Origin of the sequence: Comamonas brasiliensis (assembly GCF_018292285.1) — a bacterium.
Lineage (GTDB): Bacteria > Pseudomonadota > Gammaproteobacteria > Burkholderiales > Burkholderiaceae_C > Comamonas > Comamonas brasiliensis.
On sequence record NZ_JAANES010000008.1, the window covers coordinates 1 to 57,671 of the forward strand.

Below are 57,671 nucleotides of genomic sequence, written 5' to 3' on the forward strand. Positions count from 1 at the left end.
CTGCTGCGCGGCACCAAGCGTGAAGACGTGGAACGCGGCCAAGTGCTGTGCAAGCCCGGCTCCATCAAGCCCCACACCAACTTCACTGCTGAAGTTTACGTGCTGTCGAAGGACGAAGGCGGTCGCCACACTCCCTTCTTCAACAACTACCGTCCCCAGTTCTACTTCCGTACAACTGACGTGACCGGCTCCATCGAACTGCCCGAAGGCAAGGAAATGGTGATGCCTGGCGACAACGTGTCGATCACCGTGAAGCTGATCGCCCCCATCGCCATGGAAGAAGGTCTGCGTTTCGCTATCCGCGAAGGTGGTCGTACTGTGGGTGCCGGTGTGGTTGCCACGATCATTGCATAATTGATTTTGTAGGGGTATAGCTCAATTGGCAGAGCGTCGGTCTCCAAAACCGAAGGTTGTAGGTTCGATTCCTACTGCCCCTGCCACCTCTTAATGGTGGAATCAACAAGAGCCCGCCTTTGGCGGGCTTTTGTGTCTTGAAATTGCACATTTTTGTGCATTTGAAACAAAATATGGCCACTACTCAGGTTGAAACAGTCAGCTCTGCAGCTGACAAAGCAAAAATAGCCGCTGTTGCGGCTTTAGTTGTTGCTTCTATTGCTGGCTTTTATCTGTTGAGCAAGCAAGGCGCACTGGTGCAGTGGGCGACGTTGATTGTCGGCCTAGCTCTGGCTGCTGGCGTGTTTCTGATCTCTGAGCCGGGTAAGCGCTTCATTGGCTTTGCCCGTGATGCTTGGCGTGAGGTGAAGAAGGTGGTCTGGCCCACACGCAAGGAAACCATGCAGATGACTCTGTATGTCTTTGCCTTCGTGGTGGTGATGGCCTTGTTCTTGTGGTTCACCGATAAGACGCTTGAATGGGTCTTGTACGACTTGATTTTGGGCTGGAGGAAGTAATGGCTGATGCAGTCGAAACAGATGTGAATGGTGGAACGGCGGGACCCGCCAACCCCGATCTGCGCTGGTATATCGTCCATGCCTATTCGGGTATGGAGAAGGCTGTCGAGCGCAATATTGCCGAGCGTATTGCGCGCTCGGACATGCAGTCCAAGTTTGGCCGCATCCTGGTGCCTTCTGAAGAAGTTGTGGAAATGCGCAACGGCACCCGTCGCACGACAGAGCGCCGTCTGTTCCCCGGTTATGTGTTCGTCGAAATGGTGATGGATGACGATACATGGCACCTGGTGAAGCACACCAGCAAGGTGACCGGTTTCGTTGGTGGCGCCAAGAATCGTCCTGCTCCCATCTCCGAGGAAGAAGTTCGCAAGATCGTCGACCAGATGCAGGAAGGCACCGAGAAGCCTCGCCACAAGGTCGAGTTCATGGTTGGCGAAATGGTCCGTGTCAAGGAAGGTCCTTTCGCAGACTTCAACGGCTCCGTCGAGGAAGTCAACTACGAAAAGAACCGTCTGCGTGTGTCGGTCACCATCTTTGGCCGCGCAACTCCTGTGGAATTGGAATTCTCTCAAGTTGAGAAAACTTGAGATTCGCAATAGAATCTAGGGCTTCGCATTTTTTGACTCGATGCGAAGCTTTTTTTGTAGAGTCAGCAACCTCGGGGAGCTGCTTGCACGCATTGCAAGTGGCGCTATACCCGTAAGGAGCTCAACATGGCGAAAAAAATCGTCGGCTTCATCAAGCTGCAAGTGCCAGCTGGTAAGGCCAATCCTTCTCCTCCCATCGGTCCTGCGCTGGGTCAGCGCGGCCTCAACATCATGGAATTCTGCAAGGCGTTCAACGCCCAGACCCAAGGTGTCGAGCCCGGCCTGCCTCTGCCCGTGGTGATCACGGCTTTTGCTGACAAGAGCTTCACGTTCGTCATCAAGACTCCTCCCGCAACCGTTCTGATCAAGAAGGCTGTGAAGCTGGACAAGGGTTCTTCCAATCCTCTGAAGAACAAGGTCGGCAAGATCACACGTGCTCAGCTGGAAGAAATCGCCAAGACCAAGCTGAAGGACATGAACGCCGCTGACGTTGACGCTGCTGTGCGTACGCTGGCTGGTTCTGCCCGTTCGATGGGCGTGATCGTGGAGGGTGTGTAAATGGCCAAGTTGACCAAGAAGCAAAAAGCTCTCCAGGGCAAGGTTGATTCCAACAAGCTGTACTCTTTCGCTGACGCCGTGGCGCTGGTGAAGGAAGCTGCAACTGCCAAGTTCGATGAATCCATCGACGTGGCCGTGCAACTGGGCGTGGATGCCAAGAAGTCGGACCAAGTGGTGCGTGGCGCCGTGGTTCTGCCTCACGGTACCGGCAAGACTGCTCGCGTGGCTGTGTTCGCACAAGGCGCCAAGGCTGAAGAAGCCAAGGCCGCCGGCGCTGACGTGGTCGGTATGGACGACCTGGCTGCTCAAGTCAAGGCCGGTGACATGCCCTTCGACGTGGTGATCGCTGCTCCCGACGCTATGCGCGTTGTGGGTCAGCTGGGTCAGATCCTGGGCCCCCGCGGCCTGATGCCTAACCCCAAGGTTGGCACCGTGACTCCTGACGTCGCTACGGCCGTGAAGAACGCCAAGGCTGGTCAAGTGCAGTTCCGCGTGGACAAGGCCGGTATCGTGCACGGCACGATCGGTCGCCGCTCGTTCGACGCCGACAAGCTGCAGGGTAACCTGGCTGCTCTGATCGATGCGCTGAACAAGGCCAAGCCTGCTTCCAGCAAGGGTCAGTACCTGCGCAAGGTGGCGGTGTCGTCGACCATGGGTGTGGGCGTTCGCGTCGATACACAATCCATCTCGGCGTAATTGCTAGAAATCGTCAGATGAGCCTGGCTCATCTGGTGTGGTGGGCTGCGGGAGTTGTTGCTCCTGCAGGTCATCCAAGACCGTTGGTGTGATTTGATCACTTAATCACGAAGGCCAACGCAGATGGCGATCCCGCTGCAGATGGAAATTTTTCCTAAACAGTTGGTCGCTGCAACAAGAGCGTGTATGCAGGGCTTGCCTTGTATATGCATTTGAAGGAGTAGACCTTGAGTCTGAATCGCAGTGAGAAAGAAGCGGTCATTTCCGAAGTGACCAGCCTCGCCGCTAAAGCTCAAACGCTTGTGATCGCGGAATACCGTGGCATCACGGTCGCCGACATGACCAAACTGCGTGCCGATGCTCGCAGCAAGGGTGTGAGCCTGAGCGTGTTGAAGAACACCCTGGCCCGCCGTGCTGTTGCCGGTAGCGCGTTTGACGTGGTGGTTGACCAGATGACTGGTCCCCTGATCTATGGCTTCTCTGAAGACGCAGTGGCTGCCGCCAAGGTGGTGGCCGACTTCGCGAAGACCAACGACAAGTTGGTGATTCGCGGTGGTGCGTTTGCAGGTAAGGCCCTGGACGTCGACGGCGTTAAGCAACTGGCAAACATCCCCTCTAAGGAAGTACTGCTCGCACAACTGTGCGGCTTGCTCATGTCGCCTATTTCGCGTACAGCCGTTGTGCTGGGCGCTCTGGCGGCCAAGAAGGGCGAAGGCTCTGCCGAAGCGGCAGCCGAACCAGCCGCAGCCTGAGTGCTCGGCAAAACCAACCAATTTTAGGAAATCAAAATGGCATTCGATAAAGACGCATTCCTGACCGCCCTGGACAGCATGACTGTTCTGGAACTGAACGACCTGGTCAAGGCTATTGAAGAGAAGTTTGGCGTGTCCGCCGCTGCTATGGCTGCTCCCGCTGCTGGCGGCGCTGCTGGTGGCGCTGCTGCTGCTGAAGAAAAGACCGAATTCAACGTTGTGCTGACCGAAGCTGGCGCCAACAAGGTGTCCGTGATTAAGGCTGTGCGTGAAATCACCGGCCTGGGTCTGAAGGAAGCCAAGGACCTGGTCGACGGCGCTCCCAAGACCGTGAAGGAAGCCGCTCCCAAGGCTGACGCTGAAGCCGCTGTGAAGAAGCTGGTGGAAGCCGGTGCTAAGGCTGAACTGAAGTAATTCAGTGAAATCAAGGGCTGGAGACTCGTAAAAGGGTCTCCAGCCTTTGGCGCTTGTGGAACGCGCTGAAAGAACACACCAGAAAGCAGGTTTCCTAGGGAGTCTGCTTTTTAGTGTCTTCTGACAATCCGACAGCAGAAGATGCCTTGGTTCGGGCGATGTGCAACGCATCGCCGTCAGCCATGGTTGGTAGTGGCCAACCGCCAAGCCCGCAGGAGAACCCTGTGGGGCAGTCGTCGCAGACCCAGGACTCATGTCTTTGCCCGGAGATCTCATGGCCTATTCTTATACCGAACGCAAGCGAATCCGCAAAAGCTTCGGGAGCCGCGATAGCGTGCTCGAAGTGCCTTATCTGCTGCAGATGCAAAAAGATGCCTATACAGCATTCCTGCAGGCAGATGTAGCCCCCAAAAAACGTACCATTGATGGCCTGCAAGCGGCCTTCAATTCCGCCTTCCCCATCGTCTCCCACAATGGTTTTGTGGAGATGAAGTTTGTCGAGTACAACCTCGCCAAGCCCGCTTTCGACGTGCGTGAATGCCAGACCCGTGGTCTGACCTTCGCCTCCGCTGTCCGCGCCAAGGTTCAACTGATCATCTATGACCGCGAGTCCTCCACGGCTCAGTCCAAGGTGGTCAAGGAAGTGAAGGAACAAGAGGTCTACATGGGCGAAGTGCCCCTGATGACCGACAAGGGTTCGTTCATCATCAACGGTACCGAGCGCGTGATCGTGTCTCAGCTGCACCGTTCGCCTGGCGTGTTCTTCGAACACGACAAGGGCAAGACCCATAGCTCGGGCAAGCTGCTGTTCTCGGCTCGCATCATTCCTTACCGCGGCTCCTGGCTGGACTTCGAGTTCGACCCCAAGGATCTGCTGTACTTCCGCGTCGACCGTCGCCGCAAGATGCCTGTGTCGATCCTGCTGAAGGCCATCGGCATGACGCCCGAGACCATCCTGGCAACGTTCTTCGTGAACGACAACTTCCGCCTGATGGACAGCGGTGCCCAGATGGAATTCGTGGCCGATCGCCTGAAGGGCGAAGTCGCGCGTTTCGACATCACCGACAAGTCCGGCAAGGTCGTGGTCGCCAAGGACAAGCGCATCACCGCTCGCCACACCCGCGAGCTGGAGCAGTCCGGCACCAAGTTCGTCAGCGTGCCTGAAGACTTCCTGCTGGGTCGTGTGCTGGCCAAGAACATCGTTGATCCCGACACCGGTGAAATCATCGCCAAGGCCAACGAAGAACTGACCGAAGCCCTGCTCAAGAAGCTGCGCAGCGCCGGTGTGCAGGACGTTCAGTGCATCTACACCAACGAACTGGACCAAGGCGCCTACATCTCGCAGACCCTGCGCACCGATGAAACCGTGGACGAGTTCGCTGCCCGCGTTGCCATCTACCGCATGATGCGCCCTGGCGAGCCTCCTACCGAGGACGCCGTGCAGGCCCTGTTCCAGCGCCTGTTCTACAACGCCGACACCTATGATCTGTCGCGCGTGGGCCGTATGAAGTTCAACGCCAAGATCGGCCGCGAAGGCGCGACCGGTCCCATGGTGCTGTCCAACGAAGACATCCTGGCTGTGGTCAAGATTCTGGTGGACCTGCGCAATGGCCGTGGCGAAGTCGACGATATCGACCACCTGGGCAACCGCCGTGTGCGTTGCGTGGGCGAACTGGCCGAAAACCAGTACCGCACCGGTCTGGCTCGTATCGAAAAGGCTGTGAAGGAACGTCTGGGTCAGGCCGAGCAAGAGCCTCTGATGCCTCACGACCTGATCAACTCCAAGCCCATCTCTGCGGCCCTGAAGGAGTTCTTCGGTGCCTCGCAGCTGTCGCAGTTCATGGACCAGACCAACCCTCTGGCAGAAATCACGCACAAGCGTCGTGTTTCCGCCCTGGGCCCAGGCGGTCTGACCCGCGAACGTGCCGGCTTTGAAGTGCGTGACGTGCACGTGACCCACTACGGTCGCGTCTGCCCTATCGAAACGCCTGAAGGTCCCAACATCGGTCTGATCAACTCGCTGGCTCTGTACGCCCGCCTGAACGAGTACGGTTTCATCGAAACCCCGTACCGTCGCGTGGTGGACGGCAAGGTGACGATGGACATCGACTACCTGTCGGCTATCGAAGAAGGCAAGTACGTGATCGCCCAGGCCAACGCCGATCTGGATGCCGCAGGCAATCTGGTGGGCGAGCTGGTGTCGGCCCGTGAAGCTGGTGAATCGACCCTGGTGTCGGCCGAGCGCGTGCAATACATGGACGTGTCGCCTGCGCAGATCGTGTCCGTGGCTGCTTCGCTGATTCCCTTCCTGGAACACGACGATGCGAACCGTGCCTTGATGGGCGCCAACATGTCGCGTCAGGCCGTGCCTGTGCTGCGTCCTGAAAAGCCCATGGTCGGTACCGGCATCGAGCGCGTTGCCGCCGTGGACTCCGGCACCGTGGTCACTGCCAAGCGCGGCGGTATCGTGGACTATGTCGACGCGACCCGCATCGTGATCCGTGTGAACGACGACGAAGCCGTGGCCGGTGAAGTCGGTGTGGACATCTACAACCTGATCAAGTATCAGCGCTCCAACCAGAACACCAACATCCACCAGCGCCCCATCGTCAGCCGTGGCGACAAGCTGGCCAAGGGTGATGTGCTGGCGGACGGCGCTTCGACCGACCTCGGCGAAATCGCCATCGGCCAGAACATGCTGATCGCGTTCATGCCCTGGAACGGCTACAACTACGAAGACTCGGTGATGATCAACGAGCGCATCGTGGCTGACGATCGCTACACCTCGATCCACATCGAAGAGCTGGTGGTGATGGCTCGCGACACCAAGCTGGGTGCCGAAGAAATCACACGCGACATCCCCAACCTGTCCGAGCAGCAACTGAACCGCCTGGACGAGTCCGGCATCATCTACGTGGGCGCCGAAGTGCAACCCGGCGACGTGCTGGTGGGCAAGGTCACCCCCAAGGGCGAGACCACGCTGACGCCTGAAGAGAAGCTGCTGCGCGCCATCTTCGGCGAGAAGGCTTCCGACGTGAAGGACACTTCTCTGCGTGTGGATCAGGGCTCGCAAGGCACCGTGATCGACGTGCAGGTGTTCACGCGTGAAGGCATCCAGCGCGACAAGCGCGCCCAGCAGATCATCGACGATGAACTCAAGCGCTTCCGCCTGGACCTGAACGATCAGCTGCGCATTGTGGAAGCCGACGCTTTCGACCGTATCGAGAAGCTGCTGACCGGCCGCGTGGCCAACGGTGGTCCTCAGAAACTGTCCAAGGGCGCCAAGATCGACAAGGCCTATCTGGACGGCGTGGAGAAGTTCCACTGGTTCGACATTCGTCCTGCCGAAGACGATGTGGCCGCTCAGCTGGAGTCCATCAAGAACTCCATCGAGCAGCAGCGTCACACCTTCGACCTGGCGTTCGAAGAAAAGCGCAAGAAGCTCACCCAGGGCGACGAACTGCCTGCCGGCGTGCTGAAGATGGTCAAGGTCTACCTGGCCGTCAAGCGTCGTCTGCAGCCTGGTGACAAGATGGCCGGCCGTCACGGTAACAAGGGTGTGGTCTCGAAGATCACTCCTGTGGAAGACATGCCTTTCCTGGCTGATGGCTCCACCGCCGACATCGTGCTGAACCCGCTGGGCGTGCCTTCGCGTATGAACATCGGTCAGGTGCTGGAAGTGCACTTGGGCTGGGCCGGCAAGGGTCTGGGCCAGCGCATTGGCGACATGCTGCAAAAGGAAGCCCGTGCTGCTGAAGTGCGCGCCTTCCTGGAAGAGATCTACAACCGCAGCGGTCGCAAGGAAGAGCTGTCTCAGCTGGACGACGGCGAAGTCATGTCCATGGCCAAGGAACTGACCACGGGCGTGCCATTCGCAACGCCGGTGTTCGACGGTGCTTCCGAAGCCGAAATCAAGGACATGCTGAAGCTGGCCTACCCTGACGACATCGCTGCCGCCAAGGGTCTGACTGAGACACGCACTCAGGCTTATCTGTATGACGGCCGTACTGGCGAGCGCTTCGAGCGTCCGACCACCGTGGGCTATATGCACTACCTGAAGCTGCACCACTTGGTCGACGACAAGATGCATGCCCGCTCCACCGGTCCTTACTCGCTGGTGACGCAACAGCCTCTGGGCGGTAAGGCCCAGTTCGGTGGTCAGCGTTTCGGTGAAATGGAAGTGTGGGCGCTGGAAGCTTACGGCGCCGCCTACGTGCTGCAGGAAATGCTGACCGTGAAGTCCGACGACGTGGTCGGTCGTACCAAGGTGTACGAGTCCATCGTCAAGGGCGAGCACTCGATCGAAGCGGGCATGCCCGAATCGTTCAACGTGCTGGTCAAGGAAATCCGCTCTCTGGGCTTGGACATCGAGCTCGAACGTTCTTAAGCCCTATTAAACAGAGAGCTGCAACCGCTTTAAAACAAAGGATTTGCGCTTGGTTCGTTGCTGAAACCAAGGCAAATCCAGCGGTGGCTGCAATGATTTTTGACGAAAAGGAAAGAGTTACATGAAATCGCTACTCGACCTGTTCAAGCAATTTACGCCTGATGAGCATTTCGATGCCATCAAGATCGGCCTGGCCTCGCCCGAGAAGATCCGTTCCTGGTCTTTCGGTGAAGTGAAGAAGCCTGAAACGATCAACTACCGTACTTTCAAGCCCGAGCGTGATGGTCTGTTCTGCGCCAAGATCTTTGGCCCGATCAAGGACTACGAATGCCTGTGCGGCAAGTACAAGCGCCTCAAGCACCGCGGTGTGATCTGCGAGAAGTGCGGCGTTGAAGTCACACAGACCAAGGTGCGTCGCGAACGCATGGGTCACATCGACCTGGCCGCGCCCTGCGCCCACATCTGGTTCCTGAAGTCCCTGCCTTCGCGCCTGGGCCTGGTGCTGGACATGACGCTGCGCGACATCGAGCGCGTGCTGTACTTCGAAGCCTATGTGGTGACCGACCCCGGCATGACTCCGCTGAAGAAGTTCAGCATCATGACCGAGGACGACTACGACGCCAAGCAACTCGAGTACGGCTACGATGAGTTCACCGCCAAGATGGGCGCTGAAGGCATCAAGGACCTGCTCGAAGGCATCGACATCGACGTCGAGATCGAGCGCCTGCGCAACGATCTGACCGGCTCCGAAGTCAAGGTCAAGAAGAACGCCAAGCGCCTGAAGCTGCTGGAAGCGTTCAAGAAGTCCGGCATCAAGCCCGAGTGGATGGTGATGGAAGTGCTGCCCGTGCTGCCTCCCGATCTGCGTCCTCTGGTGCCTCTGGACGGTGGCCGTTTCGCCACTTCCGACCTGAACGACCTGTACCGCCGCGTCATCAACCGCAACTCGCGTCTGCGTCGTCTGCTCGAGCTCAAGGCTCCTGAAATCATCGCGCGCAACGAAAAGCGCATGTTGCAGGAAGCAGTGGACTCGCTGCTGGACAACGGCCGTCGCGGCAAGGCCATGACGGGCGCCAACAAGCGTGCCCTGAAGTCTCTGGCCGACATGATCAAGGGCAAGAGCGGTCGTTTCCGTCAGAACTTGCTGGGCAAGCGCGTGGACTACTCCGGTCGTTCCGTGATTACCGTGGGTCCTTACCTCAAGCTGCACCAGTGCGGTCTGCCCAAGCTGATGGCGCTGGAACTGTTCAAGCCCTTCATCTTCGCGCAGCTCGAGCAGCGCGGCATCGCCACGACCATCAAGGCTGCCAAGAAGGAAGTGGAAGCCGGTACGCCCGTGGTGTGGGACATCCTTGAAGAAGTCATCAAGGAACACCCCATCATGCTCAACCGTGCGCCTACGCTGCACCGTCTGGGTATCCAGGCTTTCGAGCCCATCCTGATCGAAGGCAAGGCTCTGCAACTGCACCCGCTGGTCTGCGCGGCCTTCAACGCCGACTTCGACGGTGACCAGATGGCTGTTCACGTGCCCCTGTCTGTGGAAGCGCAGATGGAAGCCCGCGTGCTGATGCTGGCCTCGAACAACGTGCTTTTCCCCGCTTCGGGCGAACCCTCCATCGTTCCTTCCCAGGACGTGGTGCTGGGTCTGTATCACGCCACGCGTGAGAAGATCAACGGCAAGGGCGAAGGCATGGTGTTTGCCGACCTGATGGAGCTGCAACGCGCTCTGGATGCCGGTGAGACTGAACTGCACGCCAAGATCAGCGTGCGCCTGACCGAGTGGAACAAGAACAAGGAAACCGGCGAATTCGAGCCCGTGACCTCGCTCGTGGAAACCACCGTGGGCCGTGCCCTGCTGTCTGAAATCCTGCCCAAGGGCCTGGCTTTCAGCAACATGAACAAGGCGCTGAAGAAGAAGGAAATCTCCAAGCTGATCAACGCCTCCTTCCGCAAGTGCGGTCTGAAGGCCACGGTCGTGTTTGCCGACAAGCTGCTGCAAAACGGTTTCCGTCTGTCCACGCACGCTGGTATCTCGATCTCCATCGACGACATGCTGGTGCCTCCGCAAAAGGCCGACATCCTGGCCCGCGCAGAGTCCGAAGTGAAGGAAATCGAACAGCAGTACGTCTCGGGTCTGGTGACCTCCGGCGAGCGCTACAACAAGGTGGTGGACATCTGGGGCAAGGCCGGTGACGACGTGTCCAAGGTGATGATGGACCAGCTCAAGGTCCAGAAGACCACCGACCGTCACGGCAACGAAGTCGATCAGGAATCGTTCAACGCGATTTACATGATGGCCGACTCCGGCGCCCGCGGCTCCGCAGCGCAGATTCGTCAGCTGGCCGGTATGCGTGGTCTGATGGCCAAGCCTGACGGCTCCATTATTGAGACGCCTATCACCGCGAACTTCCGCGAAGGCCTCAACGTGCTGCAGTACTTCATCTCGACCCACGGTGCTCGTAAGGGTCTGGCCGACACGGCGCTGAAGACGGCTAACTCCGGTTACCTGACTCGTCGTCTGGTGGACGTGACGCAGGATCTGGTCGTGAACGAACAGGATTGCGGTACCTCCAACGGCTATCTGATGCGCGCCATCGTCGAAGGCGGTGAAGTGATCGAATCCCTGCGCGATCGCGTGCTGGGCCGTTCGACCGCCGAAGAAGTGCTGCACCCCGAAACCCGTGCCGTGCTGGTGCCTGCCGGTACCCTGCTCAACGAAGACACCATCGAAGAGCTGGAAGCCCAGGGCGTGGACGAAATCAAGGTGCGTACGGCTCTGACCTGCGAAACCCGTTTCGGCCTGTGCGCCACCTGCTACGGTCGCGACCTGGGTCGTGGCGGCCTGATCAACCTCGGCGAAGCCGTGGGTGTGATCGCTGCCCAGTCCATCGGTGAACCCGGCACGCAGCTGACCATGCGTACCTTCCACATCGGTGGTGCCGCTTCGCGTGCTGCCATCGCCTCGAGCGTGGAAGCCAAGTCCAATGGTGTCATCGGCTTCAACAGCACGATGCGCTATGTGTCCAACACCAAGGGCGAGCTGGTGGTGATTTCGCGTTCCGGCGAGATCGTGATCAGCGAAAACGGCCGCGAGCGCGAGCGTCACAAGGTGCCTTATGGCGCCGTGCTGACCATCAAGCCCGATGAAGCCATCAAGGCCGGCAAGATCCTGGCGAACTGGGATCCGCTGACCCGACCCATCATTACCGAATACGCCGGTCAAGTGCGTTTTGAGAATGTGGAAGAAGGTCTGACGGTGGCCAAGCAGGTCGACGAAGTGACTGGTCTGTCCACTCTGGTGGTGATCGATCCCAAGCGTCGTGGCTCCGCCAAGGTGGTGCGTCCCCAGGTCAAGCTGATCGACGCCAACAACCAGGAAGTCAAGATCCCTGGTACCGACCACGCCGTGACGATCGGCTTCCAGGTCGGCGCCCTGATTCAGGTGCGCGACGGCCAGGACGTGGGCCCCGGCGAAGTGCTGGCCCGTATCCCTGTGGAAGGTCAGAAGACCCGCGACATTACCGGCGGTCTGCCCCGTGTGGCCGAACTGTTCGAAGCCCGTACGCCCAAGGACAAGGGCACTCTGGCCGAGATGACCGGTACTGTGTCCTTCGGCAAGGAGACCAAGGGCAAGATCCGCCTGCAGATCACCGATCTGGAAGGCAAGGTCTGGGAAGAACTGGTGCCCAAGGAGCGCAACATTCTGGTCCACGAAGGCCAGGTGGTGAACAAGGGCGAGTCCATCGTTGACGGTCCTGCCGATCCTCAAGACATCCTGCGTCTGCTGGGTATCGAAGAGCTGTCGCGCTACATCGTGGACGAGGTGCAGGACGTTTACCGCCTGCAGGGTGTGAAGATCAACGACAAGCACATCGAAGTGATCGTGCGTCAGATGCTGCGTCGCGTGATCATCGAGAACTCTGGCGATACCACCTACATCCAGGGTGAACAGGTCGAGCGTTCCGAGGTGCTCAACACCAACGAACAGATGCAGAAGGAAGGCAAGCTGCCTGCCACGTACTCCAACGTGCTGCTGGGTATCACCAAGGCTTCGCTGTCGACCGACTCGTTCATCTCTGCGGCTTCCTTCCAGGAAACCACCCGTGTTCTGACCGAAGCTGCCATCATGGGCAAGCGCGACGAACTGCGTGGCCTGAAGGAAAACGTGATCGTGGGTCGCCTGATCCCCGCCGGTACCGGTCTGGCCTATCACCAGGCTCGCAAGGCCAAGGACGAAATGGACGATGCCGAGCGTCGTGCCATCGCCGAAGCCGAAGAAGCCGAGCTGGCCGGTGTGCTGGCTGATGACGTCGAAGCACCTGCTGGCGACGCCTCTGCCGACTAAGCACGGCATTGGGCCGCGGCCGGCAACGGCTGCGGTTCGCTGCTGATGCACCGCGCTCCCGCTCTGCCTTGTGCAGACGGGAGCGTTTTTCATTGATCAAGACACGATTTGCGCAAGTTCGGATCAGGCATGGCGTCCGCCGTGCCTTCCTGTCTGCGTCAGTTTTCCAAGTTTTTCAGGTCTGCTCTTCATGACTTCCAAGCCTTCCCAACCCAAGAACGCCGCGGCTGGTGCTGCTGTGCCCAACGCTCCTGCCCTGTGGCAACAGCTGGATGCAGTGGCCAAGGCCTTGCACGGTATCCTGGGTGGCCAGTCCAGCAAGGCTGTGCTGGCACAGGTGCCGCAGCGCTTGCGTCCGGGAGTGCAGGCCTTGCTGTTCCAGGTGCTGCGCAATCTGGGGCGTGCCCAGGCGCTGCAAAGGCAGCTGGTGTCGCGGGCTCCCGCGCCCAAGGTCAGCGCCCTGCTGAGCACGGCGCTGGCGCTGGCCTGGGATGAGGCGCAAGCGCCTTACCCGCCCTTCACCCTGGTCAATCAGGCCGTGGAAGCTGCCAAGAATGGCGCGGCACGCGCGCAGTCCGGCTTCATCAATGCCTGCCTGCGCCGCTTTCTGCGCGAACGCGATGCGCTGGTGAGCGCCACCGACAACGATCCCGTGGCCGTCTGGAATCACCCCGCCTGGTGGATTGCACGGCTCAAGAAAGACCATCCCCAGGATTGGCAGGCCATTTTGGCGGCCAACAATGCCCAGCCGCCCATGACGCTGCGCGTGAATGCACAGAAAAGCACTGCAGCCCGGTATCAGGATGCGCTGCAGGCGATGAACCTGAAGGCGACGGCCGTCGCCGAGTGCGGCCTGCAACTGGAGCGCGCTGTACCCGTGCAGGAGCTGCCGCATTTTGAAGAGGGCTGGGCCTCGGTGCAGGACGCTGCGGCGCAGGCCGCTGCCCCGCTGCTGCTGGCCGGCTTGTCCCAGCCCCAGGGGCGCCCGCTGCGCGTGCTGGATGCCTGTGCCGCGCCCGGTGGCAAGACTGCCCATCTGCTCGAACATGCCGCGCCCGGCAGCATCGAAGTCACGGCCCTGGAGATCGACCCCGAGCGGGCTCGCCGCATCGATGAAACCCTGTCGCGCCTGGGTTTGAAGGCCAAGGTGCTGGTGGCCGATGCGTCCGCTCCAAAGGACTGGTTCGAATCGCAATGTGCTGCCCAGCCCTTCGACGCCATCTTGCTCGATGCGCCCTGCACGGCATCGGGCATTGTGCGTCGCCAGCCCGATGTGCGCTGGCTGCGCCGTGAAAGCGATGTGGCCCAGCTGGCAGGCATACAGTCCAGGCTGCTGGACACCTTGTGGCCGCTGCTGCAGCCCGGCGGGCGCATGGTCTATTGCACCTGCTCGGTCTTCAAGGCCGAGGGCGATGCCCAGATCCAAGCGTTTCTTGCACGCAACACTACGGCGGCCAGCTTGCCTGCTGCAGGCCATTTAATTCCCGGCAAAGCAGCCAAACACGATTCCGTGTCCGACAATCCCCTGGGTGACCACGACGGCTTTTTTTACGCTCTGCTGGAAAAATTGCGCTAACGCTGTAGCGGGGGCCTTGCGGGGTGCGGCCCGTGCAGCTTCGCTGGTGCTGGCGCTATCCCTGGTATTCGTGCTGGCCCGAGCCGATACCGTGCCGCCGGACATCAGCTCCATGCAGCTCACGCGCACCGAGGAAGGCGTGTTTCTCTCGGCCAATCTGCAGTTCGAGCTTCCCGGTCAGGTGGAAGACGCCCTGCGCCAGGGCATTCCCATGTATTTCATTGCCGAAGCCCAGGTACAGCGCGAGCGCTGGTATTGGTCCGATCAGCAATTGGGTATTGCCACCCGTTACTACCGCATCACGCACCAGCCGCTCACCAAGCGCTGGCGTCTGCATATCTCCAACTCCGCCTTCACCGGCGGCAGCGGCACCGGGCTGGCGCTGGGCCAGACCTACGAGCAGCTTGAGGATGCCATCGCCGCCATTCAGCGCATCTACCGCTGGAAGATTCTGGAGCCCGCCCAGCTCGGCTCCACCTCGGGCGTTTCGGTGCAGCTGCGCTTTCGCGTAGATCTGTCGTCCCTGCCCAGGCCTTTGCAGATCGGTGCGCTGGGGCGCTCGGGCTGGAATCTGCAGATGTCGCGCACGCAGACCCTGGAGGCGGCTCCCTGATGGCAGACATCAAGCTCCCGGACGGAGAAGCTGGCGGCACCTCTGCCGCACGCTGGTCGCGCGCCACGCGCTGGGCCGTCGGCACGGGCGTGGTGCTGATGGTGGTGGTGGGGGTGCTGCTGCTGTTCCTGCTGACCTTGGCCACCAACAATCGGCTGGCCTACGAGCGCAACTACAACTGGCTGTTTGCCGCCAATGTGGTGGTGGCCGGATTGCTGCTGATGGTACTGTTCTGGGGCGGGGTGCGCCTGGCGCTGAGGCTCAGGCGCGGGCGTTTCGGCAGCAAGCTGCTGCTCAAGCTGGCCGGCATCTTCACCCTGGTGGGCCTGCTGCCGGGCTTGCTGATCTATGTGGTGTCCTACCAGTTCGTTTCACGCTCCATCGAGAGCTGGTTCGACGTCAAGGTCGAAGGAGCGCTGTCCGCCGGCGTGAGCCTGGCCAGCGCCACGCTGGATACGGTGGCCAACGACATGGCCAACAACACGCGCACCGCAGGCCTGCAGCTGTCCCAGACCTCGGATGCCGGGGCCGCGCTGATGCTGGAGCGCATCCGCGATCAGATCGGCGCCACCGATGTGGTGCTCTGGAATGCCTCGGGCAAGGCCATCGCCAGCGCCGGACAGTCTCTGTTCAGCCTCGCACCAGAGCGGCCCAACACCCAGTTGCTGCGCAGCCTGAAGGAGCAGGGCGGCCAGCGCGCCGTGTCCAGCATCGAAGGTCTGGATGACGCCGGCGATGTGCCTTCCGAGCAGGCCGCCGCCAATGCCAAGGTGCGCACGCTGGCGCTGGTACCCAGCTCGGCCGTGAATCTGCTCGAAGAAGCGCGTTATCTGCAGGCCACGATTCCCTTGCCTCAGGCCCTGGTCATCAATGCCCTGGCCGTGCAGGAGGCCAATCGCGAGTACCAGGAGCGAGCGCTTGCTCGTGGCGGGCTGCAGCGCATGTATATCGGCACATTGACGCTGGCGCTGTTTCTGGCCGTGTTTGGCGCCGTGGTGCTGGCCGTGGTGCTGGGCAACCAACTGGCCAAGCCGCTGCTGCTGCTGGCCCAGGGCATGCGTGATGTGGCGCGTGGCGATCTGCGCCCCAAGCCCGCGCTGCAGAGCAAGGACGAGATCGGCGGGCTGACGCGCTCCTTTGCCGTCATGACCCAGCAACTGGCCGATGCGCGCTCCGATGCCAACCGCAATCTGCTGCAGCTCGATGCAGCACGCAGCAATCTGCAGACCATTCTGGACAACCTCACATCGGGCGTCATCGTGCTCGATCGCGCCGGCCGCATCGTGCTCAGCAACCCCGGCGCGACACGCATTCTGCGTGCGCCCATGGCGGTATTCCAGGGCAAGCGACTGCGCGATGTCTCGGGCCTGCAGGACTTTGCCCGTGTGGTGCAGGAGCAGTTCGAGATCTTCCTGGGTGATGCTTCGGCCCAGCAGGGGCGGGACCGCTGGCAGCAGGTCTATGAGCTGGACGCTGGCAATGGCAACGGCGATGTGGTGCACAACACCACCAGCCTGGTCATGCGTGGTGCGGAGCTGCCCGACGACCAGCGCCTGCTGGTGTTCGATGATATTTCGGAGATCGTCTCGGCGCAGCGTGCACAGGCCTGGGGCGAGGTGGCGCGCCGCGTTGCGCATGAAATCAAGAATCCGCTGACGCCGATTCAGCTGTCTGCCGAGCGCTTGGCCATGAAGCTGACCGACAAGCTGCAGCCTACCGAACAGGCGCTGCTGGCCAAGTCGGTGAAGACCATTGTCGATCAGGTGGCTGCGATGAAACGCCTGGTCGATGAGTTCCGCGAGTACGCACGCTTGCCGGCGGCCAATCTGCAGCCGCTGGATCTGAATGCTCTGGTCGCCGAGGTGCTGCAGCTCTATGGCGAGGAGAATGCGACGGTGCGCGTGGAGGCCTCCCTGGATGAAGCCTGCCCGCCCATTCAGGGCGATAGCCAGCAATTGCGCCAGGTCATCCACAATCTTTTGCAAAATGCGCAAGATTCCACGGCGCAAAGAGCGCAGGAAACAGGGCAGACTCCGGGCTCCGTCACCATCGAAACCCGCTGGATGGACACGGCCCAGCGTGTGCGCCTGAGCATCAGCGACAGTGGCACAGGTTTTGCTCCCAATATTCTGCAAAGAGCTTTCGAGCCCTATGTGACCACCAAGTCCCGCGGCACCGGTCTGGGCCTTGCGGTGGTCAAAAAAATAGCCGACGAGCATGGCGCAAGAGTGGACCTGGGTAATCGAGAGGAAGACGGGGTAGTTCAAGGCGCGCGAGTGTCGCTATCATTTGTACCTAACGACCGTGCAGGGACGGCTTGATCCCGTTCAGCACAAGGCATAGCAACAGGCTTTAGACACATGGCAAACATACTAGTGGTCGACGACGAACTGGGGATCCGGGATTTGTTGTCGGAAATCCTCAACGACGAAGGTCATAGTGTGGACGTGGCAGAGAACGCCACGCAGGCACGCGTATCCAGGGCTACCAACAACTACGATCTGGTGCTGCTGGACATCTGGATGCCGGACACCGACGGCGTCACCTTGCTCAAGGAATGGGCCACGGCCGGCCAGCTCACCATGCCCGTCATCATGATGAGCGGTCATGCGACCATCGAGACGGCCGTCGAGGCAACGCGCATCGGCGCGCTGTCATTCCTCGAAAAGCCCATCACCATGCAGAAGCTGCTCAAGGCAGTGGAGCAGGGGCTGGCGCGCAGCACGGCCAGCCAGGGCTCGGAAACCGCATCGCATGCCAGCAGCGGCACGGCGCCATCGGCCGTGGTCAGCATCACGGCGCAGGCGGCGGAAGACAATCTGCCCAATTCGCACCAGGGCTTCGATCTCGACCGCCCCCTGCGCGAGGCGCGAGACGGCTTTGAAAAAGCCTATTTCGAATTCCACCTGGCCCGCGAAGGCGGCTCCATGACGCGTGTGGCCGAGAAGACCGGCCTGGAGCGCACCCATCTGTACCGAAAGCTGCGTCAGCTGGGCGTGGACCTTGGACGCAATCGCCGCGGATAATTTTCAAAAAAATCGCAGTTTTCGATTTGGGGTCGAAAAGTGTGCCTATAATCGTGGCTTCGGCACTCAAGAGTGTTGATAAAGGCCCGGTAGCTCAGTCGGTAGAGCAGAGGATTGAAAATCCTTGTGTCGGCGGTTCGATTCCGTCCCAGGCCACCAGATTCAAAGCCCTGGATCAGCAATGATTCAGGGCTTTTCTGCATCTGGATCTGATCCGTGTCCGGAGGCATTCGCAGACTGGCGAGTGCTGCGATCTGGAATGCCCAAGCGGGGCGGGATGCGGAAAAATATGCCTATAATCGCTGCTTCAGCACATTCCAGTTGCTGGACAGCAAAGGCCCGGTAGCTCAGTCGGTAGAGCAGAGGATTGAAAATCCTTGTGTCGGCGGTTCGATTCCGTCCCAGGCCACCAAACATGAAGCCCCAGATCAGCAATGATCTGGGGCTTTTCTCATTGCAGCCTTGAATGTCTGCAACGGGCCGTGGGCTGCAAAAAGCAGAGCGGCTTGCGCTTGCTTTGGCTCGATTTCAAGGTGTTTCAGCTCCAGTTCGCTTTGTAGGTATGCGCAACCAGCTTTTCATTTGATAGCGCCTGCATGCTGCCGTTAAGCTTGCAGCTTTCATCGTGCACAGACAGGCACAGGAGCGCGTGTGACAGCAGATCAGCAACCAAGGGCGTCGCAACCGGCAGCGAACTGGCAGCCGGGCCTGATCGCCATCCACGGCAACCAGACCGAGGCGCTGGCCGATACCGTGCTGGCCTGGCTGGCGGCGCATCCCTTGCAGGCGCTGGAGCCCGAGATCGTGCTGGTGCAAAGCAACGGCATGGCCGAGTGGTTCAAGATGCGCATGGCCGAGCAGCAGGGCGTGTGCGCCGCAGCACAGGTCGAATTGCCAGCGCGCTTTGTCTGGCGCAGCTACCGGCAGATTCTGGGCAGACACGAAGTGCCCCGTGAATCGCCGCTGGACAAGACACCCATGATCTGGCGTCTGATGCGCTTGCTGCCGCAGTGCCTGGAAGAGCCTGCATTTGCGCCCATTGCCAATTTTCTGCGCCCTGGCGAGCCACAGCGCCTGCTGCAGCTGGCCGAAAAACTGGCCGACCTGTTCGACCAGTACCAGATCTACCGCGCCGACTGGCTGGCCGCCTGGGAGCAGGGCGAGGATGTGCTGCGCACGGCGGGCCGCCCCGACGCGCCCGTGCCCGAAGGGCAGCTCTGGCAGCCCCAGCTGTGGCGCAAGGTGCTGGCCGAGCTCGATGAGCAGGAGCGTGCCGCCACCCGCCCGGCCCTGCTGGCACGGATTCTGGACGCGCTGCAAAGCGGTCAGCCGCCCGTCACGCCGCTGGCGCGCCGCGTGGTGGTGTTCGGCATGAGCCAGATGCCGTTGTCGCTGATGCAGTTTCTGAGCGGCATTGCCCAGCACAGCCAGGTGCTGATTGCCGTGCCTAACCCCTGCCGCTTTCACTGGGCCGACGCGATTGACGGGCGCGAGTTGCTGCGCCAGCAGCGCCGCCGCCATGCCGACAAGGGCGGCAAGGATCTGGCCCAGATTCCCTTGACCGCCATGCACGCCCATGCCCATCCGCTGCTGGCGGCCTGGGGCCGGCAGAGCCGCGACTATGTGCGCCAGCTCGATGCCTTCGACACCACGGGCGACACCGCCGTGCAATGGGGCTGGCCGCGTGTGGATGTGTATGACGAGGCTGACGCCAGCGAGCTGATCGACGCACCGCTGCTGGCCCAGGTGCAGCAGCGCATTCGCGATCTGGTGCCCATGTCGGAGTACCCTGCGGTCGAGGTTGCAGCGGCAGACCAGTCCATCGTTTTTCACAAGGCCCATGGCCTGGTGCGCGAGCTTGAAGTGCTGCACGACAAGCTGCTGCAATGGCTGGCCGAGCCTGCCGCTGCGGGCCGCGCCGCGCCGGCGCCGCGCGAGGTGGTGGTCATGCTGCCGTCGATCGAAGAAGCTGCACCCGCCATCCGCGCCGTGTTTGGCCAGTACGGCCGCCACGATGCGCGCCATATTCCGTTTGATATTGCCGACGTGGGCGCGCGCGCCAGCAGCCCGCTGGTGACGGCACTGCAATGGCTGCTCAAGCTGCCTCAGCAGCGCTGCCGCCTGAGCGAGTTGTGCGATCTGTTCGATGTGCCCGCCGTGGCGGCGCGGGTGGGGTTGGCGGCCGACGATCTGCCCCAGCTCACGCACTGGATGGCCGGCGCAGGCATTCGCTGGGGGCTCAACCATGCGCAGCGCGCCCAGCTGGGTCTGGCAGCCTGCGGTGATCCCAACAGCGCCTGGTTCGGCCTGCGCCGCATGCTGCTGGGCTATGCCAGCGGACCGGCGCTGGAAGCCGGTGATGATGCCGCGCAGACCTTTGCCGGCATGGAGCCTTATGACGAAGTGGGCGGGCTGACAGCCGAGCTGGCTGGCAGTCTTGCCAGCTTGCTGGCGCGCATGCTGCAGTGGTGGCAAACGGCTGCAACGGCCGCGGCTCCCGAGGTCTGGGCCCAGCGTTTTCGCAGTCTGATGGACGACTTCTTTGTCGCGCAGGGCGATGAGGACCAGGCCCTGTGCGCCGCTCTCGACACGGCCTTGGTCGGCTGGCAGGCCGCCTGCGAGCAAGCGGGCTTCGACGCCCTGATTCCGCTGGAAGTGGCGCAGGAGGCTTGGCTGCAGGCCCTGTCCGAGCCCGCGCTCAACCAGCGTTTTCGAGCCGGCGGTGTGACTTTTTGCACGCTGATGCCGATGCGGGCCATCCCCTTCGAAGTGGTGTGTCTGCTAGGCATGAACGATGGCGACTACCCGCGCCGCGCCACGCGCGTGGACTTCGATCTGATGGCCCTGCCCGGCCAGCAGCGCCCTGGTGATCGCGCGCGCCGCGACGATGACCGTCAGCTGATGCTGGATGCCTTGCTGTCGGCCCGCAGCAAGCTCTACATCAGCTGGGCCGGCCGCCATGTGCGCGACAACAGCGAACAGCCGCCCTCGGTACTGGTCTCTCAGCTGCGCGACTATCTGCGCCAGGGCTGGCAGGGGGAAGGCAGTGCAGGTCTTTCCGCCAGCGAACGCGGAGATCTGCTGCTGGCCCAGCGCACCAGTCAGCATCCCTTGCAGCCCTTCAGCCGCCGCTATTTCGAACAGGCTTCGGACCTGTCGACCTTCGCACGCGAATGGTATGGCGCGCATGAAGAGCGGGCAGCACAGGCGCTGCCGGTCGTGGCCGCCTTCGAGCCCGACCCCGAGGTGCCGCTGACATTGGCGCGACTGACGGAATTTCTGCGCCATCCTGCACGCAGTTTTTTGCGCAACCGCCTGCAGGTGCGCTTTGAGCAGGACGAGGAGCTGCTGGAGGACGATGAGCTTTTCAGCGTCGATGGCCTGACCGCCTACGGCCTGATTCAGCAACTGCAGCAAGGCGTGCGCACGCAGCTGGCGCATGATGCGGCGCTGGATGTGGGCCTGCAGGTGCAGCGCCAGGTGCAGCGTCTTGGGCGTGCCGGCGTGCTGCCGCTGGCAGGTCTCGGCAGGCGCGAGGCCGAGGTCTTGCAGGCGCAGGCCACGCCGTCGCTGCTGGCCTGGCAGGAGCAGATGCGGCTGTGGCCCCATGCGGCGCCGCGCGAGCGGCTGTTGCTGCACTCCGGCGCAGTCACGCTGGACGACTGGATGGATGGCTTGCAGGAGCGCGAAGAGCCGTCCTCGGATGCGGGCTACAGCCGCTGCTGGTTCGCGCTGGAGCCGCGCACGCTGCTGAACAAAAAGGGCGAACTTCAGGCCTACAAGCTGCTGCCCGTTTATGTGCGCAGTCTGGCGCTTTCAAGCACGGGCGTCGACACGCTGATGGGTGTGATCGCACGCGACACCCTGGTCTGGGTGCAGCCGCTGGAGCCGGAGGCTGCCACGCAGCGCTTGCAAGCCTTGATGCAACTGTGGCTGGCGGGCCAGAACGAGCCCTTGCCGCTGCCTCTCAAAGCCGCCATCGCAGCCGGCCTGGACGATTTGAGCGCCGCCGCACAGGCCTACGAGGGCGGCTACATGCTGGGCGGCGAATGCGAAGACCCCAGCTGGGCGCGCTGCTACCCAGACTGGGAGGCGCTGACGGCTGATCTGCGCTTTCATGCGCTGGCCAAACAGGTCTATGGCCCATTGCATGACTGGCTGGCCGCGCAGGTGCAGATCGAGGCCCTGCCCCTGATGCAGCGTGCAGACCAGGACGAACAACCAGGAGAGCCGGCATGAGCGCGCCCGCCAACCCGATGAAGCCCGGCAGCCAGGCGCTGCAGCCTCTGCATTTCCCGCTCTGGGGTTCGCGCCTGATCGAAGCCAGTGCGGGCACAGGCAAGACCTGGACCATTGCTGCACTCTATCTGCGGCTGGTGTTGGGCCACGGCGCAGAGAGCGGCTTTGCCCGAGCATTGATGCCGCCCGATATTCTGGTGATGACCTTCACGCGGGCCGCCACGCGCGAGCTGTCGGACCGCATTCGCGCACGCCTGATCGAGGCCGTGCAGTGCTTTCGCGGCGAGGCCGAACCGGCGGCGCACGACAGCTTCCTGCGCGATCTGCGCGACTCCTATGCCGAAGGAGTGGAACGTGACACCGCTGCCTGGCGGCTGGACATGGCTGCGCAGTGCATGGACGATGCCGCCATCCACACCATAGATGCCTGGTGCCAGCGCATGCTGCGCGAGCATGCCTTCGACAGCGGGAACCTGTTTGATGAAACGCTGGAGGCCGATGAAAGCCAGCGTCAGACCGAAGCTGCCCAGGATTACTGGCGCCAGCAGTGCTACCCGCTGTCGGGCGAGGTGCTGGAGACGGCGCTGCAGGTCTGGCCCGATGTGCATGCGCTGGTCAAAGACATGCAATCGCTGCTGCGCGAAAACGTGCCCGCTGTGGCAGGTGTTGGGTCGTTGGGCGAATGCATTGTGCAGACAAATGCAGAGCGTGCGCAGCGACTGCAAGTGCTTGCCGATGGCTGGGAAGCCAAGGCTGAGCGCATGTTGCGCTGGATCGAGGGTGAACTGGACGGCCGCGCCGCGCTGTGGGACAAGCGAAAGCTGCAGGCTCGCTACTACACAGGCTGGTTTGCGGCGCTGACCGTTTGGGCGCAAGACCCGCTGAACCAGCCTCTGGAGCTCAGCGACTCCGCCCGCAAGCGCCTGTGCCCAGAGGGTATGGCCGAGGCCTTCAAGGGCTCGACCATGGACTTGCTGCTGCCCACTGAATTTTCCGAGCTGGAGCAATTGCTGAAAGCGTTGACCGAGCTGCCGTCGATCAAGGTGGCGCTGCGGCTGCATGCTGCAGTCCATGTCCAGCAGCGCCTGCTGTGGCTCAAGCGCCAGGCCGGCACTTTTGGCTTTGCCGACATGCTGCAGCGGCTGGATACGGCCCTGGCCGGCGATAACGGCCCTGCACTGCGCGCCGGCATCCTGGCCCAGTACCCGGTGGCGCTGATTGACGAATTCCAGGACACCTCGCCGCTGCAATACCGGCTGTTCGACCAGATCTACCGCACGGCAGACAACAGCGCGGACAGCGCACTGCTTCTGATCGGCGACCCCAAGCAGTCCATCTACGGCTTTCGCGGCGCGGATATCTACAGCTATCTGCAGGCCAGGCAGGCGACCGAGGGTCGCCACTATGTGCTGGACACCAACTTCCGCTCCACCGAGGCGCTGGTCGATGCGGTCAACCAGTGGTTTGTGCAGGCCGAGGTGCGCGAAGGCGAGGGGGCATTCCTGTTCCGCGCCGGACAGAGCAATCCGCTGCCGTTCGAGAGCGTCAAGCCCAATGGCCGCAAGCAGCGGCTGATGCAGGGCAGCCAGCGCATGGCAGCGTTGACTATTGCCTGGGATGGCAGCAGTGATGAACCGCTGAGCAATGACGACATTCGCCGCCGTGGGGCGGAGTTCTGCGCCAGCCAGATCGTGGAGTGGCTGATGGACGGTGCCACGGGCTTTGCCGAGGGTGGTCAGTCGCTGCAGCGCCTGCGCCCGGCCGATGTCGCGGTGCTGGTGCGCACGGGCAAGGAGGCCACTGCCGTGCGCCGCGCGCTGGCGCGGCGCAATGTGGCCTCGGTCTATCTCTCCGATCAGGACTCGGTCTTCGCCAGCAGCGAGGCACAGGATCTGCTGCTGTGGCTGCGTGCCGTGGCTGCCCCCCTGGACGCATTGGCCGTGCGCGCCGGTCTGGCCACGCCCATGATGGGTCTGTCGTTTGACGAGCTGGCCTGGCTGGCCAGCGATGACGAGGCCTTCGATGCGCGCAGCGAGCTGCTCAAGGAACTGCACAGTCTCTGGCTGCGCCTGGGCGTGCTGGCCATGCTGCGCCAGACGCTGTACCGTTTTGAATTGCCGGCGCGCTGGCTGCAGGACATGGGCGGCGAGCGCCGTCTGACCAACTATCTGCACCTGGCCGAGCTGCTGCAAGGCGCGAGCGCCCAGCTGGAGGGCGAGCAGGCGCTGATCCGCTGGCTGGCCACCCAGATCGAGAGTCCGGGCGCAGCCGGCGATGCTCAGATCGTGCGGCTGGAATCGGACGCCGATCTGGTCAAGGTCGTCACCGTGCACAAGAGCAAGGGGCTGGAGTATCCCCTGGTCTGCCTGCCGTTTGGCGGCAGCTTCCGGCCTGTGGATGGCAAGGCGGCCTATCTTTCGCTGCCCGTGCAGATCGATGGCGCACCCGCACGCGAGCTGGTGCTGGACTACGACGATGCGCAGCTGGCGCAGGCCGACAAGGAGCGCCTGCGCGAGGATCTGCGCCTGCTCTATGTGGCGCTGACCCGTCCGCGCCATGCGCTGTGGATGGGGCTGGGCCCCATGAAGCGCGGCAGCAGCAAAAACTGTGCGAACGAGCAGGGGGCGGCAGGCTATCTGCTGGCCGGGGCTGTTTCGCAGTCAGCAGCGGGCTGGCGCGCCAGCATCCAGGCCCTGAGCGAGCGTTGCTCGGAAATCGCCGTGGTGGATCTGCCGGCCGAACTGCCGGTGCCTTCGCGCTATGTGGCCGCGCAGGCCTTGCCGGCCCTGGCCGCCGCGCCCGTGTACGAGGCGCAGTTCGACCGTCGCTGGGGCATTGGCAGTTTTTCGTCGCTGACGCGCGCCATGGCCGCACCCAGCCTGCCGGTCCTGCCGGTGGCGGCACAAAGCCCCGCCGAGGACGAGCGTGCGCTGCAGGCCCAGGAGGCCGGTGAAGCCATGCTGGACCTGGGTGTCATCAACGAAGTCATGACCGCCCTGCCCATGACAGCTGGTGCGCGCAGCGATGCGGCGGTCTGGCACCGCTTCATGCGCGGCCCGGTGGTGGGCAATTTCTTGCACGACCAACTGGAATGGCTGGCCGCAGAGGACTTTGCGCTGCAGGCTCAGGATGATCCCGACAGCAGTGAGCCCCTGGCGGCCCGTCTGCTGCGCCGCTGCGAGCGCGCGGGCCGCAAGGAGCAGGCCGCCGATGTGCTGCAGTGGCTGCGCGCCGTGGTGCACCAGCCGCTGGCGCCGCTCGGTGTCTCGCTGGCCCAGCTGGGCGAAGGTGATGCGCTGTTGCCCGAGATGGAGTTCTGGCTGCCGGCGCGGCGCCTGTCGGCACCGCACATCGATGCGCTGTGCCGCCGGCATATCCTGCCCGGTCAGCCGCGCCCGGCGCTGCCAGAGCGCGAGCTGCACGGCATGTTGATGGGCTTTGCCGACCTGGTGTTTCACCATGGCGGCCGTTACTGGGTGCTGGACTACAAGACCAATCATCTGGGCCAGGACGCTGCGGCCTATGGCCCCGGGGCGCTGGAGCAGGCCATGCTCGAGCACCGCTATGACGTGCAGGCGGCGCTGTATCTGCTGGCTCTGCACCGTCTGCTGCAAAGCCGGCTGGGTGCGGCCTACGACCCCCGGGAACAACTGGGCGGCGCGCTCTATTTCTTCCTGCGCGGTCTCGATGGCGAGGCCGCCGGCATGCATGTGCTGAAGCCGCCGCTGGAGCTGTTGCAAGGGCTTGAGTCGCTGCTTGGCGACTGCGAGCAAGAATCGAAGGAGGAGCAGCCATGAAGGGCCGCCGCAAAGCCGATCTGCAGACGCTGGACCTGTTTGCCACCCCGGTGGATGGCGGTGGCGACACGCTGGCGCTGGAAACCACGGACTGGCTGGCCGCGCTGGAGCGACTGGCCGATACCGGCCTGCTGCGCCGCCTGGACAGCGCGCTGGCGGCTTTTGTGGCCGCGCAGGACGCCGAGGCCGGGCCCGCGCTGCTGGTGGCTACCGCCGTGCTGGCGCAGATGGAGGGGCGCGGACACAGCTGCCTGCCCCTGCAGGCGCTGGCTGGCGATCCCAATCAGATTCTCGCCTGGCCCAAGGAGGCCGAGCGACTGCAGCAATCGCTATGGGAGCAATTGCCCGGCCGGCTGGCTGACTGGCTGCAGGCCCTGCGTCGCAGCCCTGTGGTGCGTGTTGTGCAGCCAGGAGCGGTAGCGGCTGACCGAGGCCAGCCGCTGGTGCTGCTGGACGGCGCTGTACCCTTGCTGTATCTGCGCCGCTATTGGGACTACGAGCGCAGTGTCGCCGCCCATATCGCCCAGCGCACGGCGGCCGATGCGGTGGCGCTTGACGAGCCCAGGGTCCGCGACTGGCTGGCGCGGCTTTTCACAGCCTCGGCCGATGCCGCGACGGCGCCGGACTGGCAAAAACTGGCTTGCGCGCTGGCGCTGCGCGGGCGTATGTCCGTCATCACCGGCGGGCCGGGCACGGGCAAGACCTATACGGCCGCCCGCTTGTTGGCGCTGCTGTTTGCCACGGCGCCGGATGCCGCCCAGCTGCGCGTCGCGCTGGCTGCGCCAACCGGCAAGGCGGCGGCGCGGCTCAAGCAGTCCATCGACAGCTCGCTGCTGGAGTTGAAGGAGGCCGTGGGCCGTGAGCTGGATCTGGAAGCGCTGGTCAAACGCATGGGGGCGGCGCGCACCCTGCATTCGCTGCTGGGCGCCAGGCCCGATACGCGGCGCTTTGCCCACCATGCGGGCAATCCGCTGGATGTCGACGTGCTCATCGTCGACGAGGCCTCCATGATCCACCTCGAGATGATGGCCGCGCTGCTGCAGGCCCTGCCGCCCACGGCGCGCCTGATTCTGCTGGGCGACAAGGATCAGCTCGCCTCGGTGGAGGCCGGTGCCGTGCTCGGCGATCTGTGCCGCGATGCGCAGCGGGGCAATTACACATCGGACACCGCGGCCTATGCCGAGCGCGTGACGGGCCAGCCCCTGCCAGCCAAGTACCTGGTGCCGGCCCGGGCCTTGCCGCTGGCCCAGCAAACCGTCATGCTGCGCGAGAGCCGCCGCTTTGGCGGCCCGATTGGTCAACTTGCACAGGCCGTGAATGCCGGCGATGCACCGGCTGCCATGGCGCTGCTGCGCACGCAAACCCAGGCTGGCCTGCATGCCGAACTCTGGGCGCGCGAAGGCGGTGACGTCGAGGCCGTGGTGCGCAGCGCCGTGCAAGGCCGTGGCGGCATGGCCAGCTATGCCGCCTATGCCGAGGTGCTGGCGCAACATGGACAGGGCAAGGGGCGCGGCTTTGCCTGCGAGGCCGAGCACCAGCAATGGGTGAGGGCCGTGCTGGCCGCCTTCGACCGCTACCGCCTGCTCTGCGCCGTGCGCGACGGCAACTGGGGCGTGGCGGGCCTGAACCGCGCGGTGGAGCAGGCCCTGCAGGTCATGGGCGCCATACGCAAGGAGGGCGAGTGGTATATGGGCCGTCCGGTGATGGTCACCCGCAACGATGCGCAACTGGGCGTGTTCAACGGCGACATCGGCATGGCCCTGCCCAGCTTTGCCGACCCGGCGCGGCTGCGTGTGTACTTCATGCAGGGCGAGCATCTGCACCATGTCAGCACGGCGCGCCTGGCCCATGTGGAGACCGCATTTGCCATGACGGTGCACAAGAGCCAGGGCTCGGAGTTCGAGCACACGGCGCTGGTGCTGGCCGCGCAGGGCGGTAACGTGCTCAGCCGCGAGCTGGTCTATACCGGCATCACGCGGGCGCGCAAGGCGTTTTCGCTGTGGGCCGAAGTGCCCGGCCTGCTGGTGTCGGCGATGGGCAGTCCCACGCAGCGCAGCAGCGGTTTGCTGGGATTCATGGAGAGTGCTTGCTAGCCTATGGGTGAGGTCCTTTTTTGATAGCTGCTGGCGCAACACAGGTAGGCACCCGAGGCTTATTTTTCTCAAGCTTTTGGGACTTGCGCAAACAAGAATGCAGCAACGGCCTGCCTGAACCTGTTTTGCGTGAGTCTTGCGATACAGGTCGCCCCTCTGGCCGGGCGCGAAGTGATGAGCTTGTGACACTGGCGCAGTCCAGGCGCGAGACGGCCAGTCAGGGCCGCCCCGCAGCCAAGATCGTCGTTCCTCTTCGGCAGAAGACGCGAAGCGGCTCAGGGGGAGATCAGTGTTCGTAAACCGCTTCCCAGTTGGCGAATCCCTTGACCTCGATCGGGTTGCCGCAAGGGTCGGTGAAGAACATCGTCCACTGCTCGCCGGGTTCGCCTTCGAAGCGCACCTGCGGCTCCAGAATGAAAGCCGTGTCGGCTGCCTTGAGGCGTTCGGCCAGTGCCAGCCAGTCGGGCTTGAGCAGGATCACGCCCAGGTGGGGCATGGGCACCATGTGGTTGCCGACCTTGCCGGTATTGCTCACGGCAAAGGGTTGGCCCAGGTGCAGGGAGATCTGGTGGCCGAAGAAGTCGAAATCGACCCAGGTGTCGGTGCTGCGACCCTCGCGGCAGCCCAGCACGCCGCCGTAGAAACGGCGGGCCTGGTCGAGATCGGTCACGTGATAGGCGAGATGAAAAGCGCTTTGCATGATGGTCTCAAGCGTAGCATCAGCGGGCCCGGTCCGGCCAGGCCAGACCAGGCCCTGCCGCATCAGCGCGCAGCCTTGGCCTGCATGCGTGCCATCAGCTCTTCGGTATTGCTCTTGCGATCGGCGTTGACCTTCTGCACCGTGGGGCGCTCGCTCATGCGCGCCAGATAGTCGCGCACCGGCAGCTCGGCCAGCAGATCGCTGCCGCCCAGGATCTTGCTGGCGCTGCTGACCAGAGGCAGATGCACGATGGCGCTGCAGTCGGCCAGCGTGAAGCTGTCGCCCGCGATGAACGGGGTGTCGAAGCGGGCCAGCTTGGCAAAGGCCGCAATGTTCTTTTTCAGCTGCTCCAGGGTCCTGTCGCGCGTGGAGTCGCTGATCTTGCCGCCGAAGAAGGCCTGGGGATAGAGGTTGCGCGCCACCAGCTCCAGGTGCAGGTTCATATAGACGCAAAGCTCACGCACCTTGGCGGCAGCAAAGGGGTCAGCGGGCAGCAGCGGCACCTTGCTGGACAGCGCTTCCACATATTCGATGATGGCGTCGGACTCACTGATGGCACCATGCTGGGTGCGCAGATACGGCACCTTGCCAAGCGGCGATTCCTCGGGATTGGTGCTGCCCAGCCAGGCCAGCTCCTCGGCGAAGGGAATCTGCTTTTCCATCAAGGCCAGCTTGACCTTGTTGTAGTAGTTGCTGGCCGAAAATCCGCACAAAGTCAGCATGCTTGTCTCCTGATCGGTGGTTGTGAATAGGTATCCGTGGTCAGTCATCGTAGAGGCAAGTGGTGCAAGCCCTGCGTCGCCAACCGGATAGCGGTCCGGCTCCTACAATCGTCCCATGCATTGGCGCGCACACACCCCTCGGCACCAACCGGCAGCCCTTATGGCGCGCTGGGCGCTGGGTGCGTGGTTTTGCGTTTTGCTGGTCAGCATGCTCACGCCCTGGGCGCGCGCCACGCCGCCTGCCGGCTGGGAGGCGGTGTGCACGGCCAGCGGCAGCACCCACTGGGTGCCCAGCCCCGCCAGCGACGATGCTGCCACCCCGCATGGACTGGATTGCGCGCTGTGCCTGCCGCTGCTGGCACCGCCGCCGGCGCAGCAGTCAGAACCGGGCAGTCACCGCGCCGCTGTCGATGCCCGGCCCTGGGCCGAGGTCGCACACAGAGCTTTTGTCTCCACCCTGCCGCCCGTACGTGCGCCACCCTTTGACGCCTTGAAAAACATAGCTGAAGGCGCTTGATGGTCAAGCGTTTCAGTTCGATTTGAGATTGACACGACTTGCGCAAATCAGGCTCAGGCAAGGGCTTGGTTTCAAGGAGAGCATGCTTGATGCATCCTTGTTGGCGTAAGTCCAGACTGAATTTGAATGGAGATGGTTTCATGAATACGCGTCGTTTTACCGTGATGGCCCTGGGTTCGCTGGTCGCCTCGCTGCTGGTTTCGGGGGCTGCCTGGGCCCATGCCGATGCGGCCCATGTCAAGGTCGAGAACGCCTGGGCCCGCGCCAGCGTGGCGGGTCAGCAGGCCTCGGGGGCCTTTATGCGCCTGACGGCCCAGGAGCCGCTCAAGCTCGTGGGCGTGGAAACCACGGCCGCTGCCGTGGCCGAGGTGCACGAGATGAAGATGGAGGGCGATGTGATGCGCATGCGCGCCATCGAGGCCCTGGACCTGCCCCAGGGCGTGGCGGTGGATCTCAAGCCCGGCGGCTATCACCTGATGCTGCAGCAGCTCAAGGCTCCGCTGGTCAAGGACAGCCAGGTGCCCGTGACCCTGGTGTTCAAGGATGCCAAGGGCACCCTCTCGCGCCTGAGCCTGCAGTTGCCGGTGCGCGCGACGGCCCCAGCGGCTGCCGGAGCTGGGAATCAGCACATGGGCCATGGCGGGCATCAGCATTGAGGCCATGAGCCAGGCCTGCAGCCTGCTCCCTTGTTTGCAGCAAACATCGCAAGTGCAGTAAGCTAGTTCCGCGTCCGGCCCTGTCCGGATGCGGATTCTGGTATCCATCCCTGCAGCGGAGAGCACTATGAGCGGTGACGCATCGGCATTTGGTTTCGGCAAGTTCATTCCCGGCTTTGACTTTTTGCAGGGGCTGGCGCAGAGCGCTGGCGCTGCGGCCAATCCCATGGGCCGCGTGCCCCAATGGGTGGCCCCCACGGTGAGCGTGGAGGAGGTGGACAAGCGCATTGCCGAGCTCAAGGCCGTGCAGTTCTGGCTGGAGCAAAACAGCCGCGCCCTGGCCGCCACCATCCAGGCGCTGGAAGTGCAGCGCATGACACTGTCCACGCTCAAGGACATGAATGTCAGCATGAGCGAGCTGGCCAAGTCCTTTCCTTTCCCCGGTGCTGCGCCGGCCGAGCCCGCTGCGACTGGCAATACCGGCTGGCCCATGGGCAGCGCCTCAGCCAGGACGGCAGCCGCGGAGCCATCAGCGGAGCCAGTGCCGGAGCCTGAGGCAGAACCCGCAACCACCGAGGCGGATGCCAAGGCCCAGGCCCAGGCTGAACCGCCTTCTCAGCCCGGCTTGAGCCAGGCCATGCAATGGTGGGGCGCGCTGACCCAGCAGTTCCAGCAGATTGCCGCCAAGGCCATGGCCGAGCCCGTTCCTCCCGAGACCCTGGCCGCTGCCCAGCGCGCGACCGAGATGGCCAGCGGCTTTGCCAAATCCACCATGGAAAAGGTGATGGCGCAGGCTGGCGGCTTTGGCACTGCAGCTGCGGCGAAACCTGCGGAAAAGAATGCGGCAAAGAGTGCCGCGACTGCCGAACCCAAGCCTGCACGCAAGGCTGCGGCCAAGAGCAGCCAGTCCAAAGCGCCAGCCAGCAAGACGGCAGCCGCCAAAAAAACGGCGGCCAAGCAGCCACCGGCCAGGAAGACGGTAGGTAAAGCTTCTCCCAATTCGCGCAAGCCCTGAGCAAGCCGTTGCGCCCAAGGTGGAAAATCGTGCTTGCAAGGCATCCACGCCCCAGCAAGAACAGGAGGGCTTATGTCATTGTTTCCCGTCGCTCATGCCGCTCATGAAGACTGGCGCGCTGCGGCAGAGCAAGTCGTGCTGCAACTGCGCGAGCAACTGCTGCGCCAGTCGCTGCAACCGCACCGCCTGGGTCTGATCTATATCGCCCAGGGACTGGTGCCCCATGCGCAGCAATTGCTGGCGCTGCTGGCGCGCGAGCTGCCCCAGGTCACCGACTGGGTGGGCAGCTCCGGTCATGCCGTGCTGGCCATGGAGCATGAGTATTCCGAAAGCTCCTCGCTGGCGGTGATGCTGCTGGATCTGCCGGCAGCCCATTACCGCGTCTACTCCGGTGTGGCACCGCTGGCGCAAAGCGGGGCCGAAGCCGGATTCGAAGCCCATTCGGCCCTGGTGCACTCCAGCATCGACCAGCCCGATCTGGCAGAGCTTTTGCTGGAGCTGTCCGAGCGCATCAGCTCGGGAAACCTGTTCGGGGCGCTCAGCAACGAGCAGGGCATGCAGTTTGCCTGCCGCGCCGAAGACTTGCCCCGCTTGCGTGCCCAGGCCAGCGTCGGCATCTTTCATGCCGGCTTTTCGGGGGTGGCCTTCGATGCCGACGTGGCCTGCATCTCCAGGCTGGCCCAGGGTTGTGCGCCCTTGGGTGCGGGATTGGAGATTACCGAGGCCAGGGGCCCGGTGGTGCTGGAGCTCGAAGGCGAGCCCGCCTTGCCCCGGCTGCTGCAGATGCTGGATGTGGAAGCCAGCCCCAGCGCCGGCGGCGGCTGGCAGGCTGCGCTGTCCCAGCTGCGCAAGACCCAGGCGGCGATCGCACCGCTGGGCCGGGGTCTGGAGCGCGGCGCGCTTACCGACGAGGCCCAGGTGCTGCATATCGTGGGGCTGGACCCGGTGCGCCAGGGCATTGCGCTGTCGTCGCCCGTGGAGGCCGAGCACACGGTGATCTTCTGCCAGCGCCAGAGCAGTGCGGCCCGCCATGAGCTGATGCAGATGGGCGCGGCCCTCAAGGATGCGCTGCAGCCCGACTTTGCCGATGCCGGTCCCGAAACCATGGCCGAGGCGGCCGTGCCGCAGCATGTACGCGGTGCCATCTATGTGAGCAGCAAGGGGCGGGGCAGCGAGCTGTTTGGCGGCGTCGATGCCGAGCTCAAGCTGCTGCGCCATGCGCTGGGGCCGGTACCCCTGATCGGTCTGGTGGCCGAGGCCCAGCTGATGGATGCGCATGTGCATCAGCTGGCTGGCGTGCTGACGGTGTTTACTGGCAAATAGCCTGAAATTTGATAGCTGCTAGCGCTTGATTCAAATGGTTTTCAAACTCAATTGACTCTGAAGTCATGAATTAACCAGCGTAAGCAGCTATCAAAAAAGAAAGCCGTGCCAAAAACGGCACGGCCTAAAACCAGTGACAGCAAGCAAGCGCCGCCGCGCAGCGACGCTGTCGTCCCCCTCCCGTAGCGCGCGGCGCGTAGAGAGAGGGGGAAGGCGCTGGGCCGTCTAGGCAAAGCGCCTCAGAGGGTGGCGTAAATTTCCACGCCCAGATTCAGCATCAGGCGATTGGCCCAGCCGAACAGTGCGGCCGAGTGCAGCATGTCCAGAATTTCCAGATCGGACAGACCTGCATCACGCAGTGGCTGCAGCTGCTGCGGGCCAAAGCTGCCCGGCGCACGCGTCAGTGTCAGCGAAGCCTGGATGATGGCGCGCTCGCGGGCATTGGTGCCGGCAGTGTCGGGCTCGTCAAACAGCTGGGCCATCACATCGTTGCGCTTGGCCAGCTGCTCGAAACGCTGAGCGTGCACCGATGCGCAGTACACGCAGCCGTTGGAGCGAGAGACGGCCGTGGCTGCCACTTCACGCTCGGCGCGGGAAAGGCCGCCGGGCGCATACATGATGGCGTTGAAGGCCTGGGAGCGCTCCAGCAGCACCTGGGGCTGGCGGGCCAGCAGCAGGTAGAAGTCCATGCTCTTGGCCTTGGGGTGGCTGACTTCCAGTACATGCTGCTGCTCGGGCGTGGCGGTGCCGGGGTCCAGCACCTGCAGCCAGGCCTTCCAGTCCAGCGTCTCGCTGGTGAAGCCGTTGCGGCGCAGCGGCTCGCCGGGCGGCGGCAGGTTGGCGGGGTGGACAAAGGGTGCGGCATCGACAGGCAGGGCGGCAGGCGCTTCGGTCACTCCGCCCAGCTCGGCCATGGCCTTCACACCCGCCAGAAGGCGGGCCTGATAGGCCACAAAGCCGATCAGCTGGGCCAGCAGCACGGTGTCGTTGAGCGACAGACCGGTGGCCGGAATGGCCAGCAGCGCGGCCTGATCGCTCTGGGCCGGGTTCAGGGCCAGTGTGCGCACAAAGTGCAGCATGGCGTCCAGGCGTGCATTGCCGGTCTGGGTGCCGGGCTGGTCGAGGATGGCGCGCAGCTCGGGCGTGATGGCTTGGCCCAGGGCCTTGGCGCGGCTGCGGTATTCGGCTTCCAGCGTGCTCACGCCGCTGACGCGGGCCTGCTCGGCGGCCAGCACCAGGCGCTCGGCCTGGGTCAGCGCGCTGTCCAGCTGATTGCCCAGCAGCAGGTCTTCGCAAGCCTGGGTGGCCAGAGCGACTTTTTCGCGCTCGTGACGGGTGGTGAATGTGGGGCTGCCTTGCTCGAGGCCGGCCAGTCGGTCGATGGTGTCTGTCATGCGAAGTCTCGTGATTTAGGGTTGCAGCTGCCGGATTCGCGCAGCGCTGTCGGCTGCGGTCCATTCCGTGCCGTCCAGCTCGGGCTCGGCATAGGCCTTGAGCTTGTCGAAGTGCTGCTCGATATCGTTCAGATAGAACAGCGAGGCCAGACCTTGCGCGAGTTTGCGCGCTCCGTCGCTGATGGCGGGAATATCGCCCGACACCGTACCGTGTGAGAGCGCAGCGGGGTAGCAGAAGCAGTGGATCCGGTCGAGACCGGGTAGCTCGCCCTGGAACTCGAACAGCGGCCCCAGATCGGGCGATGCCGACAGCTCGGCATCCTCATCGGCGGCCTCGGGCGTGAAGCGGCTGTTCCACAGCTTCACGTGCGGCGCGATGTCGGCAAACTCGGGACGCAGGCTCCAGTCGATGGCAAAGCCCGTGGAGACGATGAGAAAGTCCAGCAGGAACACGCCGGCCGAGGTCTGCACCTGCAGCTTGTCGCCCGCTTTTTCCACGCTCTGCACCGCGCAGCCCAGGTGGAAGAAGGCATTGTCATGGCGCGAGACGCGCAGCGTGCTGCCGTGTGGGGGCGGCACTTGCTGGGCGTTGATGTAGTGGCGGATGCGCCATTTCCATGCATCGGGCAGCAGATACTGGCCGTGGGTCAGACCGGGCACGCCTGAGCCCTTGGACTTGTTGATCAGCGGCAGCTGCTGGCGGCGGATCAGCATGTCCACGCTGGCCGCGCCGTTTTCGAGAGCCGTCGCGGCGCTGTCCATGGCCGAGGCGCCGGCACCGACCACGCCCACATGCTTGCCGGCCAGCGTGGCGTAGTCCATGGCGTCGGAGGAGTGGGCCCAGAACTTCCTGTTCACTCCCCGCATGAAGGCGGGAACCGTTGCGCCGCCCAGGCCGTCGCGGCCCGTGGCCAGCACCAGGCGGCGGGTCTGCCAGGTGGCGATCACGCCATTGGCCTTGACATCGACTTCCACCACGCCATCGGCCTGCGGGCGCACGGCAACGACTTCATGGCCGTTGCGCACATCGGCGTTGGTCACGCGGCGGTACCAGCGCAGATAGTCCATCCACTGTAGGCGCGGAATCTTGTCCAGTGCCGTCCAGGCATCCAGACCGAACTGGGCGATGAACCAGGCCCGGAAGGACAGGGCTGCAACTCCCATGGCGGGGCCGGTCAGCTCCTTGGGCGAGCGCAGGGTTTCCATGCGCGCCGTGGTGGCCCATGGGCCTTCGAAGTCCGGCGCGGACCTGTCCAGCAGTACAGGCTTGATGCCGACCTGCTGCAGCGCCATGCTGAGCGCAAGACCGGCCTGGCCGGCGCCGATGACGAGCACGTCATGCACCGGCAGTCCCTTGCGCGTGGAAGGGGGAATCCAGGCCTTGGCAGGCCAGCCCAGAGTGACGAAGTCGTCACGCAGGCGTTCTTCCAGCGTTGCCAGCCCCGATGTGGCGGCTGTCGTAGAAGGTGAAATTGACATAGCTAAAACCCAAAAGCGCCTGAGGCTTGAGCCGCAGACGCATCAAACAAACACCGATAACTTAACACTGCTTGAACTCGAAGCAGGACCAAGCGAGAGACACCGAGGAAGGGCCTGGGCGGCCCCGCCGCCCCGCACCGAGGGCGTCGTTCCTCTCCCTTAGCGCGCAGCGCTTAGAGAGAGGGGGAAGCGGCAGGGCCGCTCAGGGGTGTTAGTCAATACTGATTTTGGCATCCTTGACCACCTTGGCCCATTTGATGCGATCTTCATGCACGGTCTTCTTGAACTGCTCGGGTGTCTCTTCGCGGATGGTGTTGCCCTGGGAGACAAAGCGCTCGCGCACCTCAGGCTGCTTGAGCACGTCGTTGACCGCCAGGTTGAGCTTCTTGATGATCACCGGGTCCGTGCCCTTGGGCGCGAAGATGCCGAACCAGATGGAGCTGTTGAAGCCCTTTGTGCCCGGCAGGCCGCTGGCGGCAATGGTGGGCACTTCCTTGACGGCTTCCACGGGCTTGGCCGTGGTCACGCCCAGCAGGCGCACCTTGCCGGCCTTGTAGTGGCTCAGCACGGTCTGCACCTGGTTCATGATGCAGCAGGTCTCGCCGCGCAGCACCGAGGTGATGGCTTCGGGGCCGCCCTTGTAGGGCACATGGACCATGTCCAGGCCCAGACGCGAGTTGAACTCGGCAAACGCCATATGGGTGCCTGCGCCATTGCCGGTGGAGGCATAGTTGTACTTGCCGGGATGGGCCTTGACCTCGTCGACGAACTCCTTGAGGTTCTTGACGTTGATCACATTGGGATTGATGGTCAGCACATTGGCCACGTCCACCAGCGGTGCGACGGGCACAAAGTCGGCCTCCACGTCGAACGGCAGTTTCTTGTACAGCGCGGCATTGCTGCCATGGGTGGCGGCGGTGCCGAAGTAGATGGTGTAGCCATCGGGCTTGGCGCGGGCCACAAACTCGCTGCCGATATTGCCGGCGGCGCCGCTCTTGTAGTCAATGATCACGGGCTGGCCCAGGATCTTGCCCAGCGGCTCCTGCGCCACGCGGCCGATCACGTCCACACCCGAACCGGCGTTGAAGCCCATGATCATGGTGATGGGCTGGTGCGGATAGCTGGCGGCACCGGAATCGGCGGCCTGGCCGGCCAGAGGAAACAGGGCGGCGGCCGCCGTTGTGGCAACAAGACCGGAGATGAAACGGGGCAGCAAACGCATGATGGGACTTGTCCAGAGGAACCTTGAATGCTGTGAATTGTGTCCGTAATTTAATGATTTGCTTCTATATGCTTATGCAGCATTAAGCTTGTGGGGTTAATGCAAAAAAGCCCAGGTCTCTAGCGAGACATGGGCTGAAATCCGCTGGAAAGTGATGACTCGGAGGGCCAGCGGAGGGAGCGATCAAGGCTTAAAGCGTCAACAGGCTCTTAGCGACGATATGGATTGTTGGGGTTGCGGTCATGGCGGTTGGGCACGCCGTCACCATCCCTGTCCCAGCGGCTGGCGCGGTAGTCCCAGCGGTTGCCGTGCTGCACCCAGGCGGGCTGGCGGTACACATAGCCGGGGCGGTTCTGCACCCAGTGGCCGGCGCGCCAGACATGGCGGTGGCCGCGCGGCTCCCAGTAACCAGGGGCCCAGACATAGCCACGGCGCGGAGCGGGCACGGCTTCATAGCGGACGGGGGGCGGTGCGTTGAACTGCACGTTCACATAGGCACCCTGGCTGGCACCCGCCCAGTAAGCGTTTTGGGCATGTGCACTACCGGCAAAGCCCATCAGGGCGAGTGCGCCTGCGGCAGCGACGGTGTGGATGGTGTTGCGGATTGTCAGCATATACGCCTCCTTCATGGGTAGCGGGCTGTCTGTAGGTTCAGGCATCCCTTGGGCTCCATGTTGGAAGGCCAGCGTCAACCGTGGGTTGCCGCTGTGCGAAGTCTTGCAATCTTGTGTGTCTGTTTGGTGAAGAATGTATAAAACAGGCGGATTACACAGATGTAGCAAGCGCATTTAGCTACATATTTGGGAGTGAATGTCTAGCGGCGCAAGGCCGCAAAGGCGGGTAGCTCCCATTTGCGCATGCCCAGCACCAGGGTGTAGCCCTCGATCTTGTTGGGCCCCAGGCGCTGATCCTGCAGATGTTGCTGCGAAAAGTCCTGACCGATGCGCTGGATGCGCTCCACGAAGCTGGGGGCCAGGCTGGGGGCGATGGAGCCATGCACCAGCAGCATGGTCTCGTCCTCGCCGGCAAAAGTGCCGCCGAAGTAGTCCAGCACGGCGTTTTCGCGGAAGAAGTCCATCACCGGGCCGTTGGTCTGCCAGCGGAAGGTCTTGGCCAGGCGCAGCTTGTAGCGGTTGCCGGGACGCAGCTCGATGATGCCGATGCGGTCCAGCTGTGCCAGATAGCCTATGCCCTCGGGTTCGCTGATGCGGTAGGTGGCGACGATCTGCTCCAGCGTCCACTGGCTGAGCACGCAGATGGCCGTGAGCAGCAGCTTGCGGTCGGCAACCACGGCAATCTCCTGCTCGCGCGTGATCTGCTGGAGCAGCGGCCGGCTGTCGGCCACATTGCGCGCCAGATCGGCAAAGTCCAGGTGCAGGGCGCGGCAGATCTCGTCGATGCGTGACAGCGGCATGTCGCCTTTGGCCAGCATGCGTTTGACGCTGGATTCGGCCATGCCTATGGACTGGGCCAGGTCGGCATAGGTCATCTGCGCGGCCTTGAGTTCTTTCTTGATGGCGGTGACGAGATCGGCGGTCGTGCTCATGGTATCGGTTGGTAGTACTGGCAGTGCAGCGATATGGGGCAAGTTTAGAAGATCGATGCCGTTGCTTCGGAGGATTTCCATACTGCGCGGCATTCACACAAGGAAGCGCCATGCAACTGCATACCTCATCGATCACGACCGTGGAAATGACGGGCCCCGAGACCTCGGGCACGCTGGAGCAGCGCTTTGCCTTGTTCGGGGGCATGGCCTTGCTGTTCACGCTGGCTCTGCTGATGCCCGGCATGGCCCAGCCCGAGCACTATCACGCCTTTGCCGACCAGCGCGGCTGGCTGGGCCTGCCGCATGCGGCCGATGTGTTGAGCAATCTGGGGTTTGTGCTGGCCGGACTGGCGGGCGGGCTTGCGCTGCGGCGCGCCGACTATCAGAAGCTCAATGGCACGGCGCGTGCCCTGTGCGTCCTGTTCTTTGCGGGCCTGCTGTGCTCGGGGGCAGGGTCTGCGTACTATCACTGGGCACCGCAGGATTCGAGCCTGGTCTGGGACCGGCTGGGCATGAGCCTGGCTTTCGCCGGCTTGCTGGGTCTGGCGGTGCAGACGCGCATTGACGACATCAGCGCCCGCATTACTGCCGGGGTATTGCTGGTGGCGGCGCCCGTCAGCGTGGCAGTCTGGGCGCAGACCAGCAATGTGCTGCCCTGGGTGCTGGTGCAGGGCGGCGGCATGCTCGTTCTCCTGTGGCTGGCCTTTGTTGTGCCGCGTCGTCATGCGCTGCCTGTGGAGCTGGGCTGGGTGATCGGTCTGTACCTCGTGGCCAAGCTGCTGGAGCTGTCGGATGGCGATGTGTTCGACGTGACCGCGCACGCAATCTCCGGCCACAGCCTCAAGCACTGGGTGGCCGCTGCCGCCGCGTGGCCTGTGCTGCGTGCCTTGCAGCAGTGGCGTGAATCGTAATATTCATAGCGGCTGGCGCATGTTCAACAAGCGTCAGCCGCATAAAACCTACAAAAAAATCCGGGCAAGTTGGCACAATGCCAGCAGCGCCACAGGGAGAGATCCATGAATTCCACGCCGACCGTGCATACGGCCGCCGCTGCACAGCAGCATGCCCACCCCAACCAGTTTGCCCTGCTGGGCCAGCGCCGCTTTGCGCCGTTTTTCTGGACGCAGTTTGCCGGTGCGGGCAATGACAATCTCTTCAAGTTCGCCTTCACGGTGATGGTCACCTATCAGCTCAGCGTCTCGTGGCTGCCGCCTTCCATGGCAGGCCTGGTGATCGGTGCGCTGTTCACCCTGCCTTATCTGCTGTTTTCGGCCACTTCGGGCCAACTGACCGACAAGTGGGACAAGACCCGCATGTTCCGCCTGGTCAAGAATCTTGAAATCGGCATCATGCTGATCGCGGCCTGGGGCTTTATCCAGGCCAATGTGCCGGTGCTGTTGCTGTGCGTGTTCCTCATGGGACTGCACTCCACGCTGTTCGGTCCCGTCAAGTTCGCCTATCTGCCCCAGGTGCTCAACGACCGTGAACTCACGGGCGGCAATGGCATGGTGGAAATGGGCACTTTTGTCGCCATCCTGCTGGGTCAGGTCGCTGGCGGCCTGCTGATCGCCGTGCCGCAGGTCGGTCATATGCAGGTCGCCATAGCCTGCGTGGCCGTCGCGGTCGTGGGTCGCATCTGCGCGCAGTTCATTCCTCACGCGCCGGCCACTGATCCGGGCCTGGTCATCAACTGGAACCCGTTCACCGAAACCTGGCGCAACCTCCAGCTGGCGCGCCAGCAGCCCGTGGTGTTTCGCTCGCTGCTCGGCATCAGCTGGATGTGGTTCTTCGGTGCGGTGTTTCTCTCTCAGTTTCCCAGCTTTGCCAAGGAGGTGTTGCATGGCGACGAACATGTGGCATCGCTGCTGCTGGTGATCTTCTCGGTGGGCATCGGCATTGGCTCGCTGCTGTGCGAAGTGTTCAGCCGTCGCCAGGTGGAGATCGGTCTGGTGCCGCTGGGCGCGATTGGCATGAGCGTGTTTGCGATTGATCTGTTCTTCGCCACGCGCGCGCTGCCGCCCTCCGAGCTGATGGGCGTGAGCGCCTTTTTTGGAGAGGCCAAACACTGGCGCGTGATGCTGGACCTGGGCCTGCTGGCACTATCGGCGGGCATTTACAGCGTGCCCATGTATGCATTGATCCAGATGCGCAGCCAGCCCACGCACCGCGCGCGCATCATCGCGGCCAACAATATCCTGAACGCGCTGTTCATGATCGCCTCGGCCGTGCTGGCTGGTGCCCTGCTGGCCGCAGGTTGCAGCATTCCCCAGGTGTTCCTGATCACCGGAATCGCTAACGCCATCGTGGCGCTCTATGTGTTCCTGCTGGTGCCCGAATATCTGCTGCGCTTTGTGGCCTGGGTCATCACCCACTTTGTCTACCGCTTCAAGGTGCGTGGCGACGAGCATATTCCGCGCGATGGCGCGGCCGTGCTGGTCTGCAACCATGTGAGCTTTGTCGACGCCATCTTGCTCATGGCGGCCAGCCCGCGCCCCATTCACTTCGTGATGGATCACCGCATCTTCCAGGCTCCGGTGCTGGGCTGGTTGTTCAAGCTGGCCAAGGCGATTCCGATCGCACCGCACAAGGAGGATCCTGCGACCTATGAAGCAGCGTTCGCGCGGGCGGCAGAGGTGCTGCGCGAGGGCGATCTGCTGGCCATCTTCCCCGAGGGCGGGATTACCTCTGACGGCCAGCTGCAGCCGTTCAAGGGCGGCATCATGAAGATTCTCGACCATGCGCGAGATGATGGTCTGCAGGTTCCCGTCATTCCCATGGCGCTGACCAATCTCTGGGGCTCCTACTTCAGCCGCATCGAGTTGCGCGGCGGCAGGAATGTGGCCATGGTCAAGCCGCTGCGCCGCGGCCTGTTCAACCGCGTGGGGCTGGAAGTGGGCGAGCCCGTAGCGGCTGCTGCGGTCACGCCGGCCCTGCTGCAGCAGAACGTGGCGGATTTGCTCCGGCGTTGAGGCTGAATGATCAGGGCGCGAGCCGGATATCACCCATGTAGGCAAGTCCTTCCCCATGGGTGTTGTCCGAGTCCGCCGAGACGGTGACGCCGATGATGGTGGGCATGGCCTGGGATTCGTCGCCAAAGGCCTGCTGGTAGTCGGCGGAGAGATGGCGCTGCTCCGTCACCCACTGGCCTTTGTGTGCGTCACCGCTTTGCAGCACGATGTAACGCATGCGATGTGTGAACGCGTTGTGCATGACCGTGCCCACGGGCTGCTTGTTGTCCCAGACATAGCACAGGGTCTCGGCCGGGATATCCTCGCCGGTGCTGATTCTGCCCAGGCGCAGCTTGGCCCGTTCGCCAAAGCTCAGCTGCGATTTGTCAAAGTCGAAGGACACGCAGAGCTTGAGCGCCGCATCGTCGCCAGCCCTGGTTTTGATATCGGCCTTGTCGATCAGCTGATCCACACGCCAGCGCCACTGCAGCTGCAGATCGGGTGCGGCAGCCTGGTGAAGGGTGTGCACCATATTGCCGTAAGCGTCATGTGTGCTCACGCGCAGCACATGCCCGCCATCCTGGTCCACCACATTGAAGGCCGTCGGATTCTTGTTGGGCAGGGTGGCAAAGTGCCAGGGGCCGCCCAGCGGGCCCGGCGGCATTTGCGAAAAAGCAGGAATACCGCTGCCCTGTGCCAGGCCAGGGACAGCCAGGGTAGAGATGATGGTGGCGAGCGTTGCCGCAAGCCAGATCCGCGAAGGCGAAGGTTTGCGCTGGACAAAGGTCTGAGAGTGAAACCGCATGGATTGCCTGATGATTTTTAGAAGTTGTGGGCGCGGAAATCGGACAGGATGCATACACTGCCACCGGTTCGGGGGCAGCAGCGGACTGAAAGTATCGGGTTGAGATACTGAAAGATCTGCCAATTGCTGATTTTGACAAAACACAGGGCCAAAGTTTCGGGCGCGTGGATGATTCGTTCGTCGCCGCATGGAAATCGCGGTTCATTTCAACAACCATCGGGAGCCATTTGTGATCAACGTCTTGACCTTTATCCGTCCTCTTCGCAACAGCCTGTGCGCCCTGGGCGCGGCCTTTGCCTTGCTGGGCGGCAGCGCAGTCCACGCCCAGAGCGAAGCCTCTCTGGTGCTGTCGGCCCTGCCTGTGGCATCGGTGGTTGCAGCGGTATCGGGTGGCGCTTCGGAGGAAGTCGTGGCAATACCCCTGTTTCTGTCGGCCGCTGGCGCATCCGTGATCGTTGAGGCCGTGGAGAGCAGTGCCACAGGCGTGACCTATGTGCTCAAGAATGTGGCCGACGGCACCTCGGCGGTGGTCAAGGTCTCTGGCCAGGCCGCAGGCGCCCTGTCGGTCGGTGTGGGCACGGTGGTGCAGACCAGCGCCACAGCGGCCGGCGTGATTCTGTCCACGGCAGGCAAGGTGCTGGCCTTTATCCCCAACGAAATCGGCAAGGCGCTGATGCACAACGAGCGTCTGTAACTCAAGAAGCAGGAGGCTCGCATGATCAAGGAACCGACAAACGTTGTACACGCCATGGCACCCGCTCAACGCACCGGCATGCCCATTCCCGGCCCTGTGGTGCTGGCGCTGGGCGCTGCGCTGATTGCCTGGGCAGGCTCGGCCCAGGCAGGCCGCAGCTGTGAGGATCGGCCGCTGACTGCCGATGTCATGGCCAAGGGGCTGAATCTGGCTGCGCGTACCGCCAAGGCGCTGGATGCCGAGTTTCAGAAGAACGGCACCCAGGTCGTGCTGCTGGCGCGGCAAGGACAGGATTTGAGCAAATACGATCTCAAGTATTCGCACTATGGCTGGGCTTACAGAACGCCCGCCGGTCCCTGGCGCGTGGCGCACAAGCTCAATGAGTGCGGCACTGCATCCGGCCATATCTACCGCCAGGGCCTGGGCGAGTTCTTTCTTGACGATATGTGGCGCTACGAAGCCGCCATTCAGATCCCGACGCCGGCGGTGCAGCAGGCCTTGCTCAAGTTCCTGAGCGCTCCCACGGTGCTGCGCCTGCAGAACGAACCCTACAGCATGGTCAGCTATGTCTGGAGCAGCAAGTACCAGCAATCGAACCAATGGGCAACCGAGACACTGGCCGCGGCCATGGAGCCGGCGGCGATTCAGAACCGCGCACAGGCCCAGGCCTGGCTGCAGGCCAAGGGTTACGAGCCCAGCGCGCTCATCATTCGCGCGTTCTCGCGGCTGGGCGGGCGCATGACGGCAGCCAATATCGCTTTTGACGATCATCCGAATGAAAAGCGCTTTGCGAGCCGCATCGAGACGGTGACGGTGGACTCCGTGACTCAGTGGTTGCAGCGCACGCAACTGGCATCGGCCGTGCGTACCGTGCAATGAGTTTGAGTCTTTTTGGCTTCAAGGCCTTGCTGAGTATGCGCATGGCGCTACGTTTTTGGAGTAATTGAAAATGAGCAAGTCTCTGCGTTTGCCCGAGAAATGGTTTCGCCGTGGCCTCTGGCTGGTGGCGCTGGTGTTTGCCTTCTTCCTGATCGGTCTGGGTGGGCTGGTGGTGGGCAACCTGCCGCAGCCCGATCGCTCGCTGGAGATCGAGTCTTTTATTCCTGAGGCTGATGCACAGCGTGTACAGGCCCAAATCGACCAGGCCCGGAAGACGGCCGGCGTCACCCAGAAGGCCCTGGACAGGGCCCAGCTCAAGTTCGATGCCGAGCGCGCGCGCTATCAGTCGGCGCGCGATACCTTTGACAACTGGGTGGCGACCCGTCGGGCTACGGAGCGCCCGGAGCAGGATGCCGAGCTGGTGGCGCGCAGCAAGGCGCTGGATGCGCTCAAGCAGGCCGAAGACATGGCCCGCCAGGAGCGCGAAAAGGAAGCCCAGACCCATCTGGAAGCGAATCAGGCCGTCTCCAACGCCGAGGCGGAGATGAGCAGCCTGCGCGAGCAGGCCTATCCCCAGTATGAAGCCGCCATGCGCGCCAGCGAGCTGCGCGTGTTTCTGTTCCGTCTGGCCATCACCTTGCCCCTGCTGGGCGTGGCGGGCTGGCTGTTCGCCAAGAAGCGCAAGAGTACCTGGTGGCCTTTTGTCTGGGGCTTCATCTTTTTCGCGCTGTTCGCCTTCTTTGTCGAGCTGGTGCCCTATCTGCCTGACTACGGCGGCTATGTGCGCTACATCGTGGGCATCGTGGTGACGGTGCTGCTGGGACGCTATGCCATTCTTGCGCTCAACCGCTATCTGGAAAAGCAGAAGCTGCAGGAGTCTCTGCCCGAAGAGCAGCGCCGTGAAGAGCTGAGCTATGACGTGGCGCTGGAGCGGCTGTCCAAGAATGTGTGCCCGGGCTGCGAGCGCCCGGTGGATCTCAAGAACACCGAGATCGACTTCTGCCCTCACTGCGGTATCGGCCTGTTCGACCATTGCGGCAGCTGCAATACCCGCAAGAGCGCGTTCTCACGTTTTTGCCATAGCTGCGGCACTGCAGCAGGCAAGATCCTGCCGCGCCTGGATGCGGCACCAGCAGCTCAACCGGCATCCGGGGCGAACGAGAGCAGGTGAGCGCTGGCCGGGCGATCCGGATGCTGGAGCCGCGCTTAGCAAAGCTGTGAACTGACGCGGTCGCGCCCGGCCGCCTTGGCCTCATACAAAGCCTGGTCGGCATCCTGCAGCAGCAGATCAAGGCTTTGATGCGCTTGCAGCCGGTCGATATGGACCAGGCCTATGCTGACCGTGGCGCTCATCAACTGGTCATCCATGGGAACGCGCAGTTCCCAGATGGCGCGGTTGATGCGCTTGGCAATCTCCTGCGCTGCGGCGGCATTCACCTTGGGCAGAGCCACGGCGAATTCCTCGCCTCCCATGCGGCCCACGATGTCCTGAGCGCGCAGCACCTGGGTCAGCGTTTGGCAGAAGCTGCGTAGCAGCTGGTCGCCTCCCGCATGGCCGAAGCTGTCGTTGATCTGCTTGAAATGGTCCAGATCCAGCATGAGGATGGCAAAAGGCTGGCCATCCTGCCGGCAGCGCTCCAGTATTCTTTGCCCCTGCTTCATGAAGGCACCGCGTGCCAGCATATCGGTCAGAAAGTCGTGGTTGACGGCATGGCTGAGCTTTTGCATCAGCTCGTTGCGGGCCATGTGCGATCCGGCCACCGCCAGCGGGCCCAGCACCAGCATGCACAGACCCATGCGAAATGACAAAGCCTCCAGAAAATGAGCGGGTGTGAATTCAAGCGTGCCCAGCGAAATAAAGAGGATGCTGCTCAGGCACAACGAGGCCGTGATCAGCGTCAGACTGAAGATGCGATAGCTCAGCGCACACCAGATCAGAGCCGGCAGCGAGAAAGCCAGCGAACCCGGGCCCTTGATCCAGTAGCTGATGGCTTCCAGGGCAATCACGGCCAGCAGTGGCAGGACGCGGCGCAGCGCAGAGGATTCGCCCGGATGTTCAACTGGTTGCCGGCTTGCAGGCCAGGCCAGAACAATGGGTAAAAACATCATGTAGTTCAGCCATTCGCTGCTCAGCCACATGGAAAAAGCCTGCCAGTGCGGCGTCCCGAAAACGGCGCTCAGCACCGGAGCTCCGAGCAGCGAGGCCGTCAGTGCGCCCAGGCCGCTGCCCACAAACAGCAGCAGGGCGGAGGACTGGCGTTGCATGAACAAGGTGGCATGGCGCTGCCTGTGCATCAGCGTCCAGGCTGCACCCACACCGGCCATATTGGCAATGCTGAGCAGGATTGCCACATCGAGCCGGCTGCCCGTGAGCAGGTCGGCGGCGATATAGGCTGCCGAGACCGTCAGCACCGAGCTTGGACGCAGCCAGTCAGGGCGGTGCAGCAAAAAGCCCAGCAGCAGTGCGTTTGCGGGCCAGATCGGCGAGAGAAATCCCATGGGGCGCGCCAGTATGCCCAGCAAGGCGGCCAGAAACACCAAGCTTCCCAGCGCGAGCGCAGCGGTCCATGCCCTGGGGGCAGCGGTCTGCAGCAGCGGCGTTGGCTTGGGGGCGGAGGCTTCGGTCATGGGAGAGGGGCCGCGGGCGTTTCGTGGAGCTTTCTTCAGTGGCTCTTTGCAAATCCGATGTCGATCGCCAAAAATGCCTCTTGTTGCCGTTAGATGTTGTAGTTTTAACAAAAACATACAGAAAAACGAGAGCGCACGCGGTTTTGCTGCGCGCTATTGACGATGTTTTTCAATTGATGGCCTGCTGAGCAAGCGCGATGTCAGCTGTCGAATGAAAAAAGCCAGAGACTCGCTCTGGCTTTTGGAGGTTCTGCTGCAGCAGGCGATGGGGCTCAAACCCCGCGTGCGCGATCGGCCTTGAAGCGGGCGCGGAACTCGGCAAACGTGCCCGCGTCGAGCGCATTGCGGATTTCCTGCATCAGGTTCAGGTAGTAGTGCAGGTTGTGGATGGTGGTCAGCATGGGGCCCAGCATTTCGCCGCAGCGGTCCAGATGGTGCAGATAGGCGCGGCTGAAGCCGTCGCGACCGCCATCATCCCAGCTCACGCCGCTCTTGCCGGCGCAGGCATGGCAGGTGCAGGTGGTGTCTATGGGCTGGTGATCCACCTTGTGACGGGCGTTGCGGATCTTCAGATCGCCGTAGCGCGTGAAGATGGTGCCGTTGCGTGCATTGCGGGTAGGCATCACGCAGTCAAACATGTCCACGCCGTCGGCAACGCCTTGCACCAGGTCTTCGGGCGTACCCACGCCCATCAGGTAGCGTGGCTTGTTGGCGGGAAGCAGATGCGGCGTGTGGGCCATGATCTCCAGCATCTCGTCCTTGGGCTCGCCCACGGAGACGCCGCCCACGGCATAGCCTGGGAAATCGATTTCCAGCAGTCCCTGCAGCGATTCCTCGCGCAGATTGGTGTACATGCCGCCTTGCACAATGCCGAACAAGGCATTGGGGTTCTCCAGGCGTTGGAACTCCTCCTTGGAGCGCTTGGCCCAGCGACGGCTCATCTCCATGGACTTGCGTGCTTCGGCCTCGGTGGTCTTCTTGCCATTGGTCTCGTAGGGCGTGCACTCATCGAGCTGCATGACGATGTCCGAATTCAGAATCGTCTGGATCTGCATGCTGACCTCGGGCGACATGAACAGCTTGTCGCCGTTCACGGGGCTCTGGAAATGCACGCCTTCTTCGATGATCTTGCGCATGGCGCCCAGAGACCAGACCTGGAAGCCCCCCGAGTCGGTCAGAATGGGCTTGTCCCACTTCTCGAAGTCGTGCAGACCGCCGAAGGACTTCATGATGTCCAGGCCGGGACGCATCCACAGATGGAAGGTATTGCCCAGGATGATCTGCGCGCCCATTTCTTCGAGGCTGCGCGGCATCACGCCCTTGACGGTGCCATAGGTGCCCACGGGCATGAAGATGGGGGTCTGAACCTTGCCGTGGTTAAGCGTCAAGGTGCCACGGCGCGCGTGGCTGTTCGGGTCGGTCTTGAGAAGGTCAAACTGCAGCATAGTCCGCTATTTTCCCAGATGCTTGCAAGCACTGCTGCAATAGCCGATGCTTGGCCCAGATTCGTAACCCGTCTTTGCTGCCTGGCCCTACACTGGTGCACAAGACGAACAGGAGGTTGCCATGCTCAAGATCATGCTTGCGGTGGATGGATCGGATGTCGCGCTTGAGGCCGTACGCCACGGCATCAAGCTTTTGCAGAGCGGACTGGATGCTCACTTTGTGATAGCTCATGTGCAGAAGGAGGCATCGCTGCTGGAGCTTGCAACCACAGATTCCGATCTGATCGCCAACGCCAGCATCGAAGCCGGCATGGATCTGGTGGCACCGGCGCAGGATCTGCTCAAGGAAGCCGGAGCCTCCTATGAGGTGGAGATCAGTCTGGGCGAAGAGGCGAACACCTTGATCGATATTGCCGAGAGCAATGAATGCGATCAGATCATCATCGGCGCCACGGGTCAGAGCGGGCTGGGCAGCATTCTGATCGGCTCGGTTTCACGCGAGGTGGCCAGGCACAGCCGTCTGCCGGTGACGATCGTGAAAATGCCGGAAGTCGCGGAGCTGGATGAAGGTTCCGACGAGGAAGCGGACGCCTGACGGGATGACCCTGCGCAATACGCAGCAGGAGCACTTGAGGGTGAAGTCAGGCTGCGCGGCGCTGCTGGCCGGATTCGCGCCTTTGCCAGTTGCTGCGGCTGCCTGCGCGGTGGGCGGAAAATTTGCCATGCGGCATGCTGGCCAGACGCATCAGCATCCAGCGGCAATAGCCCTGAACGCTCAGGCATTTGTTGATTTCCTCTTCGGGCAAGGGGCCGGAGACCACGATCAGCCGGTCTGCGCCCTCCCAGTCTCCTGCCATGCGCAGCCGGCGCTGCGCACCCATGGCCCAGGAGTGGATGCGAGTGGGGTGACCATGCTGGTGCACGCGGCCGGTGATGCGATCGAACGCGATGGCGACCAGCTCGGTCTTGAGGCGATAGGGGCGCTCTCCCGTGATGGCATTGAGCGCATCACGCATGTCGTAGAGGTAGTAATACCCGGACCTGAGCCGATATCGCAGATGCATTAAATCCATGAACCATGCCCCCAAAGCCTGTGTCACGCAGGACTGCGTGCTGGGCATTCTCCATGAAATTGTCACTAAACGGTGGTTTTTCGGGCTCAGACACCTTCTGACAAGCTCAATGCCTGTCTGAGCTTGCCCAGCTGTTCGTAGAGATCGCTGGCGCTTTCGCTGTCCAGCGGTGCTAGCAACTGCTGAAGCCATTGCTCATGGGCGGTGGCCATGGCCTTGAACTGCTTTCTGCCGGTGCGCGTCAGCCGCACGATCATGGCGCGTCGATCTTCTTCGTCGGCCACGCGCTCCACCCAGCCTTCGGCGACCAGCTGATCGGTCAGCCCCGTCACATTGCCTCCGGTCACCATCAGATATTCCGACAAGGTCTTCATGCGCAGCCCCTTCGGAAAGCGGCTGAGCTGGGCCAGATAGTCGAAGCGAGGCAGCGTGGTACTGAATTCCGTGCGCAGCTGGCTGCGTATGACTTGCTCGATCTGCGTGCTGCAGGTCAGCAGGCGCAGCCACAGGCGCACGGCCTGATGGTCGGAGTCAGACAGACCGGCCTCGCGGCCAGGGGTGTCCGGCATGTCGATGGAAGAGTCCAGATGGTGTTTGTCCATGGTCTACATAGTGTTTCAAGCGCCTGAGCTTGGCTTCAGGGTTTGGCCTGATTTTAGTGAAAAGTTCATGCATTAATAATTTAGGCATAAAGTAATTTTCGATGCGCCATTTTCTCGAAGCGCCAGGAAGGGATTGCTGTCATGAAGATCGTCTGCATAGGCGGCGGCCCCGCCGGCCTGTACTTCGCGCTGCTGATGAAGCAGCTGGACCCTGCGCACGACATCACCGTGGTCGAGCGCAACAAGCCCTATGACACCTTCGGTTGGGGCGTGGTGTTCTCGGATGCCACCATGGACAATATGCGTGACTGGGATCCGGTGACGGCGACGCAGATCGAGCAGGCCTTCAACCATTGGGACGATATCGAACTGCTGTTCAAGGGGCGCAGGATTCGCTCCGGCGGCCATGGCTTTGTGGGGATTGGCCGCAAGCACCTGCTCAACATCCTGCAGGCGCGCTGCGAGCAGCTGGGTGTCAACCTGGTGTTCGAGACCGATGTGCAGAGCGACGAGGAATATCCGGATGCCGACCTCATCATTGCCTGCGATGGCGTGAACTCTCGCATCCGCAGCAAGTACGAGAGCACTTTCAAACCCGATATCGTCACCCGTCCCAATCGCTACATCTGGCTGGGCACGAACAAGGTCTACGAGGCCTTCACCTTTGATTTCGTGCGCACCGAGCATGGCTGGTTTCAGGCGCATATCTACAAGTTCGACGACAAGACCTCGACTTTCATCGTCGAGACCACGGAGGAATGCTGGAAGGCCAGCGGCCTCGATGGCGCCGACCAGGAGCAGTCCATCGCCTTCTGCGAAAAGCTGTTTGCAGATAATCTGCAGGGCGAGAAGCTGATGACCAATGCCCGCCATCTGCGCGGTTCGGCCTGGATCAATTTTCAGCGCGTGGTCTGCGACCAATGGTGGTTGCGCAATGCCAGGGGCAGCCATGTGGTGCTGATGGGCGATGCCGTGCACACGGCTCATTTCGCAATCGGCTCGGGGACCAAGCTGGCGATTGAGGATGCCATCGAGCTGGCGCGCCAGTTCAAGCAGATCGGCGATGCGGCCGAGCATATTCCCGAGGTGCTGACCGCCTACCAGGAGGCGCGTCGTGTGGAGACGCTGCGCCTGCAGAACGCGGCCTGGAATGCGATGGAGTGGTTCGAGGTCTGCGGTCAGCGCTACTGCGATCAGCTTGAGCCCGAGCAGTTCATGTACTCCATGCTGACGCGCAGCCAGCGCATCAGTCACGAGAATCTGCGCCTGCGCGATGCCGCCTGGCTGGACGGCTATGAGCGCTGGCTGGCCGAAAGAAATGGCGTGACCACGGATGGCAAGGCGCCCCCGCCTATGTTCCTGCCCTACAGGCTGCGTGGGCTCACGCTCAAGAACCGCATCGTGGTGTCGCCCATGGCCCAGTACTCGGCCGTGGACGGCGTGCCCGGAGACTATCACCTCATGCATCTGGGCGCGCGCGCCATGGGCGGGGCGGGGCTGGTGTTTGCCGAGATGGCCTGTGTCAGCCCCGAGGGGCGCATCACGCCGGGCTGCCCCGGGACTTACTCGGCGCAGCAGAAGCAGGCCTGGAAGCGCATTGCGGACTGGATTCATGCCAATACCGATGCCAAGTTCGCCATGCAGATTGGCCATGCGGGCGCCAAGGCCTCGACGCGGCTGGCCTGGGAAGGTACGGATCTGCCACTGGAGCAGGGCAACTGGCCGATCATGGCCGCGTCGGAGCAGCAATATCTGCAGGGAGTGAGCCAGATCTCCAAGGCCATGACACGCGCCGATATGGATGAGGTGCTGCAGCAGTTTGTCCATGCTGCGCAAATGGCGGCCGACATCGGCGTGGACTGGCTGGAGCTGCATTGCGCCCACGGCTATCTGCTGTCGGGCTTTATCTCGCCGCTGACCAATCACCGCAGTGATGAATATGGCGGCAGTCTGGAAAACCGTCTGCGCTATCCGCTGGAAGTCTTCAAGGCCATGCGCGCCGTCTGGCCTCAGGACCGGCCTATGTCCGTGCGCATCTCGGCCCATGACTGGGTGCCCGGCGGCATCACTCCCGAAGACGCGGTGGAGATCGCCAAGGCGTTCAAGGCCGCAGGTGCGGATCTGATCGACTGCTCCTCGGGTCAGGTCAGCAAGGCAGAAAAGCCGGTGTTCGGGCGCATGTTTCAGACCCCGTTTGCGGACCGCATTCGCCAGGAGGCCGGCATTGCGACCATGGCCGTGGGCGCGATCAGCGAGGCCGATCATGCCAACAGCATCATTGCCGCAGGACGTGCCGATCTGTGCGCGATTGCCAGACCGCATCTGGCCAACCCGGCCTGGACGCTGACCGAAGCCGCCAAGATTGGCTACACGCCCATCGTCTGGCCCAAACAATACTTCCAGGGCAAGCGCCAGATGGAAGCCTTGTTCGAGCGCGAGAAAGCGCAGCAGGCGTCGGCCAAATGAAACCCCTGAGTCTTCGCAGCGTGCCTTCACCTAAGCCTGAGGGCAGCGGATGCGGTGCCTTCTCGGCCCGGCAGGTGAGGGCTGGAATGCATCCGTTTGATGGGCCGCTGGCCTGGAGAATTCAATGACAGGCGATATGAACGATCAACATGCGCTGGTGACGGGCGCGGGCCAGGGCATTGGCGAGGCGATTGCGCGTCGGCTGCTGGCCCAGGGCGCTCGCGTCACGGTGCTTGGGCGTCGCGCCGAGCCGCTGCAAAAGCTGGTGGAGCAGCACCCTGGTCAATGCCAGATGGTACTGGCCGATGTGGCCGATGAAGAACAGGTGGCGGTGGCGTTTGCGCAGGCGGCAGCCGTGCATGGTGACATCAGCATTCTGGTCAACAACGCCGGCCAGGCCAGCAGCGCGCCCTTCATGAAGATGGATGCCGCGCACTGGCAGCAGATGCTGGCGGTCAACCTGACCGGTACCATGCACTGCATTCAGCAGGTGCTGCCGGCCATGTCCGCTTCGGGCTGGGGGCGCATTGTCAATGTGGCCAGCACGGCCGGCCTGGTGGGCTATGCCTATGTCGCGGCCTATGTGGCTGCCAAGCATGGCGTGGTGGGCCTGACACGCGCCCTGGCGCTGGAGTACGCCAGAACCGGGATCACCGTCAACGCCGTCTGCCCTGGCTATACCGAAACCGAGATTGTCAAAACCAGCATAGACCGCGTGGTGGCCAAGACCGGCCGCACACCGCAGCAGGCTATGGCCGAGTTCGTCAAATCCAACCCCCAAGGCCGTCTGGTGCAGCCGCAGGAGGTGGCGGACGCCGTCCAGTGGCTGTGTGGGCGAGGCGCATCAAGCATTACCGGGCAAGCCATCGCCGTCGCCGGTGGCGAAGTCATGTGACCCGGAGTTTTTGGAGGCAGACATGAGCGAATACGCAATCGATCCAGCGCTGCAAGCTGGCAACCACAAGCCGCTGACCGGCTATCAGGCCACGCATTTCCTGTGGCAGGTGACAGATGGTGTGGCCACCATCACCCTCAATCGCCCGGAGCGCAAGAATCCGCTGACGTTTGATTCCTATGCCGAGCTGCGCGACCTGTTTCACCAGCTCAAGTGGGCGCAGGATGTGAAGGCCGTGGTGCTGGTCGGCGCCGGCGGCAACTTCTGCTCGGGTGGCGATGTGCATGAAATCATCGGTCCGCTGGTCGCGCTCAAGGCCCCCGAGCTTTTGATGTTCACCCGCATGACGGGCGAACTGGTCAAGACCATGCGTGCCTGCCCCCAGCCCATCATCGCGGCAATCGATGGCGTATGCGCGGGTGCCGGGGCCATCATGGCCATGGCTTCGGACATGCGCCTGGGCACTGCGCGCAGCAAGACCGCCTTCCTGTTCAATCGTGTGGGGCTGGCGGGCTGCGACATGGGTGCCTGCGCCATGCTGCCGCGCATCATCGGCCAGGGCCGTGCGAGCGAGCTGCTCTATACGGGACGCAGCCTGGGCGGCGAGGAGGGCGAGCGCTGGGGCTTCTTCAACCGTCTGTGCGATCCCGAGAGTGTGCTGGCCGAGGCGCAGAAGCTGGCCGCCGATCTGGCCGCCGGTCCCAGCTTTGCCAACGGCATTACCAAGACCATGCTGCACCAGGAATGGGCCATGACCATAGAGCAGGCCATCGAAGCCGAAGCCCAGGCCCAGGCCCTGTGCATGCTGACCGAGGATTTCTCGCGTGCCTATCACGCGTTCGTGGCCAAGCAAAAGCCCGTCTTTCAAGGAAACTGACATGGCAGACACCAGCTATCTGAAGTGGCCTTTCTTTGAAGCCCATCACGCTCGTCTGGCCCAGTCGCTGGATGCCTGGGCCAGACAGAACATTGCGCATTCCCACGGCCCCGATGTGGATGCCGAATGCCGGCAACTGGTCAAGGCCCTGGGCGAAGCCGGCTGGCTGCGGCATGCGGTTGCGGGCGAGATCCATGGCGGCGCAGGAGAGCAGATCGACACCAGAGCCATCTGCCTGATCCGGGAGACGCTGGCGCGCCACAGCGGTCTGGCCGACTTTGCGTTTGCCATGCAGGGCCTGGGCTCGGGGGCGATCTCTCTGGCGGGTAGCGAAGAGCAGAAAAAGCGCTACCTGAGCCGGGTGGCCAGGGGCGAGGCGATCTCGGCCTTTGCACTGTCCGAGCCCGATGCCGGCTCGGACGTGGCTGCCATGGCCTGCGAGGCCAGACTCGAAGGTGATCACTATGTGATCAACGGCGAGAAGACCTGGATCTCCAACGGCGGCATCGCCGACTTCTATGTCGTTTTTGTGCGCACCGGCGAGGCTCCGGGGTCGCGTGGCCTGTCGGCGCTGATTGTGGATGCCGACTCACCGGGCTTTGAAGTGGCCGAGCGCATCGACGTCATCGCACCGCACCCGCTGGCGCGTTTGAAGTTCTCCAACTGCCGCGTGCCTGCAGCGCAGCGCGTGGGCGAGGCCGGTGAGGGCTTCAAGGTGGCCATGCGCACGCTCGATGTGTTCCGTACCTCGGTGGCCGCCGCATCGCTGGGCTTTGCGCGTCGTGCCATGGATGAGGCCTTGCAGCGTGCCACCAGCCGCAAGATGTTCGGCGGAGTGCTGGCCGACTTCCAGCTCACCCAGGCCAAGCTGGCGCAGATGGCCACGCAGATCGACAGCGCAGCGCTGCTGACCTACCGTGCGGCCTGGCTGCGCGACCAGGGCGAGAGCGTGACACGCGAAGCTGCCATGGCCAAGATGACGGCGACGGAAAACGCCCAGCAGGTGATCGATGCGGCCGTGCAGATCTGGGGCGGTCTGGGCGTGGTCAGCGAGCAGCCCGTGGAGCGGCTTTACCGGGAGATTCGGGCCCTGCGCATCTACGAAGGCGCGACCGAGGTGCAGCAGCTCATCATCGGGCGCGACCTCATCAAGAACCATGGCTGAAAGCGCTCACGAATAAAGAACATCCGCCTGTTTTGGCCAAAAGGAGTGTGAGTCATGTCGTACACCGCGCATATCGATACCTTTGCCGCTGACAATCTGCCGCCCGCCGAGCTGCAGCCCGAGTTCCGTTTCGAGCTGCCCGAGCTGCAGTTCCCGGAGCGCCTGAACTGTGCCGTGGAGCTGCTCGACAGACATGTGGCGCAAGGTCGGGGCGATCGCTTGTGCATTCAGGCCGAGGGAGTGCGCTGGACCTATGCCGAGCTGCAGGCGCAAGCCAACCGCATTGCCAACGTGCTGACCGGGCAGCTTGGCCTGGTGCCCGGCAATCGCGTGCTGCTGTGTGCGCCCAACAATCCGATGATGGTGGCTTGCTGGTTTGGCGTCATCAAGGCCGGCGGGATCGCGGTGGCTGCCATGCCGCTGCTGCGAGCCAAGGAGCTGTCTGCGATTGTCGACATTGCGCAGATCGGCCATGCGCTGTGCGACGAGGCCTTGCGCAGCGAGGTGCAGGGCGCCCAAGGAAAATCCGCCCGGCTGCAGAAGGTTCTGTTCTTCAACGGTCAAGGCGCTGCTGCGGACGCGCTGGAGCCGCTGATGCAGGCTGCGTCTGCCAGCTTCACGGCCGTGGATACTGCCGCCACGGACACCTGCCTGCTGGGCTTCACCTCGGGCACCACGGGCGTGCCCAAGGCCACCATGCATTTCCATCGCGACGTGATGGCGGTCTGCGCCTGCTGGCCTGTGCATATGCTGCGCGCCAATGCCGACGACGTGTTCATCGGCAGCCCGCCGCTGGCCTTCACTTTCGGACTGGGCGGACAGGTGCTGTTCCCCATGTCCATAGCGGCCAGCATGGCCTTGCTGGAGAAGGCCGGCCCCGCGCAACTGGTGGACGGCATCGAGAAATTTGGCGCCACCGTGGTGTTCACGGCCCCTACCTCCTATCGAGTGATGGCCCAGCAGGGCGAACGCATTCGCCGCACCCGGCTGCGCAAATGCGTGTCGGCGGGCGAGGCATTGACTGCCTCCACGCGGGCGCTGTGGAAGGATGCGACCGGCATTGAAATCATCGACGGCATCGGCTCCACCGAGATGCTGCACATCTTCATCTCGCATCGCGAAGAGGATGCGCGCCCCGGTGCCACCGGCAAGGCCGTGCCTGGCTACCGTGCCAAGGTGGTGGACGATGCGGGGCTCGAGGTACCGCCCGGCACCGTGGGCAAGCTGGCCGTGCAAGGCCCCACGGGTTGCCGCTATCTCAACGACAGTCGTCAGACCAAGTATGTGAGCCAGGGCTGGAATCTGACGGGCGATGCCTATCTGATGGATGGCGACGGCTATTTTGTCTATCAGGCGCGTACCGACGACATGATCATCTCGTCCGGCTACAACATTGCCTCTCCCGAAGTCGAGGAGGCCTTGCTGCTGCACGCGGCCGTGGCCGAATGTGCGGTGATCGGCGTGGCCGACAGCGAGCGCGGCCAGATCGTCAAGGCCTTTGTGGTGCTGCGTGCCGGCCATATGGCCAGCGATGCCCTGGTCATGGAGCTGCAGGACTTTGTGAAGAGTCAGGTCGCGCCCTACAAATACCCACGGGCCGTGCAGTTCGTCGACCAGTTGCCGCGCACGGCCACGGGCAAGTTGCAGCGCTTTCGCCTGCATGAAACCTGATGGCCATGTTTTTCAAGCGGCCTGCGCCTGATGGGCAGGTGCTGCACGCAAATTTGATGGAAAGAACAGTCTGGCTATGAGTGAAGTAGCAATGGCTTCAGAACGCTTTGTGACGCAGGTGCCGATTCGCTTTGCGCACTGCGACCCGGCGGGCATCATCTTCTTTCCGCAGTATCTGGTGCTGTTCAACGGACTGGTGGAAGACTGGTTCAACAACGCGCTGGGCCTGAGCTATGCGGACATGGTGCAAAAGGACAGGGTGGGCCTGCCCATCGTGCACCTGGAGTGCGATTTTCGCACCATCACCCGCATGGGGGAAACCGTGGCGCTGGGTCTGTCGGTTGCCAAGCTGGGCAATCGTTCGCTGACACTCGATGTGGACTGCACAGGCCCGGAGGGACAGCTGCGCGTGACGGCGCAGAAAGTGCTGGTCTTTACCAGTCTTCAAACCCATCAGGCGATCAGCGCGCCACCCGCAATTCGCCGCGCCATCGAACGCTGGCTGAGTTCATCCAATCCAACAGAAAACAGGAGTTGAACATGCAAGTACTGCTGCCGCCGGGCTGGCCCCGGCCCAAGGGATATGCGAATGGAGTGTCCGTGAGTGGCCGCCAGATCTATGTGGCCGGCATGATTGGTTGGGACGCCGAGGGCCGGTTTCATACCGACGATCTCGCGGCGCAGGCCAGACAGGCTCTGCACAATATCGTCGAGGTGCTGCAGGCCGGTGGAGCCAGGCCCGAACACATCGTGCGCATGACCTGGTACATCACCGACAAGAAGGAATATCTGGCGCAGCAGGCCGAGATCGGCAAGGCCTATCGCGAGCTGATTGGCTCATTCAGCGTGGCCATGACGGCCGTGCAGGTGGCGGCCCTGATCGAGGACAGGGCCAAGGTGGAGATCGAAGTGACGGCCGTGGTGCCCGAGTGACTCTGATTTGATAGCTGATAAC

45 protein-coding genes and 3 tRNA genes are annotated in these 57,671 nt (G+C 62.8%); 36 read left to right on the top strand and 12 right to left on the bottom strand.

All coding sequences use genetic code 11. The features are described from left to right. The 19 genes from DJFAAGMI_RS23985 to recD all read left to right on the top strand — a co-directional run. Nucleotides 1-354 (top strand): EF-Tu C-terminal domain-related protein (locus DJFAAGMI_RS23985; RefSeq protein WP_472924651.1); only part of this gene is annotated, 354 nt, incomplete at its 5' end. 10 nt (nt 355-364) lie between these two features. Next, a tRNA-Trp gene (locus DJFAAGMI_RS23990) sits at nt 365-440 on the top strand. An 87-nt stretch (nt 441-527) separates the two neighbouring features. Further along, nucleotides 528-911, top strand: a complete 384-nt coding sequence (secE, locus tag DJFAAGMI_RS23995) for a preprotein translocase subunit SecE (RefSeq protein WP_003059341.1) — start codon at nt 528-530, stop codon at nt 909-911. Next, nucleotides 911-1,498: a transcription termination/antitermination protein NusG gene (gene nusG / locus DJFAAGMI_RS24000; RefSeq protein ID WP_003059340.1), complete on the top strand. Its 588-nt coding sequence runs from the start codon at nt 911-913 to the stop codon at nt 1,496-1,498. The genes secE and nusG overlap by 1 nt, the downstream gene beginning before the upstream one ends. A gap of 126 nt (nt 1,499-1,624) precedes the next feature. After that, nucleotides 1,625-2,056 (top strand): 50S ribosomal protein L11, encoded by a 432-nt coding sequence (gene rplK, locus DJFAAGMI_RS24005; protein ID WP_003059339.1) that lies wholly within the window; start codon nt 1,625-1,627, stop codon nt 2,054-2,056. Next, nucleotides 2,057-2,752, top strand: coding sequence for a 50S ribosomal protein L1 (rplA, locus tag DJFAAGMI_RS24010; RefSeq protein ID WP_043006654.1), 696 nt, complete (start codon nt 2,057-2,059; stop codon nt 2,750-2,752). Between the two features lie 227 nt (nt 2,753-2,979). Next, complete coding sequence (rplJ, locus tag DJFAAGMI_RS24015) at nt 2,980-3,504, top strand: 50S ribosomal protein L10 (protein WP_211459765.1); 525 nt, start codon at nt 2,980-2,982, stop codon at nt 3,502-3,504. Nucleotides 3,505-3,540: 36 nt separating this feature from the next. Next, nucleotides 3,541-3,918 (top strand): 50S ribosomal protein L7/L12, encoded by a 378-nt coding sequence (gene rplL, locus DJFAAGMI_RS24020; RefSeq protein WP_003059332.1) that lies wholly within the window; start codon nt 3,541-3,543, stop codon nt 3,916-3,918. Between the two features lie 274 nt (nt 3,919-4,192). Continuing rightward, nucleotides 4,193-8,305: a DNA-directed RNA polymerase subunit beta gene (rpoB, locus tag DJFAAGMI_RS24025; protein ID WP_003059330.1), complete on the top strand. Its 4,113-nt coding sequence runs from the start codon at nt 4,193-4,195 to the stop codon at nt 8,303-8,305. A gap of 121 nt (nt 8,306-8,426) precedes the next feature. Next, the gene (gene rpoC, locus DJFAAGMI_RS24030; protein WP_003065685.1) at nt 8,427-12,650 is read left to right on the top strand and encodes a DNA-directed RNA polymerase subunit beta'; all 4,224 of its coding nucleotides are present in this window, start codon (nt 8,427-8,429) and stop codon (nt 12,648-12,650) included. Nucleotides 12,651-12,840: 190 nt separating this feature from the next. After that, a complete protein-coding gene (gene rsmB / locus DJFAAGMI_RS24035) occupies nt 12,841-14,226 on the top strand; it encodes a 16S rRNA (cytosine(967)-C(5))-methyltransferase RsmB (protein WP_211459773.1) in 1,386 nt (461 codons plus the stop codon). Nucleotides 14,227-14,269: 43 nt separating this feature from the next. Continuing rightward, a complete protein-coding gene (locus DJFAAGMI_RS24040) occupies nt 14,270-14,839 on the top strand; it encodes a DUF4390 domain-containing protein (RefSeq protein ID WP_043006668.1) in 570 nt (189 codons plus the stop codon). Next, a complete protein-coding gene (locus DJFAAGMI_RS24045; RefSeq protein WP_211459775.1) occupies nt 14,839-17,160 on the top strand; it encodes a sensor histidine kinase in 2,322 nt (773 codons plus the stop codon). Before DJFAAGMI_RS24040 ends, DJFAAGMI_RS24045 begins: the two co-directional genes overlap by 1 nt. 39 nt (nt 17,161-17,199) lie before the next feature. Then, nucleotides 17,200-17,865, top strand: a complete 666-nt coding sequence (locus tag DJFAAGMI_RS24050) for a response regulator (protein WP_043006666.1) — start codon at nt 17,200-17,202, stop codon at nt 17,863-17,865. 83 nt (nt 17,866-17,948) lie between these two features. Beyond that, a tRNA-Phe gene (locus tag DJFAAGMI_RS24055) sits at nt 17,949-18,024 on the top strand. A gap of 177 nt (nt 18,025-18,201) precedes the next feature. Beyond that, a tRNA-Phe gene (locus tag DJFAAGMI_RS24060) sits at nt 18,202-18,277 on the top strand. A 239-nt stretch (nt 18,278-18,516) separates the two neighbouring features. Further along, nucleotides 18,517-22,104 carry an exodeoxyribonuclease V subunit gamma gene (recC, locus tag DJFAAGMI_RS24065; RefSeq protein ID WP_211459777.1) on the top strand — a complete coding sequence of 1,196 codons (3,588 nt, stop codon included), beginning with the start codon at nt 18,517-18,519 and terminating at the stop codon, nt 22,102-22,104. Further along, on the top strand, nt 22,101-25,901 hold the full coding sequence (gene recB / locus DJFAAGMI_RS24070) for an exodeoxyribonuclease V subunit beta (RefSeq protein WP_211459779.1): 3,801 nt from the start codon (nt 22,101-22,103) through the stop codon (nt 25,899-25,901). Before recC ends, recB begins: the two co-directional genes overlap by 4 nt. Further along, entirely contained in the window at nt 25,898-27,994 is a 2,097-nt protein-coding gene (recD, locus tag DJFAAGMI_RS24075) for an exodeoxyribonuclease V subunit alpha (RefSeq protein WP_211459781.1), read from the top strand. Before recB ends, recD begins: the two co-directional genes overlap by 4 nt. A gap of 286 nt (nt 27,995-28,280) precedes the next feature. Here recD and DJFAAGMI_RS24080 read toward each other — a convergent pair whose 3' ends face one another. Both DJFAAGMI_RS24080 and DJFAAGMI_RS24085 read right to left on the bottom strand, forming a co-directional pair. Continuing rightward, the gene (locus DJFAAGMI_RS24080) at nt 28,281-28,694 is read right to left on the bottom strand and encodes a VOC family protein (protein WP_211459783.1); all 414 of its coding nucleotides are present in this window, start codon (nt 28,692-28,694) and stop codon (nt 28,281-28,283) included. Nucleotides 28,695-28,756: 62 nt separating this feature from the next. After that, a complete protein-coding gene (locus DJFAAGMI_RS24085) occupies nt 28,757-29,416 on the bottom strand; it encodes a glutathione S-transferase (RefSeq protein WP_211459785.1) in 660 nt (219 codons plus the stop codon). Between the two features lie 160 nt (nt 29,417-29,576). Here DJFAAGMI_RS24085 and DJFAAGMI_RS24090 point away from each other — a divergent pair, with 160 nt between their 5' ends. The 4 genes from DJFAAGMI_RS24090 to DJFAAGMI_RS24105 all read left to right on the top strand — a co-directional run bounded on the left by DJFAAGMI_RS24090 (nt 29,577) and on the right by DJFAAGMI_RS24105 (nt 32,927). Further along, entirely contained in the window at nt 29,577-29,933 is a 357-nt protein-coding gene (locus tag DJFAAGMI_RS24090; RefSeq protein WP_211459787.1) for a hypothetical protein, read from the top strand. Nucleotides 29,934-30,073: 140 nt separating this feature from the next. Beyond that, nucleotides 30,074-30,589, top strand: coding sequence for a copper chaperone PCu(A)C (locus DJFAAGMI_RS24095; protein WP_211459789.1), 516 nt, complete (start codon nt 30,074-30,076; stop codon nt 30,587-30,589). A 127-nt stretch (nt 30,590-30,716) separates the two neighbouring features. Continuing rightward, on the top strand, nt 30,717-31,604 hold the full coding sequence (locus DJFAAGMI_RS24100) for a PhaM family polyhydroxyalkanoate granule multifunctional regulatory protein (protein ID WP_211459791.1): 888 nt from the start codon (nt 30,717-30,719) through the stop codon (nt 31,602-31,604). Nucleotides 31,605-31,676: 72 nt separating this feature from the next. Beyond that, complete coding sequence (locus DJFAAGMI_RS24105; protein WP_211459796.1) at nt 31,677-32,927, top strand: FIST signal transduction protein; 1,251 nt, start codon at nt 31,677-31,679, stop codon at nt 32,925-32,927. Nucleotides 32,928-33,166: 239 nt separating this feature from the next. Here the strand turns inward: DJFAAGMI_RS24105 and DJFAAGMI_RS24110 are convergent, their stop codons facing one another. The 5 genes from DJFAAGMI_RS24110 to DJFAAGMI_RS24130 all read right to left on the bottom strand — a co-directional run bounded on the left by DJFAAGMI_RS24110 (nt 33,167) and on the right by DJFAAGMI_RS24130 (nt 38,568). Next, a complete protein-coding gene (locus tag DJFAAGMI_RS24110) occupies nt 33,167-34,321 on the bottom strand; it encodes a CMD domain-containing protein (protein WP_211459798.1) in 1,155 nt (384 codons plus the stop codon). A 15-nt stretch (nt 34,322-34,336) separates the two neighbouring features. Next, a complete protein-coding gene (locus tag DJFAAGMI_RS24115) occupies nt 34,337-35,800 on the bottom strand; it encodes an NAD(P)-binding domain-containing protein (RefSeq protein WP_211459800.1) in 1,464 nt (487 codons plus the stop codon). 211 nt (nt 35,801-36,011) lie between these two features. After that, nucleotides 36,012-37,022: a Bug family tripartite tricarboxylate transporter substrate binding protein gene (locus DJFAAGMI_RS24120; protein WP_211459802.1), complete on the bottom strand. Its 1,011-nt coding sequence runs from the start codon at nt 37,020-37,022 to the stop codon at nt 36,012-36,014. A 209-nt stretch (nt 37,023-37,231) separates the two neighbouring features. Further along, a complete protein-coding gene (locus DJFAAGMI_RS24125) occupies nt 37,232-37,636 on the bottom strand; it encodes a YXWGXW repeat-containing protein (protein WP_211459804.1) in 405 nt (134 codons plus the stop codon). A gap of 200 nt (nt 37,637-37,836) precedes the next feature. Then, nucleotides 37,837-38,568, bottom strand: coding sequence for a helix-turn-helix domain-containing protein (locus DJFAAGMI_RS24130; RefSeq protein WP_003078074.1), 732 nt, complete (start codon nt 38,566-38,568; stop codon nt 37,837-37,839). A 110-nt stretch (nt 38,569-38,678) separates the two neighbouring features. On the opposite strand from DJFAAGMI_RS24130, the gene DJFAAGMI_RS24135 reads away from it, so the two are divergent. Together DJFAAGMI_RS24135 and DJFAAGMI_RS24140 are read left to right on the top strand one after the other, a co-directional pair. Further along, nucleotides 38,679-39,479, top strand: a complete 801-nt coding sequence (locus DJFAAGMI_RS24135) for a hypothetical protein (protein WP_211459806.1) — start codon at nt 38,679-38,681, stop codon at nt 39,477-39,479. Between the two features lie 105 nt (nt 39,480-39,584). After that, entirely contained in the window at nt 39,585-41,537 is a 1,953-nt protein-coding gene (locus DJFAAGMI_RS24140) for an MFS transporter (RefSeq protein WP_211459808.1), read from the top strand. Nucleotides 41,538-41,547: 10 nt separating this feature from the next. Here DJFAAGMI_RS24140 and DJFAAGMI_RS24145 read toward each other — a convergent pair whose 3' ends face one another. Further along, the gene (locus DJFAAGMI_RS24145) at nt 41,548-42,321 is read right to left on the bottom strand and encodes a DUF3047 domain-containing protein (protein ID WP_249334790.1); all 774 of its coding nucleotides are present in this window, start codon (nt 42,319-42,321) and stop codon (nt 41,548-41,550) included. Nucleotides 42,322-42,508: 187 nt separating this feature from the next. Here DJFAAGMI_RS24145 and DJFAAGMI_RS24150 point away from each other — a divergent pair, with 187 nt between their 5' ends. The 3 genes from DJFAAGMI_RS24150 (at nt 42,509) to DJFAAGMI_RS24160 (ending at nt 45,065) form a co-directional block, all read left to right on the top strand. After that, on the top strand, nt 42,509-43,015 hold the full coding sequence (locus tag DJFAAGMI_RS24150) for a hypothetical protein (RefSeq protein WP_003059300.1): 507 nt from the start codon (nt 42,509-42,511) through the stop codon (nt 43,013-43,015). 21 nt (nt 43,016-43,036) lie between these two features. Then, complete coding sequence (locus DJFAAGMI_RS24155; protein ID WP_043370652.1) at nt 43,037-43,894, top strand: DUF2145 domain-containing protein; 858 nt, start codon at nt 43,037-43,039, stop codon at nt 43,892-43,894. A 70-nt stretch (nt 43,895-43,964) separates the two neighbouring features. Beyond that, on the top strand, nt 43,965-45,065 hold the full coding sequence (locus DJFAAGMI_RS24160) for a zinc ribbon domain-containing protein (protein ID WP_211459810.1): 1,101 nt from the start codon (nt 43,965-43,967) through the stop codon (nt 45,063-45,065). Nucleotides 45,066-45,100: 35 nt separating this feature from the next. Here the strand turns inward: DJFAAGMI_RS24160 and DJFAAGMI_RS24165 are convergent, their stop codons facing one another. Together DJFAAGMI_RS24165 and tgt are read right to left on the bottom strand one after the other, a co-directional pair. Further along, nucleotides 45,101-46,522, bottom strand: coding sequence for a GGDEF domain-containing protein (locus DJFAAGMI_RS24165; RefSeq protein WP_211459812.1), 1,422 nt, complete (start codon nt 46,520-46,522; stop codon nt 45,101-45,103). A gap of 272 nt (nt 46,523-46,794) precedes the next feature. Then, nucleotides 46,795-47,967 carry a tRNA guanosine(34) transglycosylase Tgt gene (gene tgt, locus DJFAAGMI_RS24170; protein ID WP_211459814.1) on the bottom strand — a complete coding sequence of 391 codons (1,173 nt, stop codon included), beginning with the start codon at nt 47,965-47,967 and terminating at the stop codon, nt 46,795-46,797. Nucleotides 47,968-48,088: 121 nt separating this feature from the next. Between tgt and DJFAAGMI_RS24175 the strand changes: the two genes are divergently transcribed. Further along, nucleotides 48,089-48,562, top strand: a complete 474-nt coding sequence (locus DJFAAGMI_RS24175; protein ID WP_211459816.1) for a universal stress protein — start codon at nt 48,089-48,091, stop codon at nt 48,560-48,562. A gap of 46 nt (nt 48,563-48,608) precedes the next feature. On the opposite strand, the gene DJFAAGMI_RS24180 is transcribed toward DJFAAGMI_RS24175, so the two are convergent. Together DJFAAGMI_RS24180 and DJFAAGMI_RS24185 are read right to left on the bottom strand one after the other, a co-directional pair. Then, nucleotides 48,609-49,031 carry a hypothetical protein gene (locus DJFAAGMI_RS24180; RefSeq protein ID WP_249334800.1) on the bottom strand — a complete coding sequence of 141 codons (423 nt, stop codon included), beginning with the start codon at nt 49,029-49,031 and terminating at the stop codon, nt 48,609-48,611. A 95-nt stretch (nt 49,032-49,126) separates the two neighbouring features. After that, on the bottom strand, nt 49,127-49,642 hold the full coding sequence (locus DJFAAGMI_RS24185) for a MarR family winged helix-turn-helix transcriptional regulator (RefSeq protein ID WP_211459819.1): 516 nt from the start codon (nt 49,640-49,642) through the stop codon (nt 49,127-49,129). 141 nt (nt 49,643-49,783) lie between these two features. Between DJFAAGMI_RS24185 and DJFAAGMI_RS24190 the strand changes: the two genes are divergently transcribed. From DJFAAGMI_RS24190 to DJFAAGMI_RS24220, 7 genes are all read left to right on the top strand, one after another. Beyond that, nucleotides 49,784-52,108, top strand: coding sequence for a bifunctional salicylyl-CoA 5-hydroxylase/oxidoreductase (locus tag DJFAAGMI_RS24190; RefSeq protein ID WP_211459820.1), 2,325 nt, complete (start codon nt 49,784-49,786; stop codon nt 52,106-52,108). Between the two features lie 124 nt (nt 52,109-52,232). Beyond that, nucleotides 52,233-53,003, top strand: coding sequence for an SDR family NAD(P)-dependent oxidoreductase (locus DJFAAGMI_RS24195; RefSeq protein WP_211459821.1), 771 nt, complete (start codon nt 52,233-52,235; stop codon nt 53,001-53,003). 22 nt (nt 53,004-53,025) lie between these two features. Continuing rightward, complete coding sequence (locus DJFAAGMI_RS24200; protein ID WP_211459822.1) at nt 53,026-53,880, top strand: enoyl-CoA hydratase family protein; 855 nt, start codon at nt 53,026-53,028, stop codon at nt 53,878-53,880. Nucleotide 53,881: 1 nt separating this feature from the next. Then, the gene (locus tag DJFAAGMI_RS24205) at nt 53,882-55,045 is read left to right on the top strand and encodes an acyl-CoA dehydrogenase family protein (RefSeq protein ID WP_211459823.1); all 1,164 of its coding nucleotides are present in this window, start codon (nt 53,882-53,884) and stop codon (nt 55,043-55,045) included. Nucleotides 55,046-55,099: 54 nt separating this feature from the next. Then, nucleotides 55,100-56,716 (top strand): benzoate-CoA ligase family protein, encoded by a 1,617-nt coding sequence (locus tag DJFAAGMI_RS24210; RefSeq protein WP_211459824.1) that lies wholly within the window; start codon nt 55,100-55,102, stop codon nt 56,714-56,716. Between the two features lie 76 nt (nt 56,717-56,792). Further along, nucleotides 56,793-57,254: an acyl-CoA thioesterase gene (locus tag DJFAAGMI_RS24215; protein WP_211459825.1), complete on the top strand. Its 462-nt coding sequence runs from the start codon at nt 56,793-56,795 to the stop codon at nt 57,252-57,254. A 2-nt stretch (nt 57,255-57,256) separates the two neighbouring features. Further along, nucleotides 57,257-57,649, top strand: coding sequence for a RidA family protein (locus DJFAAGMI_RS24220; RefSeq protein ID WP_167011014.1), 393 nt, complete (start codon nt 57,257-57,259; stop codon nt 57,647-57,649). Nucleotides 57,650-57,671 lie beyond the last annotated feature (22 nt).

Coding starts and splice junctions, on each gene's coding strand:
- secE (WP_003059341.1), top strand. CDS start 528: ATGGCCACTACTCAGGTTGAAACAGTCAGCTCTGCAGCTGACAAAGCA.
- nusG (WP_003059340.1), top strand. CDS start 911: ATGGCTGATGCAGTCGAAACAGATGTGAATGGTGGAACGGCGGGACCC.
- rplK (WP_003059339.1), top strand. CDS start 1,625: ATGGCGAAAAAAATCGTCGGCTTCATCAAGCTGCAAGTGCCAGCTGGT.
- rplA (WP_043006654.1), top strand. CDS start 2,057: ATGGCCAAGTTGACCAAGAAGCAAAAAGCTCTCCAGGGCAAGGTTGAT.
- rplL (WP_003059332.1), top strand. CDS start 3,541: ATGGCATTCGATAAAGACGCATTCCTGACCGCCCTGGACAGCATGACT.
- rpoB (WP_003059330.1), top strand. CDS start 4,193: ATGGCCTATTCTTATACCGAACGCAAGCGAATCCGCAAAAGCTTCGGG.
- rpoC (WP_003065685.1), top strand. CDS start 8,427: ATGAAATCGCTACTCGACCTGTTCAAGCAATTTACGCCTGATGAGCAT.
- rsmB (WP_211459773.1), top strand. CDS start 12,841: ATGACTTCCAAGCCTTCCCAACCCAAGAACGCCGCGGCTGGTGCTGCT.
- DJFAAGMI_RS24045 (WP_211459775.1), top strand. CDS start 14,839: ATGGCAGACATCAAGCTCCCGGACGGAGAAGCTGGCGGCACCTCTGCC.
- DJFAAGMI_RS24050 (WP_043006666.1), top strand. CDS start 17,200: ATGGCAAACATACTAGTGGTCGACGACGAACTGGGGATCCGGGATTTG.
- recB (WP_211459779.1), top strand. CDS start 22,101: ATGAGCGCGCCCGCCAACCCGATGAAGCCCGGCAGCCAGGCGCTGCAG.
- recD (WP_211459781.1), top strand. CDS start 25,898: ATGAAGGGCCGCCGCAAAGCCGATCTGCAGACGCTGGACCTGTTTGCC.
- DJFAAGMI_RS24080 (WP_211459783.1), bottom strand. CDS start 28,694: ATGCAAAGCGCTTTTCATCTCGCCTATCACGTGACCGATCTCGACCAG.
- DJFAAGMI_RS24085 (WP_211459785.1), bottom strand. CDS start 29,416: ATGCTGACTTTGTGCGGATTTTCGGCCAGCAACTACTACAACAAGGTC.
- DJFAAGMI_RS24090 (WP_211459787.1), top strand. CDS start 29,577: ATGGCGCGCTGGGCGCTGGGTGCGTGGTTTTGCGTTTTGCTGGTCAGC.
- DJFAAGMI_RS24095 (WP_211459789.1), top strand. CDS start 30,074: ATGAATACGCGTCGTTTTACCGTGATGGCCCTGGGTTCGCTGGTCGCC.
- DJFAAGMI_RS24100 (WP_211459791.1), top strand. CDS start 30,717: ATGAGCGGTGACGCATCGGCATTTGGTTTCGGCAAGTTCATTCCCGGC.
- DJFAAGMI_RS24105 (WP_211459796.1), top strand. CDS start 31,677: ATGTCATTGTTTCCCGTCGCTCATGCCGCTCATGAAGACTGGCGCGCT.
- DJFAAGMI_RS24110 (WP_211459798.1), bottom strand. CDS start 34,321: ATGACAGACACCATCGACCGACTGGCCGGCCTCGAGCAAGGCAGCCCC.
- DJFAAGMI_RS24115 (WP_211459800.1), bottom strand. CDS start 35,800: ATGTCAATTTCACCTTCTACGACAGCCGCCACATCGGGGCTGGCAACG.
- DJFAAGMI_RS24120 (WP_211459802.1), bottom strand. CDS start 37,022: ATGCGTTTGCTGCCCCGTTTCATCTCCGGTCTTGTTGCCACAACGGCG.
- DJFAAGMI_RS24125 (WP_211459804.1), bottom strand. CDS start 37,636: ATGCTGACAATCCGCAACACCATCCACACCGTCGCTGCCGCAGGCGCA.
- DJFAAGMI_RS24130 (WP_003078074.1), bottom strand. CDS start 38,568: ATGAGCACGACCGCCGATCTCGTCACCGCCATCAAGAAAGAACTCAAG.
- DJFAAGMI_RS24135 (WP_211459806.1), top strand. CDS start 38,679: ATGCAACTGCATACCTCATCGATCACGACCGTGGAAATGACGGGCCCC.
- DJFAAGMI_RS24140 (WP_211459808.1), top strand. CDS start 39,585: ATGAATTCCACGCCGACCGTGCATACGGCCGCCGCTGCACAGCAGCAT.
- DJFAAGMI_RS24145 (WP_249334790.1), bottom strand. CDS start 42,321: ATGCGGTTTCACTCTCAGACCTTTGTCCAGCGCAAACCTTCGCCTTCG.
- DJFAAGMI_RS24150 (WP_003059300.1), top strand. CDS start 42,509: ATGGAAATCGCGGTTCATTTCAACAACCATCGGGAGCCATTTGTGATC.
- DJFAAGMI_RS24155 (WP_043370652.1), top strand. CDS start 43,037: ATGATCAAGGAACCGACAAACGTTGTACACGCCATGGCACCCGCTCAA.
- DJFAAGMI_RS24160 (WP_211459810.1), top strand. CDS start 43,965: ATGAGCAAGTCTCTGCGTTTGCCCGAGAAATGGTTTCGCCGTGGCCTC.
- DJFAAGMI_RS24165 (WP_211459812.1), bottom strand. CDS start 46,522: ATGACCGAAGCCTCCGCCCCCAAGCCAACGCCGCTGCTGCAGACCGCT.
- tgt (WP_211459814.1), bottom strand. CDS start 47,967: ATGCTGCAGTTTGACCTTCTCAAGACCGACCCGAACAGCCACGCGCGC.
- DJFAAGMI_RS24175 (WP_211459816.1), top strand. CDS start 48,089: ATGCTCAAGATCATGCTTGCGGTGGATGGATCGGATGTCGCGCTTGAG.
- DJFAAGMI_RS24180 (WP_249334800.1), bottom strand. CDS start 49,031: ATGCATCTGCGATATCGGCTCAGGTCCGGGTATTACTACCTCTACGAC.
- DJFAAGMI_RS24185 (WP_211459819.1), bottom strand. CDS start 49,642: ATGGACAAACACCATCTGGACTCTTCCATCGACATGCCGGACACCCCT.
- DJFAAGMI_RS24190 (WP_211459820.1), top strand. CDS start 49,784: ATGAAGATCGTCTGCATAGGCGGCGGCCCCGCCGGCCTGTACTTCGCG.
- DJFAAGMI_RS24195 (WP_211459821.1), top strand. CDS start 52,233: ATGACAGGCGATATGAACGATCAACATGCGCTGGTGACGGGCGCGGGC.
- DJFAAGMI_RS24200 (WP_211459822.1), top strand. CDS start 53,026: ATGAGCGAATACGCAATCGATCCAGCGCTGCAAGCTGGCAACCACAAG.
- DJFAAGMI_RS24205 (WP_211459823.1), top strand. CDS start 53,882: ATGGCAGACACCAGCTATCTGAAGTGGCCTTTCTTTGAAGCCCATCAC.
- DJFAAGMI_RS24210 (WP_211459824.1), top strand. CDS start 55,100: ATGTCGTACACCGCGCATATCGATACCTTTGCCGCTGACAATCTGCCG.
- DJFAAGMI_RS24215 (WP_211459825.1), top strand. CDS start 56,793: ATGAGTGAAGTAGCAATGGCTTCAGAACGCTTTGTGACGCAGGTGCCG.
- DJFAAGMI_RS24220 (WP_167011014.1), top strand. CDS start 57,257: ATGCAAGTACTGCTGCCGCCGGGCTGGCCCCGGCCCAAGGGATATGCG.